This is a genomic window from Mediterraneibacter sp. 210702-DFI.5.30, assembly GCF_020560115.1.
Lineage (GTDB): Bacteria > Bacillota > Clostridia > Lachnospirales > Lachnospiraceae > Mediterraneibacter > Mediterraneibacter faecis.
In genome coordinates, this window is the sequence record NZ_JAJCME010000014.1 from 1 (window position 1) to 57,671 (window position 57,671).

General features: G+C 41.8%; 47 protein-coding genes (1 of these 47 running past the window's edge). 8 read left to right on the plus strand and 39 right to left on the minus strand.

Translation table 11 applies throughout. The features are described 5' to 3' along the window. Positions 1-226 precede the first annotated feature (226 nt). Positions 227-3,982, minus strand: a complete 3,756-nt coding sequence (locus LI126_RS12480) for a phosphoribosylformylglycinamidine synthase (RefSeq protein WP_117497519.1) — start codon at positions 3,980-3,982, stop codon at positions 227-229. A 280-nt stretch (positions 3,983-4,262) separates the two neighbouring features. Here LI126_RS12480 and LI126_RS12485 point away from each other — a divergent pair, with 280 nt between their 5' ends. Next, positions 4,263-5,147, plus strand: a complete 885-nt coding sequence (locus tag LI126_RS12485; RefSeq protein WP_015528954.1) for a LysR family transcriptional regulator — start codon at positions 4,263-4,265, stop codon at positions 5,145-5,147. Positions 5,148-5,304: 157 nt separating this feature from the next. Here the strand turns inward: LI126_RS12485 and LI126_RS12490 are convergent, their stop codons facing one another. From LI126_RS12490 to ptsP, 4 genes are all read right to left on the minus strand, one after another. After that, positions 5,305-7,659, minus strand: coding sequence for an ATP-dependent DNA helicase (locus tag LI126_RS12490; RefSeq protein WP_227165509.1), 2,355 nt, complete (start codon positions 7,657-7,659; stop codon positions 5,305-5,307). An 86-nt stretch (positions 7,660-7,745) separates the two neighbouring features. Further along, positions 7,746-8,705, minus strand: a complete 960-nt coding sequence (locus tag LI126_RS12495; RefSeq protein WP_015528952.1) for an SPFH domain-containing protein — start codon at positions 8,703-8,705, stop codon at positions 7,746-7,748. Further along, the gene (locus tag LI126_RS12500; RefSeq protein WP_227165510.1) at positions 8,702-9,151 is read right to left on the minus strand and encodes an NfeD family protein; all 450 of its coding nucleotides are present in this window, start codon (positions 9,149-9,151) and stop codon (positions 8,702-8,704) included. The genes LI126_RS12495 and LI126_RS12500 overlap by 4 nt, the downstream gene beginning before the upstream one ends. A 432-nt stretch (positions 9,152-9,583) precedes the next feature. Continuing rightward, positions 9,584-11,206: a phosphoenolpyruvate--protein phosphotransferase gene (gene ptsP / locus LI126_RS12505; protein ID WP_227165511.1), complete on the minus strand. Its 1,623-nt coding sequence runs from the start codon at positions 11,204-11,206 to the stop codon at positions 9,584-9,586. Between the two features lie 384 nt (positions 11,207-11,590). Between ptsP and LI126_RS12510 the strand changes: the two genes are divergently transcribed. Next, positions 11,591-11,788, plus strand: coding sequence for a cold-shock protein (locus LI126_RS12510; RefSeq protein WP_015528950.1), 198 nt, complete (start codon positions 11,591-11,593; stop codon positions 11,786-11,788). A gap of 174 nt (positions 11,789-11,962) precedes the next feature. Here LI126_RS12510 and glyA read toward each other — a convergent pair whose 3' ends face one another. The 13 genes from glyA to rho form a co-directional block, all read right to left on the minus strand. Then, entirely contained in the window at positions 11,963-13,198 is a 1,236-nt protein-coding gene (gene glyA, locus LI126_RS12515; protein WP_015528949.1) for a serine hydroxymethyltransferase, read from the minus strand. Positions 13,199-13,282: 84 nt separating this feature from the next. Beyond that, a complete protein-coding gene (locus LI126_RS12520) occupies positions 13,283-17,842 on the minus strand; it encodes a PolC-type DNA polymerase III (protein WP_055144430.1) in 4,560 nt (1,519 codons plus the stop codon). Further along, positions 17,830-18,885 carry a flavodoxin-dependent (E)-4-hydroxy-3-methylbut-2-enyl-diphosphate synthase gene (gene ispG, locus LI126_RS12525; RefSeq protein WP_055145277.1) on the minus strand — a complete coding sequence of 352 codons (1,056 nt, stop codon included), beginning with the start codon at positions 18,883-18,885 and terminating at the stop codon, positions 17,830-17,832. Before ispG ends, LI126_RS12520 begins: the two co-directional genes overlap by 13 nt. 69 nt (positions 18,886-18,954) lie before the next feature. Then, a complete protein-coding gene (locus LI126_RS12530; RefSeq protein ID WP_055144435.1) occupies positions 18,955-19,410 on the minus strand; it encodes a hypothetical protein in 456 nt (151 codons plus the stop codon). Between the two features lie 27 nt (positions 19,411-19,437). Further along, positions 19,438-19,947, minus strand: coding sequence for a COG2426 family protein (locus tag LI126_RS12535; protein WP_015528947.1), 510 nt, complete (start codon positions 19,945-19,947; stop codon positions 19,438-19,440). 4 nt (positions 19,948-19,951) lie between these two features. Continuing rightward, entirely contained in the window at positions 19,952-21,019 is a 1,068-nt protein-coding gene (gene hisC, locus LI126_RS12540; protein WP_227156677.1) for a histidinol-phosphate transaminase, read from the minus strand. Between the two features lie 10 nt (positions 21,020-21,029). Continuing rightward, positions 21,030-22,217 carry a pyridoxal phosphate-dependent aminotransferase gene (locus tag LI126_RS12545; RefSeq protein ID WP_020436733.1) on the minus strand — a complete coding sequence of 396 codons (1,188 nt, stop codon included), beginning with the start codon at positions 22,215-22,217 and terminating at the stop codon, positions 21,030-21,032. Then, complete coding sequence (locus tag LI126_RS12550; RefSeq protein WP_227165512.1) at positions 22,214-23,119, minus strand: DUF2156 domain-containing protein; 906 nt, start codon at positions 23,117-23,119, stop codon at positions 22,214-22,216. Before LI126_RS12550 ends, LI126_RS12545 begins: the two co-directional genes overlap by 4 nt. Before the next feature lie 7 nt (positions 23,120-23,126). Next, positions 23,127-24,197, minus strand: a complete 1,071-nt coding sequence (gene prfA / locus LI126_RS12555) for a peptide chain release factor 1 (protein ID WP_055156208.1) — start codon at positions 24,195-24,197, stop codon at positions 23,127-23,129. Between the two features lie 40 nt (positions 24,198-24,237). After that, positions 24,238-25,176, minus strand: coding sequence for a peptide chain release factor N(5)-glutamine methyltransferase (gene prmC / locus LI126_RS12560; protein ID WP_227165513.1), 939 nt, complete (start codon positions 25,174-25,176; stop codon positions 24,238-24,240). Beyond that, a complete protein-coding gene (locus LI126_RS12565; RefSeq protein WP_015528941.1) occupies positions 25,173-26,093 on the minus strand; it encodes a DUF1385 domain-containing protein in 921 nt (306 codons plus the stop codon). Before LI126_RS12565 ends, prmC begins: the two co-directional genes overlap by 4 nt. Before the next feature lie 63 nt (positions 26,094-26,156). Further along, on the minus strand, positions 26,157-26,357 hold the full coding sequence (gene rpmE, locus LI126_RS12570; RefSeq protein ID WP_005609529.1) for a 50S ribosomal protein L31: 201 nt from the start codon (positions 26,355-26,357) through the stop codon (positions 26,157-26,159). Between the two features lie 91 nt (positions 26,358-26,448). Beyond that, the gene (rho, locus tag LI126_RS12575; RefSeq protein ID WP_015528940.1) at positions 26,449-27,789 is read right to left on the minus strand and encodes a transcription termination factor Rho; all 1,341 of its coding nucleotides are present in this window, start codon (positions 27,787-27,789) and stop codon (positions 26,449-26,451) included. 264 nt (positions 27,790-28,053) lie between these two features. Here rho and LI126_RS12580 point away from each other — a divergent pair, with 264 nt between their 5' ends. The 3 genes from LI126_RS12580 to LI126_RS12590 are packed head-to-tail and all read left to right on the plus strand — an operon-like array spanning position 28,054 to position 30,656. Then, on the plus strand, positions 28,054-29,202 hold the full coding sequence (locus LI126_RS12580; RefSeq protein WP_015528939.1) for an NAD(P)-dependent malic enzyme: 1,149 nt from the start codon (positions 28,054-28,056) through the stop codon (positions 29,200-29,202). A gap of 1 nt (position 29,203) precedes the next feature. Further along, entirely contained in the window at positions 29,204-30,151 is a 948-nt protein-coding gene (locus LI126_RS12585; RefSeq protein ID WP_020436728.1) for a TIGR01212 family radical SAM protein, read from the plus strand. Beyond that, positions 30,144-30,656: a DUF4364 family protein gene (locus tag LI126_RS12590; protein WP_015528937.1), complete on the plus strand. Its 513-nt coding sequence runs from the start codon at positions 30,144-30,146 to the stop codon at positions 30,654-30,656. The genes LI126_RS12585 and LI126_RS12590 overlap by 8 nt, the downstream gene beginning before the upstream one ends. On the opposite strand, the gene LI126_RS12595 is transcribed toward LI126_RS12590, so the two are convergent. From LI126_RS12595 to LI126_RS12605, 3 genes are all read right to left on the minus strand, one after another. Beyond that, positions 30,633-31,949: a replication-associated recombination protein A gene (locus tag LI126_RS12595; RefSeq protein ID WP_118113627.1), complete on the minus strand. Its 1,317-nt coding sequence runs from the start codon at positions 31,947-31,949 to the stop codon at positions 30,633-30,635. The genes LI126_RS12590 and LI126_RS12595 overlap by 24 nt on opposite strands. A 35-nt stretch (positions 31,950-31,984) precedes the next feature. Next, a complete protein-coding gene (locus tag LI126_RS12600; RefSeq protein ID WP_226865754.1) occupies positions 31,985-32,596 on the minus strand; it encodes a polysaccharide deacetylase family protein in 612 nt (203 codons plus the stop codon). A gap of 157 nt (positions 32,597-32,753) precedes the next feature. Then, positions 32,754-33,599 (minus strand): AraC family transcriptional regulator, encoded by an 846-nt coding sequence (locus tag LI126_RS12605; RefSeq protein WP_227165514.1) that lies wholly within the window; start codon positions 33,597-33,599, stop codon positions 32,754-32,756. Positions 33,600-33,861: 262 nt separating this feature from the next. Between LI126_RS12605 and LI126_RS12610 the strand changes: the two genes are divergently transcribed. Continuing rightward, a complete protein-coding gene (locus LI126_RS12610; protein WP_020436725.1) occupies positions 33,862-35,031 on the plus strand; it encodes a galactokinase in 1,170 nt (389 codons plus the stop codon). A 92-nt stretch (positions 35,032-35,123) separates the two neighbouring features. After that, on the plus strand, positions 35,124-36,614 hold the full coding sequence (galT, locus tag LI126_RS12615; protein WP_020436724.1) for a UDP-glucose--hexose-1-phosphate uridylyltransferase: 1,491 nt from the start codon (positions 35,124-35,126) through the stop codon (positions 36,612-36,614). 689 nt (positions 36,615-37,303) lie between these two features. Here galT and ilvA read toward each other — a convergent pair. From ilvA to polA, 17 genes are all read right to left on the minus strand, one after another. After that, complete coding sequence (gene ilvA / locus LI126_RS12620; protein WP_227165515.1) at positions 37,304-38,518, minus strand: threonine ammonia-lyase; 1,215 nt, start codon at positions 38,516-38,518, stop codon at positions 37,304-37,306. Further along, the gene (gene ftsY, locus LI126_RS12625) at positions 38,515-39,456 is read right to left on the minus strand and encodes a signal recognition particle-docking protein FtsY (RefSeq protein WP_015528930.1); all 942 of its coding nucleotides are present in this window, start codon (positions 39,454-39,456) and stop codon (positions 38,515-38,517) included. The genes ilvA and ftsY overlap by 4 nt, the downstream gene beginning before the upstream one ends. Positions 39,457-39,503: 47 nt before the next feature. Next, positions 39,504-43,064: a chromosome segregation protein SMC gene (gene smc, locus LI126_RS12630; protein ID WP_227165516.1), complete on the minus strand. Its 3,561-nt coding sequence runs from the start codon at positions 43,062-43,064 to the stop codon at positions 39,504-39,506. 10 nt (positions 43,065-43,074) lie between these two features. Then, complete coding sequence (rnc, locus tag LI126_RS12635; protein WP_020436721.1) at positions 43,075-43,761, minus strand: ribonuclease III; 687 nt, start codon at positions 43,759-43,761, stop codon at positions 43,075-43,077. A gap of 66 nt (positions 43,762-43,827) precedes the next feature. Continuing rightward, positions 43,828-44,067 (minus strand): acyl carrier protein, encoded by a 240-nt coding sequence (acpP, locus tag LI126_RS12640; RefSeq protein ID WP_015528927.1) that lies wholly within the window; start codon positions 44,065-44,067, stop codon positions 43,828-43,830. 18 nt (positions 44,068-44,085) lie between these two features. Next, the gene (gene plsX / locus LI126_RS12645; protein ID WP_015528926.1) at positions 44,086-45,129 is read right to left on the minus strand and encodes a phosphate acyltransferase PlsX; all 1,044 of its coding nucleotides are present in this window, start codon (positions 45,127-45,129) and stop codon (positions 44,086-44,088) included. A 134-nt stretch (positions 45,130-45,263) separates the two neighbouring features. Further along, the gene (gene rpmF, locus LI126_RS12650; RefSeq protein ID WP_015528925.1) at positions 45,264-45,443 is read right to left on the minus strand and encodes a 50S ribosomal protein L32; all 180 of its coding nucleotides are present in this window, start codon (positions 45,441-45,443) and stop codon (positions 45,264-45,266) included. 3 nt (positions 45,444-45,446) lie between these two features. After that, positions 45,447-45,974 (minus strand): YceD family protein, encoded by a 528-nt coding sequence (locus LI126_RS12655; RefSeq protein WP_196019755.1) that lies wholly within the window; start codon positions 45,972-45,974, stop codon positions 45,447-45,449. Between the two features lie 242 nt (positions 45,975-46,216). After that, entirely contained in the window at positions 46,217-47,413 is a 1,197-nt protein-coding gene (locus LI126_RS12660) for an acetate kinase (protein WP_118084687.1), read from the minus strand. 116 nt (positions 47,414-47,529) lie between these two features. After that, the gene (gene pta, locus LI126_RS12665) at positions 47,530-48,525 is read right to left on the minus strand and encodes a phosphate acetyltransferase (protein ID WP_015528922.1); all 996 of its coding nucleotides are present in this window, start codon (positions 48,523-48,525) and stop codon (positions 47,530-47,532) included. 219 nt (positions 48,526-48,744) lie between these two features. Continuing rightward, positions 48,745-50,031 carry a nucleotidyltransferase gene (locus tag LI126_RS12670; RefSeq protein ID WP_055144484.1) on the minus strand — a complete coding sequence of 429 codons (1,287 nt, stop codon included), beginning with the start codon at positions 50,029-50,031 and terminating at the stop codon, positions 48,745-48,747. A gap of 129 nt (positions 50,032-50,160) precedes the next feature. Further along, positions 50,161-51,018 (minus strand): DegV family protein, encoded by an 858-nt coding sequence (locus tag LI126_RS12675; RefSeq protein WP_015528920.1) that lies wholly within the window; start codon positions 51,016-51,018, stop codon positions 50,161-50,163. A gap of 15 nt (positions 51,019-51,033) precedes the next feature. Further along, positions 51,034-52,398, minus strand: a complete 1,365-nt coding sequence (locus tag LI126_RS12680; protein ID WP_227165517.1) for a PFL family protein — start codon at positions 52,396-52,398, stop codon at positions 51,034-51,036. Between the two features lie 29 nt (positions 52,399-52,427). Next, a complete protein-coding gene (locus tag LI126_RS12685; protein WP_015528918.1) occupies positions 52,428-52,700 on the minus strand; it encodes an ACT domain-containing protein in 273 nt (90 codons plus the stop codon). A 33-nt stretch (positions 52,701-52,733) separates the two neighbouring features. Further along, on the minus strand, positions 52,734-53,531 hold the full coding sequence (locus LI126_RS12690; protein WP_020436717.1) for an MBL fold metallo-hydrolase: 798 nt from the start codon (positions 53,529-53,531) through the stop codon (positions 52,734-52,736). Beyond that, positions 53,528-54,112: a dephospho-CoA kinase gene (gene coaE, locus LI126_RS12695; protein ID WP_227165518.1), complete on the minus strand. Its 585-nt coding sequence runs from the start codon at positions 54,110-54,112 to the stop codon at positions 53,528-53,530. Before coaE ends, LI126_RS12690 begins: the two co-directional genes overlap by 4 nt. Position 54,113: 1 nt before the next feature. Then, complete coding sequence (polA, locus tag LI126_RS12700) at positions 54,114-56,729, minus strand: DNA polymerase I (RefSeq protein ID WP_117890456.1); 2,616 nt, start codon at positions 56,727-56,729, stop codon at positions 54,114-54,116. A gap of 173 nt (positions 56,730-56,902) precedes the next feature. On the opposite strand from polA, the gene LI126_RS12705 reads away from it, so the two are divergent. Then, positions 56,903-57,532: an HAD family hydrolase gene (locus LI126_RS12705; protein WP_227165519.1), complete on the plus strand. Its 630-nt coding sequence runs from the start codon at positions 56,903-56,905 to the stop codon at positions 57,530-57,532. A gap of 95 nt (positions 57,533-57,627) precedes the next feature. On the opposite strand, the gene LI126_RS12710 is transcribed toward LI126_RS12705, so the two are convergent. Further along, positions 57,628-57,671 carry the final stretch of a hypothetical protein gene (locus LI126_RS12710; RefSeq protein ID WP_055144506.1) on the minus strand. It continues 166 nt past the right edge of the window, so the window shows 44 of its 210 coding nt (coding positions 167-210); its start codon lies off the right edge, out of view — the gene reads right to left on this strand; the stop codon is at positions 57,628-57,630.

Below are 57,671 nucleotides of genomic sequence, written 5' to 3' on the forward strand. Positions count from 1 at the left end.
TGTGACCCTCTGCTTGTAAGGCAGATGCTCTCCCAGCTGAGCTAAGATCCCATATTCATATGTCGGCTGCGGCTTCCACTTACGCTTTGTCGCAACCGACTTGATTATTATATACTTAACACCTATCAGATGTCAACAACTTTTTTATTTTATTTTATATTTTATTGTAACTGTTCAGAGCCAACCTCCAAAATGCTACGCATTTCGTCGGTGTACAGTTACCATTTTATTTAAAGTATTTTACACCTGATTCAAAAATCTTCAGATCCTGCTCTCCATAAATGTTAATAGCAACATGATCTCCACGTCTCTCAGAGTGAGCCATCTTACCAAGGACACGTCCATCCGGGCTTGTGATACCTTCGATTGCACGGTAAGATCCGTTCACGTTCCACTCTTCGTTCATGCTGATATTTCCTTCCGGATCACAGTACTGTGTTGCCACCTGTCCGTTAGCGAACAGCTTATCAAGCCACTCTTCGCTTGCAACAAATCTTCCTTCACCATGAGATGCCGGGTTTGTATAAACTCCGCCAAGCTGTGCTCCCTGAAGCCATGGGGATTTGTTTGTAACAACCTTTGTATAAACCATCTTAGAGATATGACGTCCGATTGTATTGTATGTCAGTGTCGGAGCATCATCTGTCTGTCCAACGATTTTTCCGTATGGTACAAGTCCGAGCTTGATCAGAGCCTGGAATCCGTTACAGATACCAAGTGCAAGTCCGTCTCTCTCATTCAGAAGTTTTTCAACAGCTTCTTTGATCTTCGCATTCTGGAATGCAGTTGCAAAGAATTTAGCTGAACCATCCGGCTCATCACCGGCACTGAATCCACCTGGGAACATGATCATCTGAGCCTGTCCGATTGCTTTCTCAAACTCGTCTACTGATCCACGGATGTCTTCTGCATCAAGGTTACGGAATACTTTTGTAATAACCTTAGCACCTGCTCTCTCAAATGCACGGGCACTGTCATACTCACAGTTCGTTCCAGGGAATACCGGAATAAATACTGTTGGCTGTCCGATCTTATGGCTGCAAATATGAATATCGGATGTATTGAAGAGCTTCTCTTCAACCTTGGCATCAGAATCTGCTGCTGATTTTGTAGCAAATACTTTCTCAAGTGTTCCTGTCCATGCATCCTGTGCGTCTGCAAGTGCGATCTTCACATCACCGTAAGCAAGTACAGGCTCTTCTGTTACTTCACCGATTTCTGTATAAGTGATTGCGAGTTCTCCAACTTTTCCGTCTTCAACCTCTGCGATAATATCTCCAAATGCAGGAGCAAACAGATCTCTCTTATCTACATTGTGCTCGATTTTGGCACCCATACGGTTACCAAATGCCATCTTGCTGACTGCTGCTGCAACTCCATGACGATCCAGTGCATATGCAGATACAATTTTTCCGCTCTGGATATCTTCCATGAATTTACCGTACTGATCCATCACTGCATCGTAAACCGGAAGATCATTCTCATCTCTTTCGATCTTGAGCCATACAAGTTTATTTCCAGCTTTCTTAAGTTCAGGTGTAATAATATCCTGCTCAAGAGCCATATCAACAGCAAAGGATACAAGTGTCGGAGGTACGTCAATATCCTGGAATGTTCCTGACATACTGTCTTTTCCTCCGATAGATGGAAGTCCGAAACCAATCTGTGCTGCATAAGCACCAAGAAGTGCTGCAAATGGCTGGCTCCATCTCTTCGGATCCTCTGTCATTCTGCGGAAATACTCCTGGAATGTGAAGCGGATTTTTCTATAATCTCCACCTGCTGCCACGATCTTAGCAATTGACTCTGTCACTGCATAAACAGCTCCGTGGTATGGGCTCCAGCTTGACAGATATGGATCAAATCCGTAACTCATCATAGATACACTGTCTGTTGTTCCGTTCAAAACAGGTACTTTCGCTACCATTGCCTGTGTCTCTGTCATCTGGTATTTTCCACCATGTGGCATAAATACGGAACCTGCTCCGATAGAACCGTCGAACATCTCAACAAGTCCTTTCTGAGAGCATACATTGAGATCAGAGAGCATAGAAAGCCATGTCTCTTTTACATCTCCTACTTCTTTCTTTACAAAAAGGCTGTCCTTCTTAGAAGGAATCTCAACCTCAACATTTGTCTCCTGATGAGCACCGTTTGTATCAAGGAATGCACGGGAAAGGTTGACAATCTCTTTTCCTCTCCATACAAGAACGAGTCTTGGCTCCTCTGTTACTACTGCTGCAACTGTTGCCTCTAAGTTTTCTTCCTTCGCGTATCCCATGAATTCATCTACATCTTTCGGGTCTACAACAACTGCCATTCTTTCCTGAGACTCAGAGATTGCGATTTCTGTTCCGTCAAGTCCTGCATATTTCTTCGGTACTTTATCAAGTTCAACGCGAAGTCCGTCTGCAAGTTCTCCAATTGCTACAGATACACCGCCTGCACCAAAGTCATTACATTTCTTGATCAGATGGCTGACTTCTTCTCTACGGAATAATCTCTGGATCTTACGCTCTGTCGGTGCATTTCCTTTCTGAACTTCTGCTCCACAAGTCTCGATAGACTCTTCTGTATGAACCTTAGATGAACCTGTTGCTCCACCACAGCCGTCACGGCCTGTACGACCACCAAGAAGAATGATGATATCTCCCGGGTCGGAATTTTCACGGATAACCGCACGTCTTGGAGCAGCTCCAAGTACAGCACCGATCTCCATACGTTTTGCAACGTAATCCGGATGATAAATCTCTTTTACAAGTCCTGTGGCCAGACCGATCTGGTTACCATATGAGCTATATCCATGAGCCGCCTCACGAACAAGTTTCTTCTGAGGAAGTTTTCCTTTCAGAGTTGCATCTGCTGATACTGTCGGATCAGCGGCACCTGTCACACGCATTGCCTGGTATACATAAGTACGTCCTGACAGTGGGTCACGGATTGCTCCTCCAAGACATGTTGCAGCTCCACCAAATGGTTCGATCTCTGTCGGATGGTTATGTGTCTCATTCTTGAAGTTGATCAGCCACTCTTCTTCTACTCCGTCAACCTTGATCGGAACTACGATACTACATGCATTGATCTCATCAGACTCTTCCTGATCAGCAAGCTTTCCTTCCTTTTTCAGGCGGCGCATAGCCATCAGTGCAAGATCCATAAGGCAGACAAATTTATCTTCTCTTCCTTTGAAAATCTCGCTGTGATCTTTCAAATATTCTTTATATGTTGCTTCGATTGTCTCTTTGTAGTCACCTTCATCAAACTTCACATCTTTTAATTCTGTAGAGAATGTTGTATGACGGCAGTGATCTGACCAGTATGTATCAAGAACACGGATCTCTGTCATCGTCGGATCTCTGTGCTCTTCTCCTGCATAATAGTTCTGGATATGCAGGAAATCTTTAAATGTCATTGCCAATCCAAGAGAATCATATAACTCTTTCAATTCTGCTTCTGGCATATCTTTAAAACCGTCAAAAATCTTTACATCTGCCGGCTCATCAAATACTGTCACCAGTGTCTCCGGTTTCTCTGCTGCAGCTTCTCTGGAATCTACCGGGTTGATGCAGTGATTCTTAATTGCCTGCAGTTCTTCGTCTGAAACTCCGCCTTCAATTACATATGTAACTGCTGTACGGATTACAGGAGTCTCATCTTCTTTAATAAAACGGATACACTGCTCTGCGGAATCCGCTCTCTGATCGAACTGTCCCGGAAGGAACTCTACAGAAAAACATTTATCTGTTTCATTTTTCGGGAATTCTTCTTTATAAAGGAAATCTACCGGCGGCTCCGCGAACACACCATTGCATGCCTTTTCAAATGTTTCTTCTGAAATATTCTCTGCGTCGTAACGAATCAGAACTCGTACATTTGTCACATCCTGAAGTCCAAGATAATGACGGATCTCATGTCTGAGGCCCTTCGCCGCAACAGCAAACTCCGGTTTCTTTTCTACATATACGCGCTTTACATTACTCATATATAATCTCCTCTTTCTGTATTACGTGCTCAAAACACGATACTACCTTCATTACATTATCTGTTTTTATCCTACCATAGTTTTCTTCATTAGTATAATTAATAAAATTAAACAATCTGATAAGCACCGCTAATTGATTGTCGTTTTCTCGTATCTTTCTCGGAGTCAGCAATATTTACTCTGCTTTTTCATATTTTGTGCAACGGATTTTTTTATTCTGTTGTATTTTCCCTTTATTTATCTTATAATAAGATGAATATTTATTAGGAGGTCTAATAAAATGATGGATATAAACTACGAATTATACAAAGTATTTTATCACGTCGCCACCACATTGAATTTCTCAGAGGCATCCAAGCAGCTGTTTATTTCACAGTCTGCTGTCAGCCAGTCGATCAAAACACTCGAACGAAAACTGGATCAGACGCTTTTTATCCGAAGCACAAAGAAAGTCCAGCTCACACCGGAAGGAGAGATTCTCCTGCGCCACATTGAACCGGCCATGAATCTGATCCAGAAAGGTGAGGCTCAGCTTTTAGATGCCGCTTCTACCGGTGGGCAGATCCGCATCGGTGCAAGTGACACGATCTGCAGATATTTCCTTGTTCCATACCTTGAGAAATTCCATAAGACTTTCCCGAATGTACATATTAAAGTTATCAACCAGACTTCTTTAAGATGTACAGAGCTTTTAAAGAACGGACTGGTGGATTTGATTGTTGTCAATTATCCGAACGCAGCGCTCAACAATATTTCCGCCTCTATGAAGATCAAGAATTTCCATGATGTTTTCATTGCCGGAAACAATTATCCTGAATTAAGGGAAAAGAAACTTACACTTGCCGATCTGCTCCACTATCCGATCCTGATGCTGGATAAGAACAGTACGACAAACGAGTTTCTTCATCGCCTGTTCCAGCAGCATCAGCTTGATCTCGTTCCTGAGATCGAACTTACAAGTAATGATCTTCTGATCGATCTTGCAAGAATTGGGCTTGGAATCGCATTCATTCCGGATTATTGTCTTTCTGAGAACAATGATGGTATCTTCAAACTGGATATGGAAGAAGAGATGCCGGAGCGTTCTCTTGTGATTGCTTACAACGAGCAGCTTCCTCTGGCTAAGCCTGCACAGGAATTTTTGAACTATTTTAAAGAACAGTAAAATTTTGTACTGTTCGGAGCCAAGCAGAAGTTTAAAACCAGCCTTAAAATGCAAGCATTTTATACCTGTTTTATGAAATTTCATCTGGCTCTGAACAGTTGCAAATATTCTTGAACCACTTCTTCTTTATCCAATAACGATTCTCATTTTTCATTTATCATTTCTCCCAGAATTCTTCCATCTTTTCTTTTATCTCTTTCCGCCCACACACTTCGTATTCCTTCCACTCCCTCGGAAATAGCTGCTGATACTGCCGATTCTGAAAACGGTCATCAAGCAGAAGAATAATTCCTTTGTCATCTTCGGTGCGGATCACTCTTCCTGCGGACTGAAGTACTTTATTCATTCCGGGATAAAGGTACGCATAATCAAATCCTCGCATCCCTTTCTGGTCAAAATAATTTTTCACGATTTCTCTGTCATTGCACACCTGTGGAATTCCTGTTCCGACAACGATCACTCCGATCAATCTGTCATGTGTAAGATCGATTCCTTCTGAAAATACACCACCCATCACACAAAATCCAAGCATCGGATGATCTCTTTCTTCTTCAAACATTTCCAAGAATTCTTCTCTCTGATTTTCTGACATAAATTGCGATTGAATTACCAGTTCTACTCCGGATGCCAGTTTTTCAAACTCTTCCAAAACATCCTCCATAAACTGATAGGAAGGAAAAAATGCAATGTAGTTTCCATTCTTCCCATCCACTGTGCCTCTCAGATAATCGGCAATTTTGCGATACATTTCTGTGCCTCTTTGTGTATATTTTGTGCTTGCTTCACTTCCGATCAGAATTTTCCTGTTCTCCTGTGGGAACTTAGATTCAGCATAGACTGCATAATCATCCTTCTCAACAGATAGTAATTGTTTATAGTAATCGATAGGAAGCAATGTTGCCGAGAAAAAAATCGTAGAATTGCCCTGGCTCAAATAATGATTCAGGTTTTGTGCCGGATTCACACAGAACAACTTCACTTTAAACCTTCCGCTTCCTTCCAGTTCTGTATACTGTATATAATTTTCATCCAACAGTTCATGAATTTCCAAAAACTGCCTCACCTGGAAAAAGAGTTCCATAAATGCATCCGGCTGCTCTGCATTTCCTGCATTCCGCTCTTCTTCAAGATATCTTTCCATTTGAGTCAGAAGATTCATAAGTTTTACTGCAAATGGAGAAACACTTTCCACCAACCGATAATTCTCGCACTCGCGTTTCATCTCAAGCATCAGTTTATTGACAGATTCCAGACTCTTCACAAGTTTTTTATCTCGGTCCTTCATCAGTTTTTTCACCTCGAGAACGTCTTCTTTATAGATGGAAGCACTGTACATTTCCCGTCCACGTTCCACGAGGTTGTGTGCTTCATCGATCAGAAACAAATAATCTCCGCTGACATTGTCTGCAAAAAATCGTTTCAAATGTGCCGTCGGATCGAACACATAATTATAATCACAGATCACCCCATCCGCCCATTCTGACAGATCAAGAGATAGTTCAAACGGACATACATGAAAATCTTCTGCCTGTCTTTCAATTGATTCCCGTGTCAGCTTCTTTTGCTTTTCCAACATGTCATAAACTGCATCATTCACTCGGTCAAAATGACCTTTCGCATAAGGACAAGCATCCGGATTGCATTCTGTCTCCTCACAAAAACAGATCTTCTCTTTCGCAGTCAATGTAATTGAACGAAAGGCAAGACCCTTTTCTTCAAGAATAGAAAATGCCTGTTCTGCCACCGTTCTTGTGATCGTCTTTGCTGTCAGATAGAATATTTTATCTCCTAATCCTTCTCCGATCGCTTTCACCGCCGGATACAATACAGCCATCGTCTTTCCGGTTCCTGTTGAGGCTTGGATAAATAATTTCTTTTTGTGATAAATTGTACGATATACGGAAGCTGCCAGGTCAAACTGCCCTTCTCTATATGCGAATGGAAATTCTGTCTGATGAATCGAAGCGTCTCTTCTCTTTTCCCACTCAATCTGCAGTTTTGCCCAACGTTCATACTGATGAACCAGATCAAGAAACCATTTTTCTAATTCTTCAAATGTATACTCTTCCCGAAATCTTTTCACATCTTCAGTATCAAGATTACAATAGGTCATCTGAACACTGATCTGCTTTAACCCCTGCTGTCTGGCATAAATATATGCGTAACATTTTGCCTGAGCAAGATGAACCGACACAGGACGCTCCACTCGATCTAGGGAACGCACGACGCCTTTGATCTCATCTATTATTGTTTTTTCTGATTCAAGGAGAATTCCATCCGCACGTCCTTCCAGTTTTAATTGGAATCCGTCACACGGAAGCTGCAGTTTTAAGGAAACTTCTGCCTGATAGTTTGAGCCCATTATACGCTGGATCTTTCGGTGAAGGCGTCCTCCCATCAGCATCGCATCTTTATCCAGCGTACCTGAAATCCTGTTATCAATGTCACCTTCTTTTAATATGAATTCAACCAGATTCCGAACCGATAACCTGATGATTTTCTCTGTTTCCATTTCATTTGCACTCCAAAATATTATCGTTGTAAAACACATTGTGCCAATCTTTTAACAGATTGGCACGCTGAAATACATCTTTTATTTTACTTTACTTCTTTTTCTTTTGCAACGCTTGTTTCTGTACGGGCAACTTCTGCGATTGTTTTCGTAAGTCCTGCAATTCCCTGAATCTCTGAAGGAATGATGATCTTCGTCGCTTTTCCGTCTGCCGCCTTGGCAAATGCCTCCAGACTCTTTAATGTAAGAACAACATCATCTGCTCCGGCATTCTTAATATACTCGATACCTTCTGCTGTAGCCTTCTGTACAGAACGGATTGCTTCCGCCTGTCCTTCTGCTTCTTTGATTCGTTTCTGTTTCTCAGCTTCTGCTTTCAGGATTGCTGCCTGCTTAGATGCCTCTGCCTCCAGGATTACAGATTCTTTCTCACCTTCCGCAACAAGAATCGTGGACTTCTTCTCTCCTTCTGCACGCAGGATTGCTTCACGGCGTTCACGCTCTGCTTTCATCTGCTTCTCCATCGCATCCTGGATTGCCTTCGGTGGCATGATATTCTTCAGCTCAACACGGTTCACCTTGATTCCCCACTCATCTGTTGCAATATCAAGGATCGTACGCATCTTGGAGTTGATCGTCTCACGGGAAGTCAGTGTCTCATCTAATTCCAGATCTCCGATGATATTACGGAGTGTTGTTGCTGTCAGATTCTCGATTGCCGCAATCGGACTTTCTACTCCGTATGCATACTTCTTCGGGTCAGTGATCTGATAGAATACAACCGTATCGATCTGCATGGTAACATTATCCTTCGTGATCACTGCCTGTGGTTCAAAATCAACAACCTGTTCTTTCAAGGAAACTCTTTTTGCCACACGGTCAAGGATTGGCACCTTAAAATGTAATCCAACGCCCCATGTCTCCTTGTATCCGCCAAGTCGCTCTACAACATACGCATGCGCCTGCGGAACAATACGGATATTCGACACAAGAAGCCACACCACGATCATAATAATGATCATCCAAATAATAAGTCCAAATATCATAGCTCATCCTCCTTACATTTCTCTAAAATCAGTTTTACTCCGGAAATTGCTGTTACTTTAGCAAGCGAATCTTTCTCAATTCTGTCCTTGTCTGACTTGCACCTTGCAGTCCATTCCTTTCCCTGCGCAATTGCAGTACCGGTCTGTGCAAAATTATCAACCGTCTCTGTTACCTTAACAACACTTCCGATCAATTCATCACAATTTGTCTTCACATGATGCACATTAACATACTTCGCTGCAAAAGGCCTGGTAAAGATCACAAGCACTGCTGAAATAACTACGAATACAGCAATCTGTATCACCAATCCCGCTCCGGCAAGCGAAACTAATAACGCCGCAAGCGCACCGCCCGAAAACCAGATTGAAGTCAGACCAACCGTGGCAAGCTCAATAATCAAAAACACCACCATAAGCCCCAGCCACAAAAAAATCTCCCTCTCCAAAAAATCCGCCCCCTTTCTCATGCTTACAAGAGCAATTACGTTACCCTAATCATACTCATATTTCTATATAAATACAACATAATTTTTATATTAATTTCATCCAATAACCATCCGTCATCTCTCCGTTTTCAATTTTGTATTTTTGTTGGAATTCGTCCACTTGAAATGAATACTTCCACTTTGAATGTCTGAGTGAGACAGTCTCTTTATTGTTGAGGACACATATAAGGCAGGAGCGTTCCGAATACACTTCGTTCAGTATGTTAGAAAAAGCCGAAACAGAAACCACACACGGTGCCTGTTTCGGCTTTTTCGTTACATACTTTCGAAGGGATGAGGTAAAGCGAGCCGGTGTCCGATGCAATAAAGAGACTGCCTCACGCACCGTGATCAAAAGTACCATTTCCATATGAATCCCCTCAAAAACACAAATTACTCACACTCGCGAATCTTCTTTCTCAGCGGCAGTACCATCGCCGGAGATACAGACAGCTCGTCCAGTCCCATCTTCAGGAACTCTTCTGTCAGTTCAAGGTCCGCTCCAAGTTCTCCACAGATTCCGATCCATTTTCCTTCTGCGTGTGCATTATCTGCTGCCATCTTGATCATAGCAAGCACTGCCGGATGATGTGGATCATAGAACTCATCAAGCGCAAGGTTCTGACGGTCAATTGCCAGTGTATACTGTGTCAGGTCATTTGTTCCAACACTGAAGAAATCAACTTCTTTCGCAAGTTCGCGGCTCATCATAACTGATGCCGGTGTCTCGATCATAATACCAAGTTCTACGTCTTCCTTAAATGGAAGTCCTTCTTCTCTCAACTCTGCCTTCACTTCTTCGATGATCTCTTTGATCTTACGAACTTCTTTTACAGAAATGATCATTGGGAACATGATGGAAAGATTTCCATATACGGATGCACGGTAAAGTGCACGAAGCTGAGTCTTGAAGATTTCCGGTCTTGTCAGGCAGATACGGATTGCTCTGTATCCAAGTGCCGGGTTCTCTTCTTTTGCAAGATTGAAATAATCAACCTGCTTGTCTGCTCCGATATCAAGTGTACGAATGATGACTTTCTTTCCTGCCATGCTTTCTACAACCTGTTTGTAAGCTGCAAACTGCTGTTCTTCTGTCGGATAAGTACTGTTCTCAAGATAAAGGAACTCACTTCTGAACAGACCTACTCCGCCTGCATCATTCTTAAGTACTGCACCAAGATCAGATACGTTACCAATGTTCGCATAGACATTGATCTTCTGTCCGCTCTTTGTCACATTCTCTTTTCCTTTAAGCTGATTCAGAAGTTCTTTCTGCTCAAGGTCTTTCGCACGCTTCTCCTGCATCTTTGCAAGTGTCTCTTCATCCGGATCCACATAGAGTGTTCCTGTAAATCCATCAATGATAGCCATCTCTCCGTCATATTTCGTATTAAGAGCTTCTCCCATTCCGATTACAGCCGGAATATTCATTGTTCTTGCAAGGATCGCTGTATGAGAGTTAGAAGAACCATACATTGTAGCAAATCCAAGTACCTTCTCTTTGTCAAGCTGTACTGTCTCACTTGGTGCAAGATCATCCGCAGCAACAATACAAGGTTCTGTCATCTCACGTGTTCCGTTGCTCACTCCGCAGAGAATATCAAGTACGCGCTCGGAAACGTCCTTCACGTCTGCTGCACGTCCCTGCATATATGCATCATCCATAGATGCAAACATCTGTGCAAAGTTATCAGCTGTTGTTGAAACAGCATACTCTGCATTTACACTTTGTGTACGGATAATTCCTTCAATAGATTCCAGATAATCCAGATCATCAAGCATCATCTGGTGAATCTCAAAGATCATGGCGTTGGCCTCACCTACATCTTCAATGGCTTTGTCGTAGAGAACTTTCAGCTGGTCGATTGCTGTATTCTTAGCCTCTTCGAATCTCTTCCATTCTGCATCCACATCATCTACATGTGTTCTTCTGATCACCTTTTCGTTTCTCTTATAGAACATCAGCTTTCCAATGGATACTCCACCAAATACGCTTTTTCCTTCAATCGTTATCATATACACAAATCCTCCTTGAAATAAAATATTTCATAGACATTGGTTAAATTATATAATACTTCAATTCTTTTTTCAATCGACATCCTTTATTTTTCCAATCCATTCGTAAAATAATCTTTCCTCGCACTTCTATTTTTTACCAATCTTATAAATCCGATATGCTAAATGGTATTTACAAATTGTTGAAATCGATTTTACGTCACTTCACATGTTTTTGTCATTTTTCTACAAATCAAAAAAGATTACATTTGACTTTCTTTGTTAAACATGCTACAATAGACAAAGTGTCAATATGAATTTATACTGACACAATATTACAGTTTTCAGCGCATTGTAAACTGTGATGATTTAACAACTTATATTCTTTTAATGGAGGGCAACACAATGACAGGTACAGTAAAATGGTTTAATAACCAGAAGGGTTACGGATTTATCTCTGACGCTGAAGGCAATGACATTTTTGTTCATTATTCAGGACTTGTAATGGATGGATTCAAATCTCTCGAAGAGGGCCAGGCTGTTGAGTTCGAAGTAACAGAAGGCGCTAAAGGACCTCAGGCTGTTAACGTAGTGAAACTTTAATCAAGACTTTATGTACCTTTTAATTAATAAATAGACCGTATTTAATTTTTAAAAGTAATACAGAAATTCGATTAACAAAAAAGAGCTTTTTTAAGCTCTTTTTTTGTTGCACACCCCGGCAATCTACATTACGCTTACACGCGAAATGCAGTTTTGCCGGATATAATTATTTTATTAACAAAGTGGATATTTTGCAGTCAGCTCAGCAACCATTGCTTTTGCTTTCTCTACATTTTCTTCACTTTCGATTACCATTGCAATAATCTCTGCGATCTTATCCATATCATCTTCCTTCATTCCACGTGTTGTAACCGCTGGTGTTCCAAGTCTTACACCACTTGTTACAAACGGTGAACGAGGATCATTCGGAATTGTATTCTTGTTCGCTGTTACATGAGCATCATCAAGACGCTTCTCCAGCTCTTTTCCACTTGTCTCTGTTCCCGACAGGTCTACAAGCATCAGATGGTTATCTGTATCTCCCGAAACAATCTTCACTCCGCGTGCTTTCAAACCGTTACAGAGTGCTTTCGCATTTTTAACAACCTGCTCCATATATGTTTTATACTCAGGCTCAAGTGCTTCCTTGAAGCAAACTGCCTTACCGGCGATCACATGCATCAGCGGACCTCCCTGAATTCCCGGGAATACAGCTTTGTTGAAATTGAATTTTTTATTCATCTCTTCGCTGCACATGATCATTCCACCTCTTGGTCCACGGAGTGTCTTATGTGTTGTTGTTGTTGTCACATGCGCATACGGAATCGGACTTGGATGAAGTCCTGTAGCAACAAGTCCTGCGATGTGTGCGATATCTACCATCAGATATGCTCCCACCTCATCTGCGATCTCACGGAAACGCTTGAAATCAATCGTTCTTGCATAAGCACTTGCTCCTGCAACGATCAGTTTCGGTTTATGTTCCTTCGCAATACGAAGCACTTCATCATAATCGATCACGCCGTCTGCATTCACTCCGTAATGTGCTACATCAAAATATTTACCGGACATATTAACCGGTGAACCGTGTGTCAGATGTCCGCCATGATCAAGGTTCATCCCCATGATCTTATCTCCCGGCTCAAGCATGGCAAACATAACTGCCATGTTCGCCTGTGCTCCTGAATGTGGCTGCACATTAACATACTCACATCCAAACAGTTTCTTTGCTCTTTCTCTTGCAAGGTCTTCTACTACATCTACACATTGACATCCGCCATAATATCTCTTTCCCGGATATCCTTCTGCATACTTATTAGTCAGAGGGCTTCCCATAGCTGCCATGACTGCTTTGCTCACCCAGTTCTCAGAGGCGATCAGCTCGATATGGGAGTTCTGTCTCTCCATCTCTGCTTTTATTGCATCTGCTATCTCTGGGTCTGTGTTCATAATCTCATCGAAATCGTACATTATCTCTTCCTCCATTAAAGCTTTACCACGTCAAAGCGTTGTAGTCATTATAGCACAGCACTTTACATCCGTCTAGCGCATTTCCTACGAAAAATCAAACAAGGAAAGCTGATTACTCTGTGGAAGATTCCCAAATAATCCCAGTTCTGCCATCAGATCGATCACTGTCTTACTTACTTTTGTTCTCTGACGGAAATCATCCAGTGAGAGATATGGACCGTCTTTTGAAGCTTCTTCCACAGCTTCCGCCGCCTTATCTCCCATTCCTTCAATGCTGGCAAGAGACGGCATCAGTTTTCCGTCAATGATCTGAAACATCTTCGCCTTCGCCCGGTAAATATCAATCGGCATAAACTCCAGTCCTCGCGCGTACATTTCCTGGACAATCTTCATATCCTTCATGACATCCTGTTCTTTTTTCGTCAGGGTATCACTTCGTTTTTTATAATCTTTCATGTAATAATTCAGTTTATCCTTGCCCTGACACATGATTGCATAAGAAAATGCATCCGCACGGATTCCAAAATATGCACCATAATAAGCAAGCGGATAATTGATCTTACAGTAAGCGATACGATAAGCCATCATAACATAGGCTGCCGCATGAGCCTTTGGGAACATGTAGCTGATCTTCTTACAGGACCATATATACCAGTCCGGTACATCCTGGGCTTTCATCGCTTCTTCCCACTCCGGTTTTAATCCTTTTCCTTTACGCACACTCTCCATGATTGTAAAGGCCAGTGCACTTTCCACTCCTTTGTTGATCAGATAGATCATGATATCGTCACGGGTACAGATTGCCGTAGAAATGGTTGCTTTTCCGGATTTTACAAGTTCCTGTGCATTTCCGAGCCACACGTTCGTTCCATGTGACAGACCGGAAATTCGGATCAGATCTGATAACGTCTGAGGTTTTGTATCCTGCACCATCTGAATAACGAAATCCGTACCGAACTCCGGGATTCCAAGACATCCAAGCTTACAGCCGTCGATATCTTCCGGTTTGATTCCGAGAATTTCTGTACCATGGAATAGTTCGATTACTTTCTTGTCATCCAGCGGAATCTCCGTTGCAACGAAAGGATGCTCCTCATTATATTCATTTTCCATTGCATCGGAGGTAATATAGTCTTCCAATGTACGAATCATCGTAGGATCATCATGTCCGAGAATATCAAGTTTCAAAAGGTTATGGTCAATGGAATGGTAATCAAAATGTGTCGTTGTAATGCCACATTCCATATCGTTGGCCGGATGCTGCACCGGTGTAAACTCATTGATGCTGTGTCCGTGCGGAAGTACTACGATTCCTCCCGGATGCTGTCCGGTACTTCGCCGGATTCCGGTACATCCTTCTGTAATTCGTTCAATCTCACAACCACGCTTTCTCTGACCACGTTCTTCATAATAGTTTTTCACAAATCCATATGCTGTCTTATCTGCCAGCGTACCGATCGTTCCGGCTTTGAATGTATGACCCTCGCCAAAGAGAACCTCTGTATATTTATGAGCTTTCGCCTGGTAGTCTCCCGAGAAGTTCAGGTCAATATCCGGCTCTTTATCTCCCTTGAAACCAAGGAATGTTTCAAACGGAATATCAAACCCGGCCTTGACCAGTTTTTCTCCGCACACAGGACAATTTCTATCCGGCATGTCGTAACCACAGCCTCCGGCAAATGCCCGAACCTCTTCAGACTCAAAATCACTGTAATGACATTTTTCGCAGTAATAGTGAGGACTTAGTGGATTAACCTCTGTGATTCCGGACATTGTCGCAACAAAAGACGAACCTACTGATCCACGGGAACCAACAAGATACCCATCCGCATTGGACTTCCATACCAGTTTCTGCGCAATGATATACATAACGGCATAGCCGTTGGAAATAATAGAGTTCAGCTCTTTCTCAAGTCTGGAAGACACCTGTACCGGAAGATCTTCTCCATACATTTCATGTGCTTTACGATAACAGATATCTCGAAGCTCCTGATCAGAATCCGCGATTACCGGAGGACACTTATTTGGGTTTACCGGTGAGATTTTCTCTACCATACGTGCGATCTTCTGTGGATTTTCTATAACAACTTCTCTTGCCTTCGCAGAACCAAGATATGCGAACTCTTCCAACATTTCATCTGTTGTGCGAAGGAACAGCGGTGCCTGATTATCTGCGTCTTTGAATCCTTTTCCTGCCATGATGATCCGGCGATAAACTTCATCCTCCGGATCAAGGAAATGAACGTCACAGGTTGCTACAACCGGCTTACCGAATTTCTCTCCAAGTTCAACAATCTCCCGGTTTACGTTACGCAGATCTTCCTCTGTATTGATATTCGGCGTTTTCTCATCTTCGAGCATAAACATATCATTTCCAATTGGCTGGATTTCATAATAATCATAGAAATCTGCCAGTCTCGCAATCTGCTGTGCAGACTGTTTTTCAAGAACCGCACGGTATAATTCTCCTGCCTCACAGGCACTTCCGATGATGATTCCTTCTCTGTGTTCATTAATCAGACTTTTCGGAATTCTCGGTCTTCTTGCATAATATGTCATATGAGATGCCGTGATCAGCTGATACAGATTATATCTTCCAATATCATTCTGTGCGATCAAAATAATGTGATGTGTCGGCATCTTACGGATTGCATTAACATTACGATCCCCAAACTTGTTCATTTCTTTTAAGTTCATGATGTGCTGATCTTTGAGCATTTCAACAAATTTTACAAAAATTTCTGCTGTTGCCCCTGCATCATCAACCGCGCGATGATGATTTTCTAATGAAATTCCAAGTGCTTTTGCAACCAGATTCAATTTATATTTCGAAAGGGTCGGAAGCAGCACACGTGCAAGAGCCACTGTATCAACAGATGTGAACTCCCGTTCCAGACCAAGCACACGACAATTCTGTTCGATAAACCCAACATCAAATCCTGCATTATGCGCAACCAATGCGCCCTCACCAATAAATTCGAGAAACTGTGGCAGCACAACCTCGATTGTCGGAGCATCCAGCACCATCTCATCTGTAATACTTGTCAGGTTTGTGATTTCGAAAGGAATCGGGCGTTCCGGATTTACAAAGGTACTGAACTTGTCTACAATCTGCCCATTCTCAACCTTCACAGCTCCAATCTCAATAATTCTGTCACGGATAGAACTGAATCCTGTTGTCTCGATATCAAAAACAATATAGGTATCATCCAATGTCTGATCTTTTGCATTAACTGCAATCTCAGTTAAGTCATCGACCACATAGCCTTCCACACCATATAGAACTTTAAACGGATCATCTTTATCCAATGTCTCTATATAGTGATTTGCAACCGGAAACGCCTGGGCTACACCATGATCTGTAATTGCAATCGCCGGGTGTCCCCAGTCATGTGCTCTGCGGACGATATCTGTTACTTCAGAAACTCCATCCATATCGCTCATCTTTGTATGGCAATGAAGTTCTACACGTTTCGTTGGATTGAGATCTTGCCTTGAGACCGTAAAGTCTCCAATCTTCTTGATTCCGGTAATTGAACCAATTGTCAGCTCACCGTCGAATTTATCAATTGTCGTCACGCCTTTGATTTTAACGAAAGCACCTTTCTTCAAATCTCCGAGAATCTCCGGTAACTGATCATTTCTGGCAAACATCTTGATCGTGATTGTATCCGTAAAATCAGTCACAGCAAAGATAATGATCGTCTTCTCATTTCTGATCTCTCGTGTATCAAAATTGATAATCTTACCATGAATTGTGATCTCACCCATCTCAGAAACAACCTGTTCCAATTTGATTGGCTCATCTTCAAAATTCTTTCCGTAGATCAGGTTCGGATCGTCTCCGATCTTCACCGGACGCACATAATCCTTCTTGCGGAATTCCTTCTTTTTGAACTCTTTCTTTCCGCCCGAAACGGATGCATTTCCTGAAGAAGATTTCCCTGAAGTCTCTGCTTTCTTTTCTCCGGAAGACGAGCTTCCTGATTCGGATGACTTCTTCTTTGCCTCCACAGCAGACTTTCGCTCCTCATATTCGCCTCTCTGTTTCGCGCGCCGTTCAAAGATTGCATTAATTTCCTGCTGAATCCTCTGCTCGTCATATTCTCTGCTTCCCTGACCCTCGTTTTCTTTATATGTAACCCGGATATCAACATTCATATGAAAACGATTCCTGAATACATCGTCCAGCAGATTCATGATTTCTTCTTTTCTTCCTTCGGAAACAATCGTATCAAGAAGCTCCAGACGGACGACATTTCCCTCTTCATAGTTCACTTCTGCCTGTGAAAACATGTTTGCAGCAAGGACACTGATTTCTTTCAGTTCAAGAATCAAACTCTCCTTGTACTCTTCCATCACCGCTTCCGGTGTATAAAGCTCAGACAGCTCATACTCTTCAAGAATCTGAAGTTTTACAGAAGATGTTCCAAAGAGCTGCTCTTTGATCCGCTGCTCCATCTGCCATATTTTCTTCTTTGGGATCAGATGATGACTCTTTAAATGTACATGCAGAAAATCACGACCGGAATTAGTCGTGATTTTCTTAACTTCCACATCAGCAAAGAGGACTTTAAATTCCTCTTCTACTTTCAATGTGGGAAATACATGAAAAAATGTTTTTTCATTCTTTATTTGTTCCAATTCAATAACTCCTGTCTTAAAGTATCAAGAAGTTCTTCTTCCTTTACCTTCTTGATGATCTCACCCTTCTTGATCAAAAGTCCTTCCCCAATACCTCCTGCAATTCCGATATCGGCTTCTTTTGCCTCTCCAGGTCCGTTTACAACACATCCCATAACTGCAACTTTAATATCAAGCGGAATGTCTGCTACCATCTCTTCTACCTGGTTTGCAAGCTTGATCAGATCAATTCTTGTTCTTCCACAAGTCGGACAGGATACAACTTCAATACCTCCCTTGCGAAGTCCAAGTGTCTTAAGAATCAGTTTTGCTGTACGGATCTCTTCTACCGGATCTCCTGTCAGGGAAACACGGATTGTATTACCGATTCCCTCATGGAGAATGATTCCAAGTCCTACAGAAGATTTCACATTTCCTGAATATACAGTTCCAGACTCTGTAATTCCAACATGAAGCGGATATGGGCATTCCTTAGCGATCAGCTCATGCGCCTTCACACACATCAGAACATCAGAAGATTTAATGCTGACAACAAGGTTGTCATATCCCATAGACTCGATCAGATGAACTTTATCCAACGCACTCTCCACGATCCCTTCTGCAGTAACACCACCATATTTCTCAAGCAGATGTTTCTCAAGAGAACCACTGTTTACGCCGACACGGATTGGAACATTGTACTCTTTCGCTTTGTCTACTACTGCCTGTACCCGTTCTTTTGCACCGATATTCCCCGGATTGATACGAATCTTATCAGCTCCATTCTCAATTGCTGCGATTGCCATCTTATAATCAAAATGAATGTCTGCAACAAGCGGAATATGAATCTGTTTTTTAATCTCTTTGATTGCTTTTGCAGCCTCCATTGTCGGAACTGTACAGCGGATGATCTCACATCCTGCTTTTTCCAGACGCAGGATCTGCTCCACTGTGGCTTCTACATCTTCTGTCCTTGTATTTGTCATAGACTGGATTGCTATCGGATGGTCTCCCCCAATCACAACATCCCCAATTCTTACTTCTTTCGTCTGATTTCTGTACATGATCTGTACCCCCTGTTTCCACTGCTCTGCAAGTTCTTTCTGTGTCATCTGCTGAGGCAGAATCACCGTTTACTTTCCACTTTTTTCAAATGTCTTCTGACTTCCATATTCTGAATCAGTCAGTGTCAGTACGTTCTGTTCCACGCTGTATTCGTAAGCTCCTTCCATCACATCCGCAATATCCTGAAGCTCCTGTTTGGAACAGTCTTTTGTTTTTTCAGCCTGTTTTGCTATCTTTTCTTCGTTCACATGAATTGCAAAACGCTTATGTTCCATATCAATTGTATAATCAACAGGAACGCTGACTGTACTCTCGTCCAAAGTCTGCACAATATCCATTGTTCCGTTATTCTTGATCGTCAACTTCATTCCATCATCTGTGTTCTCCCAATTTCCTGTCAGAGGATTGGAAGTAAAAAGCTTCACAGCGAAAAAAACAACGATCAGAATAATCAGAACTGAAGTAACCGTCATAACTGTTCTCCAGGCTATATTTCTCTTTTCTTCATTATCTTTCAGTAACATAAGAATCACTTCCTTTGCATATTTATCTTATCCAAAAATACCGCCAATAATTCCATAAGAAATGACTGACATAATAAATGCTGCGAGGCAGACACCAACAACAACTGCCGGAAAAGCTTTTCTAAAGCGGATTCCAAGCAGAGCTGCGATCAGTGATCCTGTCCACGCTCCTGTTCCAGGAAGAGGAATTCCAACAAAAAGTACAAGACCCCAGAATTCATATTTCTCTATCTTGTCACTTTTACTCATTGCCTTCTTCTCCAGCTTCTCCACCATCGGCTTCAAACGCTTCGTTCCTTTCATCCAGTCAAAGATCTTTGTAATCAGTAAAAGGATGAATGGAATTGGAACAAGATTTCCAATCACACAGATAGGTACTGCTTTTGCAAGTTCCACATTCAAAAATGCCGGTCCTGCTGCAAGCAGTCCTCCACGCAATTCCAGAATCGGAACCATTGAGATCAGGAAGAGAATAAATTCCTTACCGACCTTTCCGCCCAGTGTCACCATAAACCAGTTGATCAAAGCTTCACTCATTCAGTTATTTCTCCTTTATATATGTTCTCAAAAAATCAAAAAGCCTCTCCATCTCTTCTCTTGTACCAATTGTAATTCTCAGATACTGATCGATTCGTGGTGCATTCCAATGTCTGACAAAGATATTATTCTCTTTCAAAGCCTGGAAAAGTTCATTCGCATCAACCTCTGGATGTCTTGCGAAAATAAAATTCGCCTTTGCATCCGGGAAAACAAAACCAAGTTTCCTGAGCTCTTCTTTTGCCCATTCTCTTGTTTCAACTATTTTACGAACTCCTTCTTCAAAATATGCCTTGTCTTCAACCGCTTCCACACCACAGGCAAGAGCTGTCTGATTCATCGTATAAGAGTTAAAAGAATATTTCACATCATTCAGGCAGCGGATCAGATCTGGATTCGAGATTGCATATCCGATTCGCATACCAGCCATACTTCTTGCCTTTGAGAAAGTCTGTGTCACAATAAGATTATCATATTTATCGATCAGTTCCATCGCAGATCTTCCCGCAAAATCAATATACGCCTCATCTACGATCACGATAGAATTCCTGTTCTGCTTTAAGATATCTTCTACAAATTCAAGATCTTCATAAATTGCTGTCGGCGCATTTGGATTCGGGAAAATAATTCCGCCGTTTTCAGCATAATAATCCTCTTTCACAATCTTAAAGTTTTCATCAAGTTCTGGACAGTGATAAGGAATCCGATATAATTCTGCCCAGACTTTATAAAACGAATATGTAATATCCGGGAAGAGAATTGGGAGATCTGAATTAAAAAATGTAAGGAAACACATCGAAATCACATCATCAGATCCAACTCCTACAAAGACCTGGTCTTTCCCTACACCATAATAATCTGCGAGACTTCCAACGAGTTCGTCCGCAGTTGGATCTGGATACAGGCGAAAACGGTCTGTGTCCATCTCTTTCAGAACACGTTCCACTCCCGGTGCCGGTGGATATGGATTCTCATTTGTATTCAGTTTCACAACCTTATGCTGTGGCTGCTCGCCCGGTACATATGGTTCTACGCTACGTATATTTCTCAAAAGTTCTTCTCTTACAGCCATGGTACTACCTCTATCTATACTCTCTCGCAAGCTCCGCAAATTTGGGAAGTGCATTTACAATTGTTTCATATGCTACACAATACGCCATTCTGACATATCCGGGACATCCAAAAGAGCTTCCCGGAACGATCAGAATATTGTATTTCTTCGCGGTATTACAAAATTCTTTTTCATCTGCAACCGGTGATTTTACAAAGAGATAAAATGCTCCTTCCGGTTTGATGCACTCAAATCCAAGTTCTTTCAATCCATTATAAAGAGTCTCTCTGTTTCTGTCATAATATGAAATATCTGTCTTCTCATTCAGACATGCCTTCACCACTTTCTGCTGCAGTGTCGGTGCATTGACAAATCCAAGAATTCTCGTTGCAACGTTAGCTGCGGCGTTCAGTTTCTCACTGTCTGCCACTTCATCCGGAATTACAAGATAACCGATACGTTCTCCCGGAAGAGAAAGTGATTTACTGAAAGAATATCCTACAACTGTATTTGCATAATACTTTGTGAGATATGGAACTTCCACTCCGTCATAAGCAAGTTCTCTGTATGGTTCATCTGAAATCAGATAAATCTCTGTTCCAAATTCTTTCTGTTTCTTCTCAAGAATCGCTGCCAGCTTCTGGATCGTCTCTTCGGAATAAACAACACCTGTCGGATTATTCGGCGTATTAACGATGACTGCTTTTGTCTTTGGCGACAGCTTTTTCTCAAACTCATCAAGCTTTGGCTGGAATGTCTCTGTATCCGGAGATATCTCAACGATCACACCGTCATAATTATCCGTATAGCTTCTGTATTCTCCAAAATAAGGAGCAAACACAACAACTTCATCACCTGGATTCAGCAGTGATTTCAAAATCACATTAAGACCTCCTGCTGCTCCGACTGTCATCGTAATATTGCGGGAAGCAAAGTTTGTTCCAAAGCGTTCATTTAAGGAATCAGCAACTGCCTGTCTCACATCCTCATAACCTGCATTGCTGTTCGTATAACCGTGAAGCACGATTGGATCCTCTTCGGAAAGGATCTCGATCATTGCTTTCTTTACCGCTTCCGGTGCCGGAACATTCGGATTTCCCAAACTGAAGTCAAATACATTCTCTGCTCCGTATTTTGCTGCAAGACGGTTGCCCTCTTCAAACATCGCACGGATTGCAGAACTGTTCGCTACCATGTTTTCCATTTTTTTTGAAATCATTGCTGTCCTCCTATTCTTGTCACAAACCCTTTCTCTTCCAAAAAAGCCGGACGATAAGATAATTTTGCCTTACGGAGTCCTTCTTCCCCGGCATCATCTTCTCTGTTCACATAAGTGTAATCCATACATTCATGTTCAACAAACTGCTGATTAATCATAGGGTATGCTCCCTGTACATCTGCAAATGCTTTCTCAATATGAACAACAAATGTATCCTTGCACAGTTCTTCCCCTACTGTAAAAGCAACAATTTTTTCGCCATTTCTCAACACTCCGCCTTTAAAGCCGAGTTCTTTGTATAAACGGAGGGAATTCAACGAAACGCACATCTCTGCGTTCTTCTCAGGATCATCATTGCATCCATTCGAATTTCTCCACTTCAGAGCCATCTGAAAGCACGCTTCTACATTCTCATCACTGAGTGATTCGTAAGACCAGTCCGGATAAAGCTGCTTAAACTTATTAATATGGTTTCGCTTTCCGTGAAGCTTCTTTCCTGCAAGTGTTGCAAGCTTCTCCGTCTCATAGATGTAATCTGCCTGATCTCTGTCATATTCAATCCGGAATTGTCCCGGATACCACTCTTCCATCTGTGAAAAATTCTCCGGTGTCACACAGTAAAGACCGAATTCACAGTCTTCATCCTCGCAGATCTTCATCAATTCTTCCAATGCAGCTTTGACTGCTTCCGGCTTTCCTACAGGATAAGCATAAGTATGTCCGTCTCCTTCATCACGAAATACAAGTGCATCATGAAGGATTGCATATTTCACTTTATACTGTCTGGACCAGAGATATACATTCGCAAATGTTCTCTCACAGCTTCTGCTTGGAGCCTGTGCAAAATAATAGTCAATCAGTTCTTTGTCTTCCAGTTCCGGTCGTTTGAATTCCGGTATCATTCTTGTACTACTCCTCCATCTTTGCAAGCTTCGCTGTCTGATCCGCTGCAATCAGGCTGTCGATCACTTCATCCAGATCACCATTCAGAATGCTATCCAGTTTATGAAGTGTCAGCTTGATTCTGTGATCTGTTACTCTTCCCTGTGGGAAGTTATATGTTCTGATCTTTTCAGAACGGTCTCCTGTACCGATCTGGCTTCTTCTCTCTGCTGCCTCAGAAGCCTGTTTCTTCTCAAGCTCCAGGTCATACAGTTTGGAACGAAGCAGTCGAAATGCCTTCTCTTTATTCTGCAGCTGTGATTTCTCTGTCTGGCTGTAGATCACGATTCCGGTCGGGTAATGAGTCAGTCGTACAGCAGAGTCCGTTGTATTGACACACTGTCCACCGTTTCCTGATGCACGCATTACATCGATACGGATATCCTTCTCATCGATTACAACATCAACTTCTTCTGCCTCAGGCATTACGGCTACAGTAATTGTTGAAGTATGAATTCTTCCGCCACTTTCTGTCTCCGGCACACGCTGTACACGATGTACTCCACTTTCGTACTTCATACGGGAATATGCTCCCTGTCCTGTGATCATGAATACACACTCTTTAAATCCGCCGATTCCATTCTCATTCAGAGAGATCATCTCTGTCTTCCATCTGCGGCTGTCTGCATAATGCACATACATACGATAAACTTCTGCCGCAAAAAGTGCAGCCTCATCTCCACCTGCACCGGCACGGATCTCAACGATAACGTTCTTATCATCATTCGGATCCTTCGGAAGAAGAAGAATCTTAAGTTCCTGCTCCAATTCTTCAATTCTGGCTTTAGATTCATTCAACTCTTCTTTTGCAAGCTCACGCATCTCTTCATCTGATTCTTCTTCCAGGATCATCAGACTCTCTTCTACATTCTGCTTACAGTTCTTATATTCCTGATAAGCTTCAACGATTGGTGCAAGATCACTCTGCTCTTTCATCAGCTTACGGAAACGTTCCGGATCATTCGCCACATCCGGCTCCTGAAGTTCACCCATTACTTCCTGGTAACGAATTACCAAATCCTCTAATCTGTCAAACATAGTTCTATATCCTCTTCTATTTTTTATCTTCTTTATCTTTTTAATAGTACACGCCACAGACGATGCGGTCAAGTCCTGCCAGGTCCTTTTTTACGAACACCTTGTCATATCCTGCTTTTTTCATAAGATCAGAAACTTCTTTGCCCTGGTCATATCCAATCTCGAAAGCAAGTATTCCTCCTGTTTTCAGGAATTGTTTTGCATCAGTAACAATCTTCCGGTAGAAATACAATCCGTCTTCTTTCCCATCCAATGCACTGAATGGATCGTGAAGTTTCACTTCGTCTTGAAGCTTCTCAATTTCTGCTGTTCTGATATAAGGTGGGTTTGATAAGATCATATCATAGGTTTCACTGACATTTTCAAAAAGATCACTCAAAATCCAGTTCACTTTTCCATTCTCATCCTTTTTCGTGCTTCTCAAATGTTTTTCATTTTTCTGTGCTACCATAAGAGCCTGCTCCGAAAAGTCAACACCTGTTCCTTCTATAACTATACCCTTTTGTTCTGCATAATGCATTACGCTCAGAAGAATACATCCTGACCCGGTACACATATCCAACAGTTGCAAACAACCTTTTGATCTGAATATCTCTTGTTTCATCATCTCCAGTGCCTCTTCCACAAGCACCTCTGTATCTTGTCTTGGAATCAGCACATGTTCATTCACCAGAAATTCAAGCCCCATAAATTCCTGACTTCCTGTAATATGCTGCAATGGAATATGGTTTCTTCTTTTTTCAAGATATTCTTTATACTTTTTCCATGGATCCGGATCCATGCTCTGATCCGGATCCATATAATAGCGAGCTTTCGTAATCCCTGTCACAAATTCCAACAGATACCACGCATCCAGATCTGCCTCTGTAATTCCTGCTTTCGCAAGAATTTCTTTTCCTTCTTTATATGCATTTTTCAAACTTATTGAATCGCTGCAATCTGTTTTATACACTGTCCTCTTGTCTGATTCTGTTCTCATTGCTTCAGGTTCTCCTCCTGCCATGTCTTCCAGTCAAACACTGCTTCCACTGCTTTGATCCCAACCTCGATCATACTGTCATCCGGTTCCTTTGTTGTCAGATTCTGAACCCAGAGTCCCGGTTTACTAAGTACATTGATTACCGGATGATCGCTGTTTCCTGCCAGACGGATCAATTCATAAGAGATTCCTGCAATCAACGGAAGCAGGGCGATCCGAAGAAGTACTCTCACAATCTGGGACTTTGCCGTAATAAAAAAGCAGACAATAATGCTTACGATCATGACAAAGAAAAGAAAGCTCGTTCCACATCTCTTATGTTGTTTGGAACTCTTCCGTACATTTTCTACATTTAATTCCAATCCATGTTCGATGCAATTAATACATTTATGCTCTGCCCCGTGATACATAAATGTTCTCTTAATATCCTTTGTTCTGGAAATCAGAACAATATAGATCAGGAAAATAGCAACGCGGATCACACCTTCTAAAACAGTCATCACAAGATGTGAAGAGGTATGCTTTTCTATAATACTACTCAGATAATACGGAAGAACCATAAAAATACCAACCGCAATTAAGACAGAAACCACAACTGTCAGATTCATGATCAGTTTTTCCTTCTTCTCCTGCTTTCTTGCCTCATCTTCTGTAAGAATTTCTTCTTCCTCGTCTTCAAAAAAACTTGCAGAATAAGTCAATGTCTTCATTCCCAGCACAAGAGAATCCACAAAATTAAAAATCCCCCGAATGAAAGGAATCTTTTGCGGTGCCTTCCATGGGAGAACTCCTTTGTATTCCTGAATATCAACTTCAATCTCTCCATCTGGTTTCCGGACGGCAACGGAATATGTTTCCCGATTCTTCATCATAATGCCTTCCAGCACTGCCTGGCCGCCTATATTCGATGATTTCATATATTTCTCCTAAACACAAAGAGGACTGAGATTTCCACCTCAGCCCTCATCACTTCGTATTTCTTATTTAATACCGTATTTCTTATTGAACTTATCAACACGGCCACGAGCCTGTGTTGCTTTCTGCTGACCTGTGTAGAATGGATGACACTTGGAGCAGATTTCTACGTGGATGTTCTCCTTTGTAGATCCTGTAACAAATGTGTTTCCACAGTTGCATGTTACAGTTGCCTGATAATAATTAGGATGGATACCTTCGCGCATGATTTTCACCTCTCTATTTTTAAATTACTTATTATTTTCTCTAAACAGCTTTCTAATTGTATCACACATTTTTTAATAATGCAACACCTTTTTAGATAAATTTCTGACGGATGATCTGCTGAACAAGCTCTTCGTTTGTTTTTGTACGGGAAAACATATTCAAAAGATTGTCCACTGCCTCTTCTGATTTCATGCCGTTCATTGCTTTTCTCATAATATAAACTGCATCCTGTTCTTCCTTTGTAAGAAGAAGATCTTCTCTTCTTGTTCCTGATTTTGGAATATCAATTGCCGGGAACACTCTTTTCTCCTGAAGCTTTCTGTCAAGCATCAGTTCCATGTTACCTGTCCCCTTAAATTCTTCATAAACAACATCATCCATCTTGCTTCCTGTATCAACCAGTGCTGTTGCAAGAATCGTAAGGCTTCCACCTTCTCTCATATTTCTTGCTGCTCCGAAGAAACGCTTTGGACTGTAAAGTGCTGCCGGATCAAGGCCGCCGGAAAGTGTTCTTCCTGATGGTGGAACGATCAGGTTATATGCTCTTGAAAGTCTTGTGATGCTGTCAAGAAGAATCATAACGTCTTTTCCATGCTCTACCAGACGTTTTGCTCTTGAGATAACCATTTCTGATACTCGTTTGTGATGCTCTGGAAGTTCATCAAATGTAGAATGAATCACCTCTACATTCGGACCTTCAATTGCCTCACGAATATCAGTTACCTCTTCCGGACGTTCATCGATCAACAGAATCAGAAGATGCATATTCGGTTCTGTCTTCTGTACAGATAATGCAACTTCTTTTAATAATGTAGTTTTTCCTGCTTTCGGTGGAGATACGATCATACCTCTCTGTCCCTTTCCAATAGGGGAAACAAGATCAACAATACGCATTGCTGTTGTACAGCCCGGATTCTCCAGACGGATTCTCTGATTCGGGAAAATCGGAGTCAGGTCTTCAAAGTTCTTTCTCTTCATTGCCTCTGCCGGGCGCAGTCCATTGATCGTAGACACATAAAGAAGTGCACTGAACTTTTCTCCCTGCGTCTTAACTCTTGTATTTCCTGTCAGGATATCGCCTGTTTTAAGTCCGAATCTGCGAATCTGGGAAGGAGCAACATAGACATCTCCATCTCCCGGAAGATAATTGTCAGAACGAATGAATCCATATCCATCCTGAAGCACCTCAAGAATTCCGTTTGCTGTAAAACCACTGTCCAGCTGTTCAATATCTGTCTCTTCTTTTTTCTCTTCTTTTACTTCTTCTCTCGCTTCTTCTGCTGCCTCTTTCTGCTCTTCCTGCTCATCCAGCTCAAGCATTGCATCGATCAGATCGCCTTTCTTTAATGTAGAAACACCTCTCATCTTTCTTGCTTTTGCAAGTTCTTTCAATGTTGCCAGCGGCAATGATTCATATTTTTCTCGTGTCATATTCTTTTCCTTTCTTTTCAGGTAAATTTGTTCTGTCAATCCACTTCACATGTGCCCTTTTCACATACTGGATTATTCATTCATACTTCGGGAATACAAGTCTGATTCGACTTTAATGGAAATTTGCTTTAAATATGGTGTTATTATACAGTATATTTTTCTAAAAAGAAAGAACTTTTTGAACTTTTCTCTGTTTTCCTGTACTTGCGTGTTTCCTTTTTCAGTGGTATCATTAATTCAATCAAATCAGAGAGGTATAAAATCATGACAAACAATGAAAAAGCTTTAAAAATGCATGAAGAATGGAATGGTAAGATAGAGACAACTGCAAAGGCGCATGTCAACTCAAGAGAAGATCTTGCCATCGCTTATACTCCGGGTGTTGCTGAACCTTGTAAGGTGATTGCACAGGATCCTGAAGCCGCATATAAATACACTATGAAAGCCAATACAGTTGCTGTTGTATCTGACGGAAGCGCTGTTCTTGGTCTTGGAAACATCGGTGCACTTGCTGCTATGCCGGTTATGGAGGGAAAAGCGGTCCTGTTCAAGGAATTCGGTGGTGTCAATGCAGTTCCGATCTGTCTGGATACACAGGACACAGAAGAGATCATTAAATCTGTAGTCAACATCGCACCGGCTTTCGGCGGAATCAACCTGGAAGATATTTCAGCTCCACGCTGTTTTGAAATCGAAACACGCCTGAAAGAACTTCTGAACATTCCGGTTTTCCATGATGACCAGCACGGAACAGCTATCGTTGTCCTCGCCGGAATCATCAATGCCCTGAAAGTAACTGGAAAGAAAAAGGAAGATTGCCGTGTTGTAGTGAATGGAGCCGGATCTGCCGGAGTTGCTATCACAAAGCTGCTTCTCACTTATGGTTTCCCTCATATTACAATGTGTGACATCAACGGAATCATTTCCAAGAACTCACCGAACCTGAACTGGATGCAGCAGCAGATGACTGAAGTTACAAATCTGGAAGAACGCACAGGAACACTTGCCGATGCATTAAAAGGTGCTGACATTTTCGTTGGTGTTTCTGCTCCGAATATTGTTTCTAAAGAGATGGTTGCTTCCATGAATAAGGATGCGATTCTGTTCGCCATGGCAAACCCTGTACCGGAGATCATGCCTGACCTTGCAAAAGAAGCAGGTGCCAAAGTTGTCGGAACAGGACGTTCTGACTTCCCGAACCAGGTAAACAATGTTGTTGCATTCCCTGGTATTTTCAAAGGTGCATTAGAAGGACGTGCCACACAGATTACAGAAGAAATGAAACTTGCCGCTGCCAATGCAATCGCAGGTCTTGTTCCGGAAGAAGAATTGAATGAAAACAACATTCTTCCGGAAGCCTTTGATCCTCGTGTAGCAGACACAGTAAGCAAAGCAATTAAGGATTTAATCTAATATGTGGGGAGAGAAGCGCTACCACTCTCTTGACTATGCACTGAAATCCCAGTTTGGAGAGAAAGTATATCGCATTGCATTGAACGGCGGTATGACTTGTCCGAACCGTGATGGTAAGATCGGATATGGCGGCTGTATTTTCTGCAGTGGTATGGGTTCTGGAGATTTTGCCGGTTCTGCCTGCAAAACGATTACAGAACAGCTTGCAGAAGGGAAAGCCATTCTTGCCAGAAAGCGTCCGGTGCATGCTTATATCGCATATTTCCAGGCCTTTACGAGTACCTATGCCCCCATAGAATATTTGCGGAAAGTTTTTACAGAAGCAATTGAGGACCCCGATGTGAAAGTACTTGCAATCGCAACCCGCCCTGACTGTTTAGATTCTGATGTTCTGGAACTTTTAGATGAATTGAATCAGATCAAGCCCGTCTGGGTTGAACTTGGTCTTCAAACCATTCACCCAGAATCCGCCAGATACATTCGCAGAGGCTATCCTTTAGAGGTATTTGATACTGCTGTGCATGAACTGAAACGCCGGAATCTGACTGTTATCGTACATGTCATTTTATTTCTGCCCGGAGAGACTCACGAAATGATGCTTGAGACAATCGAATATTTGAATCATTCAAATATTGACGGAATCAAGTTGCAGCTTCTCCACATTTTGAAAGGAACTGATCTTGCAGTTGAATATCAGAAATGTCTTTCAGATCCTGCTTATACCGGTCCTGCTTTCCATATCCCGGATGCGGACGAATACATCCGTCTGCTCACTGAATGTATCCAGCATTTGCGTCCGGAAATCGTCATTCACCGACTGACCGGTGACGGACCGAAGGATCTCTTGATCGCACCTCTGTGGACAGGCGCAAAACGAACTGTTTTAAATCAGATTCACAAATATATGAAAGATCATGACTTGTACCAGGGAAAGGAGTATTATGGCTGAAACATTTACATTATATAAACTGATCGTGTTGTACATGTTGGATAGAGTCGATTTTCCGCTTACAACTTCCCAGATATCAGAATTCATTCTGGATAAAGGGTATACAACTTATTTTCGTCTTCAGTCTGCACTTGCAGAATTAACGGATTCCGGGCTTCTGAAAATTGAGCTGACACATAATCGTACGCTTTATAATCTCACAGAAGAAGGAGCTGCTACGATCAACTATTTCAGAAATAAAATTTCTCCTGAGATTCGTCAGGAAATTGATAATTTTATCAATGAGAAAAAATATGATCTGAAAGAAGAGGTTTCTGTTAAATCAGATTACTATCTGAATACAAACCATGAATATGAAGTAAAATGCCAGATTTTAGAAAATGGCTCCCACCTCATTGATATGACACTCACTGTGCCAACTCAGACTGAGGCAGAAGCCATTGTAAATAACTGGAATCGAAAGAATCAGGAGATTTACGCTTTACTGCTCTCGCAGCTTCTGTAAACGCTCCTTGATCTGTTTCTCATAACCAAGGTCGCCGGGTTCATAGAACCTGGCGTCTTTTATTTCATCCGGAAGATACTGCTGATCCACATAATGATCTGGATAATCATGTGCGTACTTATATCCTATTCCGTGTCCTAATTTCTGTGCACCTTTATAATGTGCATCCTGAAGGTGTGTCGGAACCGTTGTTTTATTGTTCCGTACTGCATCATTCGCTGCAAATATTGCATTAACGGCAGAATTACTCTTTGGCGCAGATGCCACATAAGTCACCGCCTGCGAAAGAATGATCTGAGATTCCGGCATTCCGATCCGCTCAACTGCCTGTGCAGCCGCAACCGCAACAGTAAGTGCCATCGGATCCGCATTTCCAACATCTTCCGATGCACAGATCATAATTCTTCTCGCTATAAACTTTACATCTTCTCCTGCATACAACATCTTTGCAAGATAAAAGACCGCTGCATCCGGATCTGAGCCGCGCATGCTCTTAATAAATGCAGAGATAATATCGTAATGGTTATCTCCTTTTTTGTCATAATTCACCACTCGTTTCTGGATGCATTCTGACGCAACATCCAGAGTAATATGAATTTGTCCATCTTCGCTTCTGTCCGTTGTCAGTACACCCAGTTCAATCGCATTCAGTGCGTTTCTTGCATCTCCACCTGACACATCTGCCAAAAATTCAAGTGCATCATCTTCTATCACTGCATGAAAGCTTCCAAGACCTTTCTCAGTATCATTCACTGCACGGAGAAGCAGTTCCTTAATATCTGTCTTCTCCAATGGACGCAATTCAAAAATACTTGATCTCGAAATCAAAGCTCCATTTACCTCAAAATAAGGATTCTCCGTTGTTGCGCCAATCAGGATCAACGTTCCATCTTCCACAAATGGAAGCAGATAATCCTGCTGCCCTTTATTAAAGCGATGAATCTCATCAATAAAAAGAATCGTCTTTTTTCCATACATTCCCTGCAGATCTTTTGCTTCTTTCACTACTTCTTCCATATCTTTCTTTCCGGCAACTGTCGCATTGATCTGTTTGAACTCTGCGCTGGTTGTATGTGCGATCACCTTTGCCAGTGTTGTCTTTCCTGTTCCCGGAGGTCCGTAAAAAATCAAAGAACTCAGCTTATCTGCCTTAATTGCCCTGTAAAGCAATTTATCTTTTCCTATAATATGCTTCTGTCCCACTACTTCATCCAGTGTCACCGGACGCATCCTGGATGCAAGCGGAGATTCCTTCTCTTTATTTGTCTCTCTCATATAATCAAATAAATCCATCTTTCTCTCCTGTTTTCAATCTTATATTCACATCTTCAATCCATAATCAGATGATCCACTGTCACAAACTCATAGCCTTTTCCCTGCAGCAGATCTACAATCCGTATAGCTGCCTGCACAGAAGAAGGATAACAATCATGTAATAAAATAACATCTCCCGGATTTATCTCTTCCACAACTGTTTTTACAACCGCCCCTGTATCTTCGGTCATCCAGTCCAGCGGATCCACCGTCCATCCGATATATATTCTGTTCAGATCTTGTTCGCTGTCCACCGGGAGTTCCCCGTAAGGCGCTCTTACGAACACCGGTTGTTTTCCCGTTATCTTTTCAATCACTGTATCTGTCTGTTCTAGTTCTTTCTTTGCTTCTCCCGTTTCCAGCTTTGACAGATTGCAATGCGTATAAGTATGATTTCCGATCAAATGACCTTCCTCATACATTCTTTTCACAATTTTTTCATTCTCGTCTTTTTCTACATTTTCGCCGATCAGGAAAAAGGTTGCCCGCACTTTACGTTCCTTCAATCCATCCAGTAGAATCGGGGTCGAGGATGCATTTGGCCCGTCATCAAATGTAAGCGCAACAACTGGTTTTACCTCATCTGATACATTCTGACTTCGCACTGAATCAGATGAAACGCTCATTGTTTTTCTCCCATCCATCTTTATCAGAAATGGGGACATACCCAAAAACACCAGAAGACAGAAAAACTGTACTACATAACCCCATCTTTTTCCAGACATCATGACAGCTTCCCGCCTTTGACATTCTTACTCTATTCTTATGTCCTGCACCTCGGCATCATTCCTTCTTTTTTCTATGCTTTTCTCTGTATTCCGTCGGACTTGTCTTCTTCACTTTCCGGAATGCCTTCGAAAAATAAAGATTATTCTCAAAACCAACAGAATATGCAATCGCCGAAACCGACAGCCCCGTCTCTTTCAACAGACGGCAAGCCTGCTGGATTCTGTATTCTGTCAGATATTCTTTTGGCGAACAATTCATATAGGTCTGAAAAGAGCGGAACAGATGACTTCTGCTGATTCCCACATAGTCTGCAATATCTTCCACCGTCACGGGATAAGAATAATTGGTTTCTATATAGTTTTCTGCCTTTTCTACATATAAAAGCTTTGCATCTCTTTCCTGATCTTCCCCTTCATGATAGTGCATAAAGACTGACAGAAGACTGTAAAGTGCTCCTGTCATAGCAACCGCTTCTTCATACCCATTGCCCTTTGCATTATAAATCTGTTCCAATCCATTCCGAATCTGGTCATCCGGCACATTTCCTCTTTTTAAAAAAGGACGTTCTTTCAAAAAACCTGTATTTCGAATGATCGATGCCGCATCCGTCCCCATGAATCCTGCCCAGGCATATTCCCATGGCTCCTGCTGATCGGCATAATACTTTACTTCCACGCCCGGATATAAGATAAAAGTATCTCCGGCTTCTAATTTCCATGTCTTTTCTCCAACTGTATAGTATCCTGCTCCTGACAAAATATGATGGATACAATAATGATCCCTGACTCCGGGTCCCCACTGATATCCTGCTTCACACATTTGATATCCCGTGTTATATACAGACAGCGAAGTCATCAGAATTTCTCCTGACTTATACGAATGTTTGTAAGTCTCTGCCATCTTCCGGCTCCTTTCCCGTATCCTGTGATCTATGATGTGAGTGCCAAAAGAAAATTTTGCCACTCACTGCTGTAACCGGATTGCTCCATTGCTATGCAATTCCCGCAATCCTCATCATCATTATTATAACACCTCGTCTTTTTAATGCAACATTATTACATACCACAGCACGTATTTTTTATAGACGTTTCCACTCGTTAACGCTATAATAAATATAAATAAATCAGATCGATACGATTACTTTAAATGGAGGTAAATAATGATGAAGAAAAAATTGTTTGATATGTTTGCAGAACTTTTTGGTGATTCCGAAGGAGCTCGTTTTTACTTTTCTCCTGGACGCGTGAATCTGATTGGTGAACACACAGATTATAACGGTGGACATGTATTTCCATGTGCACTGACACTTGGTACTTACGGTGCCGCACGCAAAAGAGAGGATAACAAGATCCATCTTTATTCCATGAATCTGGACTCCTTTGGTGTTGTAGAAGCATCTCTTGATGATCTGACAAATAAAAAAGAATACAACTGGGCAAACTATCCGCTTGGTATAGTCTGGGCATTCAAAGAAAAAGGACATACAATCACAAGTGGTTTTGATATGGTAATCTGGGGAAATATCCCGAACGGTTCCGGACTTTCCTCTTCTGCTTCCCTTGAAGTTCTCACTGGTGTGATCCTGACAGACCTGTTCGAGATCAAAGATCTTTCCATGACAGATCTTGCACTGATCGGCCAGTATTCTGAGAATAACTTCAATGGATGCAACTGTGGTATCATGGATCAGTTTGCTGTTGCCATGGGTAAAAAAGACCACGCAATTTTCCTTGACACAAGTGATTTAAGCTACGAATATGCACCTTGCGTTCTTGATGGTGCCAAGATTGTAATCACAAACAGTAAAGTAAAGCATAGTCTTGTTGATTCTGCTTATAACGACAGAAGAAACGAATGTGCTGCTGCACTGAAAGCACTTCAGAGCGAACTTGACATTCAGGCACTTGGCGATCTTACTCCTGAAGAATTCGAAGCACACAAATCCTTGATCAAAGATGAGATCCAGTTACAGCGTGCAAAACATGCTGTATACGAAAACCAGCGTACAATCGATGCTGTTACAGCACTGAAAGCCGGAGACATTGAAAGCTTCGGAAAATTAATGAATCAGTCTCACATTTCACTGCGTGATGATTATGATGTATCCTGTGAAGAGATTGATATCCTTGTAGACCTTGCATGGAAGATTCCTGGTGTTCTTGGTTCCCGTATCACAGGCGGCGGATTTGGCGGTTGCACAGTCAGCATCGTAAAAGATGAATCCATAGATACATTTATCGAAACCATCGGAAAAACATATCTTGAAAAGGTAGGACATGAAGCTGAGTTCTACACAGTAGATATCGGAGACGGTGCTTCTCGTCTCGACTAATACTCGTCTCTACTGAGATCAGATATGAAGTAACGTATATTTTGTTATAGGAATGCCATTGGCATTCCTTAATTTAAGGAGGTCCTTGACATATGCTTTATGATGCGATCAAAAAATTAGTACAGTACGGAATCAATACCGGAATCACTCCGGAATCCGAAAGAATTTATACAACGAATCTTCTTCTGGATCTGTTCCACGAAGATAACTATGAAGATGTTGACTGTGATCTGAACAATCTTGTTCTGGAAGACATTCTTGCAGAACTTTTAGATATCGCCGCAGAACGCGGAATCATTGAAAACAGCATCGGCTACCGTGATTTATTTGACACAAAACTGATGAATACCCTGATGCCACGCCCATCACAGATCCAGCAGACTTTCTGGGAAAAATATAAAGTTTCTCCGGAGACAGCTACTGATTATTATTACAAATTAAGCCAGGACAGTGATTATATCCGCAGATACCGTATTGCTAAGGACCGCAAATGGACGGTTGACACAAAATACGGCACTCTTGACATTACAATCAATCTTTCCAAACCAGAGAAAGATCCTAAAGCGATTGCAGCAGCAGGAAAAGCAAAATCCTCTTCCTATCCAAAATGTCAGCTCTGTATGGAAAACGAAGGATATGCAGGACGCCTTGATCATCCGGCTCGTGAGAACCACAGAATCATCCCGATCACAATTCAGGATAACCCTTGGGGATTCCAGTACTCCCCTTATGTATACTATAACGAGCACTGCATCGTATTCAACGGACAGCATGTTCCAATGAAGATCGACCGCAACGCTTTCGAAAAGCTTTTTGATTTCATCAAACTTTTCCCACACTACTTCCTGGGATCCAATGCAGACCTTCCGATCGTTGGCGGTTCTATCTTAAGCCACGATCATTTCCAGGGTGGAAATTATACTTTCGCAATGGCTAAAGCTCCGATCATTGAACACTTCACTGTGAAAGGTTACGAAGATGTAACTGCCGGTATCGTAAAATGGCCTCTGTCTGTTATCCGTCTTCAGAGCAAAGAAGTAAAACCTCTGATTGATCTGGCTGAACACATTTTAAATGCATGGAGATCTTATACAGATGAAGATGCTTTCATCTTCGCTGAGACAGACGGTACACCGCACAACACGATCACACCGATTGCAAGAAAGCGTGGAGATCTCTACGAACTCGACCTGACATTGAGAAATAATATCACCACAGAAGAACATCCGCTTGGTGTCTACCATCCACATGCTAAACTGCACCATATTAAGAAAGAAAACATCGGTCTTATCGAAGTAATGGGACTTGCTGTTCTCCCTGCAAGATTAAAAGGAGAGATGGAACTTCTGAAAGATTACATCTTAACAGGAAAAGATATCCGCAGCAATGAACAGATTGCAAAACACGCTGACTGGGTAGATGAATTCCTTCCGAATTACACATCCATCACAGAGGAGAATGTTGAAGAGATCCTTCAGCAGGAAGTCGGAAAAGTATTCTGCGAAGTACTCGAAGATGCCGGAGTTTATAAGTGTGATGAAAAAGGACTGGAGGCATTCCATCGTTTTATAGGGGTGTTGTAATTTGTTGAACTTGGATTCGAATAAATCAGCATAAAATGTTTTCGAATGGGTCGCAAGGCCAGCCCTGCTATTACCACGAGCACCGGCCCGCTTTACCTCATCCCTTTGAAAGTATGTAACATAAGAGCCAGAACAGTTACCGTGTATGGTGCCTGTTCTGGCTCTTATTAACATACTGAACAAAGTGTATTCGGAACGCTCCTGCCTTACATGTACTCATGGCAACAGCAGGACTGTCCTTGCATACGTATTCCAAATAGATCTTTCATTCCCATCAAACGAATCCAGAAAACAAATCACAGAATCTATAGATAAACGTAAACGGATGTTTTATCGACTAAGATAATCTTCCCTTTTTACACACATACTAAATTTGTATTTTGTTTTCTGGATTCATTTCATTTGTAATGAGCACTTACTCTTTTGAAAAGCCAAGTGAGGAAGTTACTGTGTTGTTGAGGACACATTTAAGGCAGGAGCGTTCCGAATACACTTTGCAGAATCTGTTAGAAAAAGCCAGACACGAATCACACACGGTGAGCGTTCTGGCTTTTTCGTTACAGATTGTCAAAGGGATGAGGTAAAGCGGGCCGGTGTCCGATGCAATACAGTAACTCCCTCACGTCTGTTTTTATTAAAAAGTACTTGTTTAAATAGTTGTGAATCCAAGTTCAACAAACACACACCCATTAGTACAGCTTCGCACTGATCAGTTTTGGTCTGAATCCTGCTTTATCGAGTGTATCGAGAATCTTCTTCTTATGATCTGTTCCGAATGCTTCCATTGTGATACGAAGCTCTACTGCTGCGTTTCTGTTTGTGCTTACAAACTGGTTATGCTCCAGCTTAATGATGTTACCCTGTACGTCTGCGACTGTCTGCGCCACACGTGCGAGTTCACCCGGCTTATCCGGAAGGAGTACGGATACGGAGAAGATACGGTCTCTCTGGATCAATCCGTGCTGGACGATCGAGGACATTGTGATAACATCCATATTTCCACCACTTAATACACAGACTACTTTCTTTCCTTTGATGTCCATCTGCTTTAATGCAGCTACGGAAAGAAGTCCTGAATTTTCTACGATCATCTTATGGTTTTCTACCATGTCAAGGAATGCACCGATCAGCTCATCATCATCTACGAGAAGAATATCATCTACATTCTCTTTCACATAAGGAACAACTTTATCTCCAACTTCTTTTACAGCTGTTCCGTCTGCGATTGTATTTGCAGATGGAAGTTCTACAGGCTCTCCTGCTTTCAGGGCTGCTGTCATACTGGCCGCTTCTGACGGCTCTACACCGATTACTTTGATCTTTGGATTCAGCATCTTGGCAAGTGTGGAAATACCTGTGATCAGTCCGCCTCCACCGATTGGTGCAAGGATATAATCTACAGTTGGGAGTTCCTGAACGATCTCCATTGCGATTGTTCCCTGACCTGTAGCAACATCAAGGTCATTAAACGGATGAACGAATGTATATCCGTTCTCTTCTGCAAGTTTACATGCATATGCGTAAGCATCATCATAAACATCACCATGAAGTACTACATCTGCTCCAAAGCTTTTTGTACGGTTTACTTTGATCAACGGTGTAACTGTAGGCATAACGATCGTAGCTTTGCATCCAAACTGTTTTGCTGCAAATGCAACGCCCTGTGCATGATTTCCTGCTGATGCTGTGATCAGTCCACGGCTTCTTTCTTCGTCTGTCAGTGTGCTGATCTTGTAATATGCACCACGGATCTTATAAGCTCCTGTGTGCTGCATATTTTCCGGTTTTAAATAAACCTTTGCTCCTGTCTGTGCACTTAAGTATTCACTGTAAATGAGTTTTGTAGGATTTGTTACCTTTTTTACCAGTTCGCTAGCTTCTTCAAATTTCTCTAATGTCATCATGGTCTTTCTTCCTCTCTGTAAAACAACGCGTTTACGAACTCCTCTGAGTCAAATTTCTGCAAGTCATCAATTGTTTCTCCTACACCGATATATTTTACCGGGATACCAAGTTCAGACTGGATTGCTACTGCAATTCCTCCTTTGGCTGTTCCATCCATCTTTGTCAGAACAATTCCTGTTATATCCGTTACTTCATTGAATTCCTTTGCCTGGGCAAGTGCATTCTGTCCTGTCGTTGCATCCAGCACAACCAGCGTCTCACGGAACGCATCCGGATACTCTCTGTCAATCACACGATTGATCTTCTTAAGCTCTTCCATCAGGTTCTTCTTATTGTGAAGTCTTCCGGCTGTATCGCACAGAAGTACATCTGCCCTTCTCGCTTTCGCAGCAGCAACCGCATCATATACAACTGATGCCGGATCTGCACCTTCCTGACCGCCGATCATCTCAACACCGGCACGGTTGGACCATTCTTTTAACTGCTCTCCTGCTGCCGCACGGAATGTATCTGCCGCCGCAAGGATCACTTTCTTATTCTGTGCTTTCAGCTTTCCTGCAAGTTTACCGATCGTTGTTGTTTTACCAACACCATTTACTCCGATCACGAAAACCACACTCTGACGATTCTCAAACTCATATGCTGTCTCTCCGACATCCATCTGTTCACGAATACTGTCGATCACAAGCTGTCTACATTCAATCGGTTCCTTGATATGTTGCTCTTTTACTTTAACCTTTAAATCTTCAATAATGTCCATTGTTGCTCTGACACCAAGATCTCCCATGATCAGAGTTTCTTCCAGTTCTTCATAAAAGTCATCATCAATCTTTGAAAATCCATGGAAAATACTGTCCATGCCGGACACAATATTATCTCTTGTCTTTGTCAGACCGGATACAAGTCGTTTAAAAAATCCCTTTTTTTCTTCTCCCATTTTCAGCCTCCTGTTCTCTTAATACCCTGTTTACAATAAAAACAGGTTTATTTTTCCAGATCATCTTCCAACAGATCCACTGAAACAAGTGTGGATACCCCTTTTTCCTGCATGGTAATTCCATACAACCGGTCTGCTGCTGCCATTGTACCACGTCTATGGGTAATGACAATGAACTGTGTATATTTTGTCAGCTTATGTAAATATTTCGCATAACGATCTACATTGTTGTCATCCAGTGCCGCTTCAATCTCATCAAGGAGACAGAACGGAGATGGCTTCAGATTCTGGATTGCAAATAGTAATGCAATTGCAGTCAGCGCCTTCTCTCCACCTGAAAGCTGCATCATATTCTGCAGTTTCTTTCCTGGTGGCTGTGCGATGATGCGTATTCCTGCCTCAAGAATATCCACATCCTCCTGTAATTCCAATGATCCCTTTCCGCCTCCGAAAAGCTGACGGAATACATCATTGAACTCTGTCGCAATTCTTGAGAACTGTTCTGTGAACTGCTTACGCATCGCCACATCCAATTCTTCGATAATCTGTTCAAGAGATGCTTCTGCCTCTACAAGATCATCATGCTGACCTTTTAAGAATGTATAACGCTCAGATACATTTTTGTAATCCTCAATTGCATTGACATTGACCGAACCAAGCTTTCGGATCTCATTCTTAAGCTCCTGGATCTTTTTCTTCATCAATGCCAGATCTGTCAGTGTCTCATTACGAAGTTCTTTCGCGTGATTGTAAGTGAGTTCATACTCTTCCCACATATAATTCATCTGCTTCTCTGACGCTTCCTCATAGCCTTCTTTCTGGCTGTTCAGACGGAAACATTCTTTATCAAGATCTGACACATGCTTTGCAAGTTCTTCTCTCTGTCGTAAGAAATCTCTGTGCTTCTGATTCAGTTCTTCGCGTTTTTTACTCTGTACTTTAATCTCTTCACCAATCTCTGTAAACAGTTCTTTTGAATCTTCAATCGTTTTCCTGAGTCCTTCGATTTCATTTTCTTTTTGCAGAATTTCCTCAGATACATCTCCTCGATTTTCGGCAAGTTCTTCCTGCTCTTTTTCATATCTGGTGATTTCCTCATCTATACGGGAAATATTTTCTACAATAAAGGTTTTCTGCTGATCCAGGCCTGCCAGTGAAAGATGGACTTCCTCAGACTGTTTCATCTGGACAGCCTCATCCTCTCTTTCTTTCTCCAACTGCATCTGCAAAGCTTCAATCTGTTCATCCAGTTCTTTTTCCAACTTCTCTGATGTCTCAAGTTCCATTTGGATGGAATCTTCATTCTCATTGATTTCATCCAGCTCCTGAAGCAATGCTTTCTGTTCTTTCAGAAATCCTTCGTAACGCTGTTTCGATTCTAACTGTTCTCTCTGTACCTGTGCAACATTCATTCGCGCAGTATTCTCCAGCACTGATTCTTCTCTTAAATGTTCCTGTACTTCATCAATCACATTGTAGCATGCTGCACGACGGTTCTTCGCCTCTGTAACTTCTTTTTCCAGCACATCCATGTCAGACTTGAGCATATCAACCGTCTTTTCGAATTCTTCGATTTCGCGGCGTCTGCTCAGCAGATTACTTGAATTCTTAAATGCACCACCTGTCATGGATCCGCCCGGATTGATCAGGTCACCTTCCAATGTGACCAGACGCAGAGACTGACGGTATTTTCTCGCAATTGCGATTCCGTGATCGATGTGGTCTACTACGATCGTACGCCCAAGCAGCTGATCTGCCAGTCCATCAAATCTTGATTCCACATGGATCAATGTATTCGCAAGTCCGATCACTCCCGGCTCTTTAAGTGCTTCCGGATTCCTGATTCCTCCGCCGCCATGCATACTTGTCAGCGGAAGAAATGTTGCCCTTCCGAATTTATTACGCTTAAGGAAATCAATCATACGCTTGGCTGTATCTTCATTATCTGTAACAATATTCTGAATACTTCCTCCAAGTGCTGTCTCAATAGCGATCTCATATTCCTTATCGACCTTAATGATATCCGCTACAACACCGATCAGACCTTTCTCACGTTCTTTATTCGACATTACCTTTCGGATACTGTTACCATATCCGTCATAGCGCTCTGTAATATTCTTTAATGACTCCAGACGGGAAGACTCTCTGTGATAAGCGGTCTGTCCGATCCGTAACTTTTCCTGCTTCTCTTTCAGCTCATTCTGAAGCTTGCCAAGTTCCTGTTCGTTCAGGGAAATCTTATCCTTATAGGTTTGAATGCGCTCACGGATCTGGCCAAGTTCTTCTTCATACTTCTTAAGTCTGTTGTTCTGTCCTTCTGCTACCGTCGAAATCTCAAGAATATTTCTGGCAACGACAGCCTTCCGTGTCTGGATCTGTTCTTTCGTCGTATCAAAATGCTGAATCTTAGCTTTTGTTGAAGCACGATTTCCAAGCAGATCCATGATCTCCCGCTTCTTCTGCTCAATTTCAGTACTGTGTTCTGCAATCTTTGACTGAATCTCAATTAAACTCTTCTGTGCTTCCGTATCCTGTCCACTGGCTGATTCTAACTGTTCTGAAATTCTTTTCTTCTCTTCTTCAAGCTCTCTTTTCTGCTGCTGCCTTGTATCTATCTCACTGACGATCGTACTCAGGCGATGATCATAATGCTCATCATTCATACGGGCTGTATTAATCTGCTCTTTCAGGACATTGATCTGGCCTTCCAGCTGTTGCTTTAAAAGATTCGTCTCATTCATCTGGTTCTTCGCAGTTTCAATTGCAAGATCAATATGATCTACTTCTTCCTCGATTGCCTCGTATTCTGCTTTCATCTTCTCATAACGGGCATTTGATTCCCGCATCTCCTGAGAAGCAATCTCATATTTCCCACCGACTTCACGAATACGCTCCTGCAGCCGCTCTTCCTCCAGCAAAAACATATTAATGTCATATGTTTTTAATTCTTCTTTCATCTTCAGATAGATTCTGGCTGTCTCTGACTGTCTTTCCAAAGGACCGATCTGTTTCTCAAGCTCTGCAAGAATATCATTCACACGGGTAAGATTCTGCCGTTCATCCTCCAGCTTTTTCAAAGAAAGGGACTTTCTTCTCTTATATTTTACAATTCCGGCGGCCTCATCAAAAAGTTCTCTTCTCTCTTCCGGCTTACCGCTTAAGATCTTATCAATCTGTCCCTGGCCGATAATCGAATAGCCTTCTTTACCGATACCTGTATCATAGAACATCTCATTGATATCTTTCAATCTGCAGGCTGAACCATTGATCAGATACTCACTCTCTCCGGATCTGTACAATTTACGTGTAACAGTGACTTCTTCGTACTCTACCGGAAGTTTATGATCTGAATTATCCAATGTGATTGCAACCGAAGCATAACTAAGCGGCTTCCGGTTCTCGGTTCCCGAGAAAATCACATCCTGCATGGTGCCTCCACGCAGCTGCTTCACTCTCTGCTCTCCAAGAACCCAGCGGACGGCGTCAGCGACATTACTCTTACCACTTCCATTCGGTCCTACAATACCTGTAATTCCGTTATGAAATTCAAATTTAATCTTATTGGCAAAAGATTTGAATCCCTGCACTTCTATACTCTTTAAATACATAAAGTCCTCTTTACTTTTTCTTTCTGAGATTCAGGATTGCCTCATAAGCTGCCTGCTGTTCTGCTGACTTCTTCGAGCTTCCTTTTCCACGTCCCCAGGCTTTTCCCCCGATTCTTGCTTCCACTTCGAAAATCTTATTATGATCCGGTCCCTGTTCATCAATCAGTTCATAACTTACATTCCCCGTCATATTCGCCTGCACGATCTCCTGTAAGATCGTTTTACTATCATAAAAGAGTTTTTTATCCTCTAAATCTGTCAAAATAAAATGATGGATAAACTCTTTTGCATTAGTAAAACCACCGTCGAGATAGATAGCACCGATCAATGCTTCCATCGCATCAGATGTGATAGAATCTCTTTTTCTTCCACCGGTCGCCTCTTCTCCTTTTCCAAGAAGCAAGTAATCTCCAAGTCCGATATCTCTTGCACACATTGCCAGAGACGGTTCACATACCATACTTGCACGTGTCTTTGTCAGTTCTCCCTCAGATACCTTTGGAAATTCATTAAATAAATAAGCACTTGATACCAATTCCAATACTGCATCTCCAAGAAACTCCAGGCGTTCATTACACTCATATTTCTTCAAATGTTTCTCATTTGTATAAGAACTATGCATCAATGCACGTTCGATCAGGCTTTTGTCTTTAAACACATATCCGATCTTTTGTTCCAGTTCTTTTACTCTGTCCATTTAAATGGCCTCCTTCGTGTTAATAAACGAAAAAGCCCAAACGGGCTTTTTCATCTCACTATCTGATTATTCATTAGCCTTCTTTTTCTGGATCTGATCAACAGCATCCTGCACTGTTGTGATCTTCTCTGCCTCTTCGTTATCGATCTCGATGTCAAAATCTTCTTCAATTCCCATAATGATCTGGAAAATATCCAGAGAGTCAGCTCCAAGATCATCTACGAATGTAGTATCCGGTGTGATTGTCTCCGGTGAAACATTAAGTACGTCCGCAATAATTGCCTGCAGTTTTTCAAATTCTGTCATTGTAAAACTCCTCCTGTCTTATTCGACTTCTTTCTCTTCTTTCTTTTCTTCCAGGGTCTCCTGTTGAATTGCCTCTTTTATCTTCTCATTGATCTTCTGCTCCTTAAATGCAACACACTGAATGATTGAGTTGCATACCTCCTTTGACTTTGAACTTCCATGTGTCTTTACTACAAGTCCGTTCAGGCCAAGAAGCGGTGCGCCGCCATACTCACTTGTATCAAAATCTTTCAGTACGCCCTTTAAAGCAGGTTTCACAAGCAGTGCCCCTATCTTACTACGCAAAGAAGAAAGCATTCCTTTCTTCACTTTCTTAAGCAGTGCTCCTGCAACACCCTCATAAAGCTTCAGAATAATATTACCTGCAAATGCTTCACAGACAATGACATCTGCTGCTCCGTAAGGAATATCTCGTGCCTCAACACTTCCAATGAAATTAATGTCAGGACATTCTTTTAACAGTGGGAATGTCTCTTTCACCAGCGCATTTCCCTTCTCTTCTTCAGCACCGATATTCACGATACCAACTGTCGGATTCTTCTTTCCCATAACGCTTTCCATATAAATGGATCCCATCTTTGCAAACTGTACCAGGTGAGATGGGCGCGCATCTACATTAGCTCCACAATCGATCAAAAGTGAAACACCTTTTAATGTAGGAATCAGTGGTGCAAGCGGTGGTCTTTCAACACCTTTGATCCTGCCTACAAGAACCTGTCCTCCAACAAGAACAGCTCCTGAACTTCCTGCAGATACAAAAGCATCTGCTTCCCCTTTCTTCACCATCTTCATCGCAACAACAATGGATGAATCTTTCTTACCACGGATTGCTTTCACCGGAGGTTCTGCCGTCTCAATAACCTCTGTAGCATTCACAATCTCAATCTGCTCCTCAGGATACGTATAAGCGGAGAGTTCCTTGCGAATCACATCTTCCTTACCTGTCAGCAGTACCTTGATATCTTTTCTCTTCCGCACTGCCTCTACGGCACCTTTTACCATCTCTCTTGGTGCATTGTCTCCACCCATGGCATCAAGAGCAACCCTTGTAATCTCTGACATATCATTTCCTCCTTGCGCTACTGAAATTATTCTACTGGATATCAGTATAAAAATCAATAAAAAAAGGCGTAAAACACAAAGTTTTTACGCCCTCAAGTGTTCTGTTCACAGTACACTCAATATCTTATTGATCATTAGTCAACTGAAACGATCTCGCGCTTGTTGTAAGATCCACACGCCTTACATACACGGTGTGGCATCATAAGCTCGCCGCACTTGCTGCATTTCACCAGATTCGGTGCGCTCATCTTCCAGTTAGCTCTTCTTTTATCTCTTCTTGCTTTTGAAGATTTATTCTTTGGACAGATTGACATAGGTTACACCTCCTTAAAATTCTTAAATAAGTCACGGACAACTGACATTCTCGGATCAAGCCCTGTATCTTCACAGTTACAAGACCCCGTATTTAAATTCTGACCGCATACATTGCATAATCCCTTGCAGTCTTCCCTGCAAAGTACTTTCGTCGGCCAGCTCGACAAAATCTCATGAAAGAGCAGTTTGTCCACGTCAAGATGATATCCGTCAATAAAGTTTGATTCATCCAGCTCCTCTGTCAGTTCTGCGTCGGAGAGGCCTACGTCCACATGCTTCACACAATTCAGTTCAAACTCCCGTTTCACATCCTCCAGACAACGGTCACATGGAATCATGACACTCAATCTGGTCTCAGCTGTGATGAGCAGTTCTTTTCCCCTTATATGCTCTACTTTAACATGAACCGGCTCCTTGCTGATAATGGGGTAGGCTCCGGATTGTAACCGGATCTCTTCCATCTCCAGCCGCACAGTTTCTTCAACCGTCTTATGCTGGTCTGACAAAACGTCTGATAGGTTAATCAACATAATGTATTTCTCCTATTCATACCTAAATTATTATATCATGGAAAAAATGTTTGTCAACAGATATTTATAATTTCTATCAAAAAATATTATGAAGAGCAAAATGTATTGGATACATTTTTGTTTCTTCTATGCGCAAAAGCAGGACTGAACTGCTCTCTTGGCACCTCAGTCCTGCGCTCATATACGATATAATCTTTACAGATCACTATCGTATACACTTTCTCAAATTAAGATTTCTTCAATTATTTTACAAGCGCTAATGTCTCACGGGCGATTGCAAGCTCTTCGTTTGTAGGAATAACGAATACTTTAACCTTTGATCCTTCTTTTGTAAGCTCAGCTTCTTTTCCTCTGAGTCCTGCATTCACTTCTGAATCGAAGTCTACTCCAAGGTATCCAAGGTATTTACATACTTCTTCCCTTACATAATCATCGTTCTCACCGATACCAGCTGTAAATACGATGTCATCTACACCATTCATAGCTGCAGCGTAAGATCCGATGTATTTTGCTACTCTGTATGAGAATACATCCATAGCGATCTTAGCTTTCTTATCTCCGGCATTCATAGCGTCTGTCAGGTCACGGAAGTCACTTGAAAGTCCGCCTGAAATTCCAAATACACCAGACTTTTTGTTCAGTACTTCCATAACACCTTCAATGTCAAGGTTCTCTTTCTTAGCAATGAACTCCATGATTGCAGGATCGATATCGCCTGAACGTGTTCCCATTACAAGTCCTTCAAGTGGAGTAAGTCCCATAGAAGTATCTACACATTTTCCGTTAAGAACAGCACTTACACTGGATCCATTTCCGAGGTGGCATACAATTGTCTTTACTTCATCGTAAGATTTTCCCATTACTTCTGCTGCTCTCTTAGATACGAAGCTGTGGCTTGTTCCGTGGAAACCGTAACGTCTTACTTTGTATTTCTCATAGTACTCATATGGAAGTCCATACATATAAGCCTTCTCCGGCATTGTCTGATGGAAAGCTGTATCAAATACTGCAACCATAGGTGTTCCTGGCATCAGTTTCTCACATGCTGCAACACCGATCAAGTTTGCCGGGTTATGAAGCGGTGCAAGATCATTACACTCTTCTACTGCTTTCTTTACTTCGTCTGTGATTACTACAGATGAAGCAAACTTCTCTCCACCATGTACGAGACGGTGTCCAACTGCTCCGATCTCATCAAGGCTCTTAACAACTCCTGTCTTCTCATTTGTCAAAGCATCAATTACAAACTGAATTGCTTCTGTATGAGTTGGCATAGCCAGATCAGATTTCTCTTTTTCTCCGCCAGCCGGCTGATATGTCAGACGTCCGTCGATTCCAATTCTCTCACAAAGTCCTTTTGCAAGTACCTTCTCTGTCTCAGCGTTGATCAGCTGGAATTTCAGAGATGAGCTTCCGCAGTTGATTACTAATACGTTCATTTTCTTTTTTCCTCCTGAAAAAACCTTATTATTATTATCCGAGGGCAGCTCACACTACCCTCTTTGTTTCTTTTGATTACCCGTAACTATTTTAAAAAATCTGTAAACAATTACAATTATTCAGCCTGTGCCTGTACAGCTGTGATAGCTACAACACCTACGATATCTTCAGCGCTGCATCCACGGGAAAGGTCGTTAACCGGAGCGGCGATTCCCTGTGTCAGAGGACCGTAAGCTTCTGCTTTAGCAAGTCTCTGAACAAGTTTGTATCCAATATTACCAGCATCAAGGTCTGGGAATACAAGTACGTTAGCATGTCCTGCAACCTTGCTTCCCGGTGCTTTAGATTCTCCGACGGATGGAACGATAGCTGCATCAAGCTGAAGTTCTCCGTCAAGAGCAAGCTCTGGTGCGAGTTCCTGAGCGATCTTTGTTGCCTCAACAACTTTATCTACATCTGCATGCTTAGCACTTCCCTTTGTTGAGTGAGAAAGCATAGCAACAACTGGCTCTTTCTCAACAAGCAGTTTGAAAGAATCTGCGGATGAAATAGCGATGTTCGCAAGTTTCTCCGGATCTGGATTCTGCTCAAGTCCTGCATCAGCAAAGATAAATGTTCCGTTTGCTCCCATGTCGCAGTTTGGTACTACCATAAGGAAGAATGCGGATACGAGCTTTGTTCCCGGTTTTGTCTTCAGGATCTGAAGGCATGGACGAAGTGTATCTGCTGTAGAGTGGCATGCTCCGGATACCATTCCGTCTGCATCACCCATCTTAACCATCATTACACCATAGTATAAATAATTGCTAAGAAGCAGTTCTTTTGCCTGTTCAGGAGTCATTCCCTTTTTCTGTCTTAACTCAACAAGTTTTGCAATATATCCTTCTGTTCTTGCATCTGTTGCAGGATCTACGATTGTTGCACCGGAGATGTCGTATGTACCTTTGTTCTTCTCAATCTCCTCTTTGCTTCCTACAAGCACCAGATCAGCGAGTCCTTCTTTCAGTACTGTCTCTGCTGCTTTGTAAGTTCTTTCGTCCTCTGTCTCCGGAAGAACGATTGTCTTTTTGCAAGCTTTCGCTCTTGCTTTGATTTCATCAATAAATCCCATGATTTAATGCCACCTTTCTTTTTATCTCACTTAGTCCTATTATAACTCAATCGTTTTTTGTATACAAGTCATTTTATGTGCATTTTCAAATACAATCCGAACTTTGTAATAGGATATTTGTGAGATTGTTACAATTTTATCAAACATTGTTTTTTTCCAAGAACATTACGAGCCAGAACAGTCACCTCTCACGACAACTGTTCTGGCTCTTATTAAAATTTACACCTTCAAAACCCCTTGCTTATATTCATTCTGAAACGCCGTCTTAAACTTATCCGTCACCACTGAGGTATACAGATTTGAAGCAAGCATATCATGTCTGAGCATTTTCTGACCAAGTTCCGGAAGATCGTCAATTTCAGACATTTTCGTCAAAACCGGAAGACTGCTTTCCTTTGACATAGCTGTCAAAAGCTTTGCATTGTCTTTTCGAAAACCAAGCAGACGTGCATACATATGATAGCCATTGTCAATATATTCTTCCACATTTGCCTTTTTCGTTCCAAGCATAATATGAAGCAATGCCCGGTTAACTCGGGTCTGCGTAAGTTCTCGTGTTTTTAACAAATCACAGAACTGTTTATAATTAAAAAAGTTGTTTAACTGATTCGCAATTCTGGATGCAATCTCCGGAGAGACATCCACATATCGAACCAGACTTTCTGGCTGTTTATTTAATAGTTTATATTTCAAAATCAGAGAAAAATCATTCTGTGAAATCGGATACTGTACTTTATGATAATCTTTCAAAAGTTCCAGACAACATTTTGGAACCTGGTTTTCCAACTCTGACAGTATTCCCGAAAACGAAAGCTCATCGTAATTTCCTTCTACTGGTTCTGTATTGAAAGATGAACTTGAATAAGCAAGCAGTGAACGAATTGCCGTAGCGGAACTGTAATCACTGTCCAGTTCTTCATCATGATACTGTGCACCACGCCTTGCAATCGTATAAGGTTCCATCCTGCTTCCAAGTTTTTTGATTGCTTTCAAATATTCAATCCCCAAAATATTGTTCGGATTTCTTAAAATCTCTGCAAACCGAGGATCTTCTGTATAAGAAAGAATTGCTTCCTGTCTGGCGCGTGGAAAAGACATCCCTTGTTTCAGATAATCTTTCAACAGAATCTGGTAGGCTTCAGGTTCTTCAAGAAGTAGTTCTGCAAGCTGTTCCAAGATTGGGAGATCATTACATTCACTGCCAAAACAGATAGAATCAACAATTCCAAGAGACTCTAAAAGAGATACGGATCCAAGTGCAAAAAGCTCCGCAGATCCCGTCGCATAACAGACCGGAAGTTCAAAGACAGCTCCAGCACCACACATCAGTGCCATCTCTGCACGTATCCTTTTAGGCATGATTGCAGGTGTTCCCCGCTGCACATAGTCACCACTCATAACAACAACGGCTGCATCTGCACCGGTTACACGCAAAGATTCTTTAATATGATAAAGATGTCCATTGTGAAATGGATTATATTCTGTAATAAGACCAACTATTTTCATAATATTCTCCTAAAAAAGCAGAGTACTGCTCACACCACGTGTGAACAGTACCACCTCTCACCAATACAGATTATGTAACTGTTCAGAGCCAACTTCCAAAATGCTACGCATTTCGTCACAGTTACCAGTTTACAATCTCTTCATGCAAGTAATCGCCAGTGCCCCCGGACCAATATGGCAGGCCACACTCAATGACAATGGTCCTTCCATAATCTCATATCCCGGAAATCTTTCTTCGATCTCTGCTTTCCACTCCTGTGCTTCTTCTTTACTGCATGTGTAAGCCATACCAAGAGCCATCTGATCCTTAACATCGGCAAAGCGTCCATTCAGATCTTTCTCGATTGCATTGAGCATTGTCTTCTTCGCCGTTTTCCAGCCTCTTGCTTTCGAAAATGCATCCAGCTTTTCTCCCTGGATCTGAAGAACAGGCTTTAAGTTCAGCACAGTTCCGATTGCCGCTGCTGCCGGTGTGATTCTTCCACCTTTTTTCAGGTATTTTAAAGTATCCACCGTAATATAAATGCTTGCCTGAAGTTTTTCTTTCTCCAGTATTTCTTTGATCTCTGCTGCACTCTTTCCTTCTTCACGCAGATTCATTGCATCCAGAACAGACTGCTCCTGTGTAACTGAAATTCTCTGATTATCAACCACCTGAACGCGTCCGTCATATTCAGCTGCAAGAGTAATTGCTGTTGCACATGTGCTGCTCAAGCTACTGGACATCGGAATACATACAAGCTCATCATATTCTTCCAGAACTTTATCCCAGAGATCCATGACCTCTCCCGGGGATGGCTGTGATGTTGAGATATCGGAATCTGCTCCGAGCTTTTCATAAAATTCACTCTGGGAAAGTGTGATATCCTCCAGATAAAGCTCTCCATCAATAAAGAATGGCATCGGAAGAACAAAAATCCCAAGTTCTTTTCCCTGTTCCTGTGTTATACCGCTATTACTATCCGTTACAATTGCAACTTTACTCATCAAATTTCTCCCTCGTTAATTCTTAAAACTATGAATCGGCGCCGGAATACGTCCCTGTCTGTTGATAAACGCATCACATCCAAATTCATTCACCGGCATAATCGGTGCATAACCTAACAGTCCACCAAATTCTGCCACGTCTCCAACGTCTTTACCGATGACTGGAATCAAACGCACTGCTGTCGTCTTCTGGTTGACCATACCAATTGCCATCTCATCTGCAATAATTCCAGAGATTGTCGCTTCTGATGTCTTTCCAGGGATTGCGATCATGTCAAGTCCTACAGAGCATACGCATGTCATTGCCTCTAACTTCTCAAGTGTAAGAGATCCTGCATTTACTGCATCAATCATTCCCTGATCTTCACTGACCGGAATAAATGCACCGCTGAGTCCACCTACATAAGAAGATGCCATAACGCCGCCCTTCTTCACCTGGTCATTGAGCATTGCAAGTGCTGCTGTTGTTCCAGGTGCACCAACGCGCTCCAGTCCGATTTCCTCCAGGATCTCTGCAATACTATCTCCAACTGCCGGAGTCGGAGCAAGAGAAAGATCAATGATTCCAAATGGAATTCCAAGACGTGCAGAAGCCTCTCCTGCAACAAGCTGTCCTACTCGTGTAATCTTAAACGCTGTTTTCTTAATTGTTTCACAGAGTTCTTCAAAACCTTTTCCACGTGCTTTTTCAATCGCTTTCTTTACAACTCCCGGTCCGCTGACACCTACATTAATAATCGTATCTGCCTCAGTCACACCGAGGAATGCACCTGCCATAAACGGATTATCATCCGGTGCATTGCAAAGAATAACAAGCTTTGCACAACCAAGAGAATCTCTGTCTTTCGTTGCCTCTGCCGCTTCTTTCACAATCTGTCCACACAGACGGACTGCATCCATATTGATACCTGTCTTTGTTGATCCCACATTGACGGAACTACAGATTCTCTCTGTCTCGGCCAGTGCCTGCGGGATTGAACGGATCAGATTCTCTTCACTTGGTGTCATTCCTTTCGACACAAGCGCGGAGTATCCGCCAATGAAGTTTACACCTACTTTTTCCGCTGCGCGGTCAAGTGTACGTGCGATTGTCACATAATCTTCCGGAGTCTTACACGCTGCTGCTCCAACAAGCGATACAGGTGTAATTGAAATTCTCTTATTTACGATCGGAATTCCGAATTCTTTCTCAATGTCTTTTCCTGTAGATACAAGATCTTTTGCAACTGTTGTAATCTTCTCATAAATCTTACGGTTCAGTTCATCCAGATCAGAATCCACACAGTCCAACAGACTGATTCCAAGAGTGATCGTGCGGACATCAAGGTTCTCGCTTTCGATCATCTTATTGGTTTCTGATACTTCATACATATTAATCATAGTCTTATCCTCACCTTATCTCCGACTTCTTACAGACGGTGCATTTTCTCAAAAATCTCTTCTCTCTGACAATGAATTGTTACACCGATCTCTTTGCCAAGTACATCCATCTCATCACAAACTTCTTTGAAATCTTTCTTCAGATTCGCAACATCTACGATCATCATCATGTTGAAATATCCCTGAACAATTGTCTGTGAAATATCAAGAATATTGATTTCATTTTCTGCAAGATATGTACATACTTTTGCAATAATTCCTACTGTGTCTTTTCCAAGTACTGTGACAATACATTTCTTCATTCTTTCTGTACCTCCGCTTTGATTCACTCAATTTTATACATTAATAATATCCGAAACCGATTCCCGGCTTGCAACGAACATATTCAGGTCTTCCCCTTTATATTCATTATCTGCAAGCGTAACTTCCAACTTCACTGTCTCATAGGCAAGTCTTGCGTAATTGTTCTCCTTGCTCAGATGACCAAGCATGATGTGTTTCAGATTATCATGTAGTATATCACAAAGAAGCTGTCCTGACAATTCATTTGATAAATGACCGCGATCGCCAAGAATTCTCTGCTTCAAATAATATGGATATCCTCCGACTTCCAGCATATGGATATCATGGTTTGCTTCCAGAAGGATCGCATCCAGATTTTTCAGATTCTTCACTGTATAATCATCATATTTTCCAAGATCTGTTGCAACTGCTACGGACTTCCCACCTTGTTCAATACGATATCCGGACGGTTCATTTGCATCATGGGAAATAGCAAATGGGTGTACGTCCAGTTCACCAAGCTGAAATGGGTGATCTGCCTTAATCGGATGTAAAAGTCCTTCCGGCATCTTTCCAAGACTGGAAGACTCTTTGATTCCTGCAATCGTTCCCGGAGTCGCATAAATTGGTATCTCGTACTTTCTGCTGAACACACCAAGTCCCTTAATATGATCCGAATGTTCATGTGTGATCAGAATTCCATCGAGTTCATCCCCTTTAATCTCCAACTTATTCAGACCTTCTTCAATTCGTTTCTTACTAATCCCCGTATCAATCAGAAGATGGGAATTATCACTTCCTACATAGATACAGTTTCCACTGCTGCCGCTTGCAATACTGCACATTCTCATTTGTTCAATCTATCTCCTATTTGTCTCTTTGTTGCTTCAAAGTCTCCACTATTATCAATTACAACTGTGCATGCCTTTCGAAATACTTCTTCTACCGGTTGTGAAGCAATCATTCTGGTGATCTTTTCATCCGTATAATGTCTGGAACTTTTCAGTCGTTCTCTCCGAACCGCTTCATCTGTGTAAATATACCACAGCTCATCACACAGTTCCTTTCCTACTTCCGGAAGAAGTGCTGCTTCTACTATATAATAAGAGCAGCACTCTTCTTTTTTCTTCAAGATATCTTTCCGAACCCATTCCAGCACTTCCGGATGTACAATCTCATTCAATCTTTGTAATTTCTTCTCATCTGCAAATACGCAGCTTCCAAGTTTCATGCGATCCAGTTCACCATTGTTTCCGACAATCTGTTCACCAAATTCTTGTACAATTCTCGAAAATGCCTGTGTCCCTTTCTTCTGGATCTGCTTTGCAACTTCATCCATCTGGCAGACTACCGCACCGTATTCCTGTTCAAGAAATTTTAAAACTTCACTTTTTCCGGAGCCAACTCCACCCGTGATTCCAATTACTTTCATCTTATTTTGCCTCATACCAGTTCTTCCCTGTATGCATATCTACGCTAAGCGGAACTAACAATTCTGCTGCGTGTTCCATCTTATCCTGAAGGATCTGCTGCACTTCTTCTAATTCTGTTTCATCTGCTTCGATCAAAAGTTCATCATGCACCTGAAGGATCATCCGTGATTTCAGATTTCTCTTCTTCAATTCTTCATTTACATGAATCATTGCTATTTTAATAATATCTGCAGCAGTTCCCTGGATCGGTGCATTCATTGCCACACGCTCTCCAAAACTTCTCTGCATAAAATTGCTGGATTTTAATTCCGGCATCGGTCTTCTTCTTCCATATAAAGTCTCTGCATATCCTTTTTCTTTCGCATCGCTCACACATTTATCAAGAAATGTCTTAATTCCCGGGTAGGATTCAAAATAATGCTCAATATACTGTGCCGCCTCTTTTCTCGAAATACTCAGATCCTGACTCAGTCCAAAAGAACTGATTCCATACACAATGCCGAAATTAACTGCTTTTGCATTTCTTCTCTGCAGATCTGTCACTTCATCAAATGGTACATGGAATACCTGGGAAGCTGTCATTCGGTGAATATCTCTCGCTTCACGATATGCCTGGATCAGCTGTTCATCACCGGAACAATGCGCCAGAATACGAAGCTCGATCTGAGAATAATCCGCATCCACAAAGACACAGCCTTCTTTTGGTACAAATACTTTACGGATCAGACGTCCAAGCTCCATACGAACCGGTATATTCTGCAGATTCGGTTCTGTACTGCTGATACGTCCGGTTGCTGTGATCGTCTGATTGAATTTACTGTGGATTCTTCCATCCATTCCTATATAATTCGCAAGTCCATCTGCATATGTTGACTTCAGTTTTGCAAGCTGACGATACTCCAGAATCTTTGCTACGATAGGATATTCCGGTGCAAGTTTATCTAACACATCCGCTGCTGTAGAATACCCGGTCTTTGTCTTCTTTGCATGAGGCATTTCCAGTTTTTCAAAAAGAATCACACCAAGCTGTTTTGGAGAATTGATATTAAACTCTTCCCCTGCCATTTCATAAATCTCTTTTTCCAGCTCAACGATTCTCGCTCCAAGCTCTTCTCCGTAACGCTTCAGCTCTTCACCTTCAACCTTAACACCGGCCTGTTCCATATCATACAATGTAAATACTAACGGCATTTCAATTTCATTAAACAAACGGAACATTCCATTCTCTTCCAGTTTCTTCTCAAGAACCGGGACACAGGCATAAGCTGTATATGCCTCATAACATGATTTTGTACCCTCATCAAGTTTTTCATCAATTAAAAGATTCAAATGTTCTCTTGCCACATCTTCTGCATTGTAATCATTTTTCAGAGGATTCAGAAGATATGCTGCTACGATTGCATCAAACCCGTTCTCACTTGTAAGTTCCGGCAGCCATTCCAGATATTCTTTCAATCCACACATTGAAAAACGTTTCACACTTTTTGCAAGATGAGACAACTTTCCTGTCAGATATTCAAAATCAGCATCCATATCACAAGGAATCGTAACAATCTTCTCTGCTTCATAGCAAAGAGAAACCCTTCCGTATCCTGAAGCATGTGCAAACAATGGGAGAACATTTCCAGCATCTTTGGAAAATGCCACACCAACGGTCTCTGCTTTCTCCGCCTCTTTAAAGACTTTCTCAATTTCTTCTTTTCCTGTTACCTCACGAAAATATTTTTCCACATCATTCACTGACGCTTCTACATCAAATCTTCCAAGCAGATTTTTAAACTCCAGTCTTTGGAATAATTCATGAGCTTCTTTTGTATAAGGATTCTCATGTCTGGCATTTTCAAGTTCAAAGGTAATATCTGCATCCAGTTTAATCGTCGCAAGTGTCTTACTAAGCTGTGCCTGCTCCCAGAATTCTTTCAGATTCTTGCTTGCTCTTGGCGGTTTCAGCTCATCAACATGCTCGTATGCATTTTCAATCGTCTGGTACTGCTGAATGATCTTTGTCGCTGTCTTTTCGCCAACTCCCGGAACACCAGGAATATTATCAGCAGTATCACCCATCAAAGCCTTTACATCAATAAATTCCTTCGGTGTTACTCCATAGCGTTCCTGCACATCTGCCGCATAATAATCTTCTACTTCCGTCTTCCCCTGCTTCGTCTTTGGAATGCGGATCTTAATATGCTCTGTCGCAAGCTGAAGCGTATCACGGTCTCCGGAAATGATGGAAACATCCATTCCTTTCTCCTCACAACGATGAGACAAGGTTCCCAAAAGATCATCCGCCTCAAGTCCGGCCTTTTCAATCACTTCTATATGCATCGCACGCAGAACGTCCTTGATCACAGGCACCTGCTGACGCAGTTCCTCTGCCATCGGCTTTCTCGTGCCCTTATAATCTGCAAACATCTCATGGCGAAATGTCGGCGCATGCACATCAAATGTAACCGTCAGATATTCCGGCTTCTCTTCATCTAATATCTTAAACATAATATTCAGGAATCCATAAACTGCGTTTGTATGCAGTCCTTCCGAATTCGTCAGATCCGGAACTCCATAAAACGCCCGGTTCAATATACTGTGTCCATCGATCAGTACAATTTTATCTCTCATCAGATTCTCTCCTATTATCTCTTGCTTTTTGTTGCATTTAATTTTAACCATTATTAAAGTATACACTAATTAACTTCTTTTTTAAAGGTTCATTTTATGGTATCATTATTTAGGGCTTTTGACTCCAATATCTTGTAAACAATATTTTCAAAAATACTATCAGGAGAATTATTATGGATGGAATTATATTTGATGTAGATGGAACACTTTGGGATTCTGTTGAAGTTGTAGCCGAATCCTGGAATCTTGCAATAAAAGAGAACTCTGATCTTGAGCCAAACTTAAACCGTGAAATTCTTCAGGGACTGTTTGGAAAGACAATGGACGAAATTGCTGCCGGAGTTTTTCCCGATCTCGACCCGAACTCTCGAAGAAAACTGATGGATATCTGTTTTGATTATGAAAACCGCTATCTTGAAACACATCCCGGTGTTTACTACGAAGGCGTTATGGACACACTCAAGGAGCTGGCTCTAGAATATCCTCTTTTTATTGTAAGCAATTGCCAGTGCGGATATATTGAAGTTATGATGAAAGGCGCAGGCATGAAACCATATATCAAAGATTTCCTTTGTTTTGGCCAGACGCAGACTTCCAAAGACCAGACGATTCTGAAATTAATGGAGAAAAATAACCTGACATCCCCTGTCTATGTCGGAGATACCCAGGGCGATGCTGATTCCTGCAAAAAAGCCGGTATTCCTTTTATCTTTGCTGAATATGGACTTGGAGATGTTAAGGAAGATTATCCGACGATACATTCTTTTTCAGAATTAAAAAACATTTTAAGAAAGCTTGATTAACATCTCTGTTTATTTAAAACAAACTGACAAACCACACGAAACATTTTCTGTCCATTAAGAATTTCATTCTGTTTCTGTTGTGATCTGTCAGTTTTTTATTGCTCACGACTTTTTTCATAATCCCGGATCTTACGCATCA

Bases quoted from the DNA above. Each gene is read 5' to 3' on its own strand.
- hisC (WP_227156677.1), bottom strand. From the start codon at position 21,019: ATGGCTGTAAGAGAAGAACTTTTGAGAAATATACGTAGCGTAGAACCA.
- plsX (WP_015528926.1), bottom strand. From the start codon at position 45,129: ATGTCAGAGATTACAAGGGTTGCTCTTGATGCCATGGGTGGAGACAAT.
- smc (WP_227165516.1), bottom strand. From the start codon at position 43,064: ATGTATTTAAAGAGTATAGAAGTGCAGGGATTCAAATCTTTTGCCAAT.
- LI126_RS12680 (WP_227165517.1), bottom strand. From the start codon at position 52,398: ATGATTAATATGTATGAAGTATCAGAAACCAATAAGATGATCGAAAGC.
- LI126_RS12610 (WP_020436725.1), top strand. From the start codon at position 33,862: ATGAAGAAAAAATTGTTTGATATGTTTGCAGAACTTTTTGGTGATTCC.
- LI126_RS12595 (WP_118113627.1), bottom strand. From the start codon at position 31,949: ATGGATTTATTTGATTATATGAGAGAGACAAATAAAGAGAAGGAATCT.
- glyA (WP_015528949.1), bottom strand. From the start codon at position 13,198: ATGTACGATTTCGATGAGATTATGAACACAGACCCAGAGATAGCAGAT.
- LI126_RS12685 (WP_015528918.1), bottom strand. From the start codon at position 52,700: ATGAAGAAATGTATTGTCACAGTACTTGGAAAAGACACAGTAGGAATT.
- pta (WP_015528922.1), bottom strand. From the start codon at position 48,525: ATGGGATTTATTGATGAAATCAAAGCAAGAGCGAAAGCTTGCAAAAAG.
- rpmF (WP_015528925.1), bottom strand. From the start codon at position 45,443: ATGTCAATCTGTCCAAAGAATAAATCTTCAAAAGCAAGAAGAGATAAA.
- LI126_RS12580 (WP_015528939.1), top strand. From the start codon at position 28,054: ATGACAAACAATGAAAAAGCTTTAAAAATGCATGAAGAATGGAATGGT.
- ilvA (WP_227165515.1), bottom strand. From the start codon at position 38,518: ATGATGACATTAGAGAAATTTGAAGAAGCTAGCGAACTGGTAAAAAAG.
- rpmE (WP_005609529.1), bottom strand. From the start codon at position 26,357: ATGCGCGAAGGTATCCATCCTAATTATTATCAGGCAACTGTAACATGC.
- LI126_RS12495 (WP_015528952.1), bottom strand. From the start codon at position 8,705: ATGATATTTGGACTTATTATTTGGATGATCATTATTATGATCGTGGTG.
- LI126_RS12565 (WP_015528941.1), bottom strand. From the start codon at position 26,093: ATGAAATCATCGAATATAGGCGGCCAGGCAGTGCTGGAAGGCATTATG.
- LI126_RS12545 (WP_020436733.1), bottom strand. From the start codon at position 22,217: ATGATTTCAAAAAAAATGGAAAACATGGTAGCGAACAGTTCTGCAATC.
- ispG (WP_055145277.1), bottom strand. From the start codon at position 18,885: ATGTACAGAAATCAGACGAAAGAAGTAAGAATTGGGGATGTTGTGATT.
- polA (WP_117890456.1), bottom strand. From the start codon at position 56,729: ATGAGAGATAAAATTGTACTGATCGATGGACACAGTATATTGAACCGG.
- LI126_RS12670 (WP_055144484.1), bottom strand. From the start codon at position 50,031: ATGAAAATAGTTGGTCTTATTACAGAATATAATCCATTTCACAATGGA.
- galT (WP_020436724.1), top strand. From the start codon at position 35,124: ATGCTTTATGATGCGATCAAAAAATTAGTACAGTACGGAATCAATACC.
- LI126_RS12490 (WP_227165509.1), bottom strand. From the start codon at position 7,659: ATGGAAACAGAGAAAATCATCAGGTTATCGGTTCGGAATCTGGTTGAA.
- LI126_RS12660 (WP_118084687.1), bottom strand. From the start codon at position 47,413: ATGAACGTATTAGTAATCAACTGCGGAAGCTCATCTCTGAAATTCCAG.
- LI126_RS12590 (WP_015528937.1), top strand. From the start codon at position 30,144: ATGGCTGAAACATTTACATTATATAAACTGATCGTGTTGTACATGTTG.
- ptsP (WP_227165511.1), bottom strand. From the start codon at position 11,206: ATGATAACGATTGAAGGAAAAAGCGTATTTGGTGGAGTATCCATTGGA.
- rnc (WP_020436721.1), bottom strand. From the start codon at position 43,761: ATGGACAGAGTAAAAGAACTGGAACAAAAGATCGGATATGTGTTTAAA.
- LI126_RS12655 (WP_196019755.1), bottom strand. From the start codon at position 45,974: ATGTTGATTAACCTATCAGACGTTTTGTCAGACCAGCATAAGACGGTT.
- acpP (WP_015528927.1), bottom strand. From the start codon at position 44,067: ATGACAGAATTTGAAAAACTGCAGGCAATTATTGCGGACGTACTTAAT.
- LI126_RS12510 (WP_015528950.1), top strand. From the start codon at position 11,591: ATGACAGGTACAGTAAAATGGTTTAATAACCAGAAGGGTTACGGATTT.
- LI126_RS12705 (WP_227165519.1), top strand. From the start codon at position 56,903: ATGGATGGAATTATATTTGATGTAGATGGAACACTTTGGGATTCTGTT.
- LI126_RS12605 (WP_227165514.1), bottom strand. From the start codon at position 33,599: ATGGCAGAGACTTACAAACATTCGTATAAGTCAGGAGAAATTCTGATG.
- LI126_RS12530 (WP_055144435.1), bottom strand. From the start codon at position 19,410: ATGTTACTGAAAGATAATGAAGAAAAGAGAAATATAGCCTGGAGAACA.
- LI126_RS12485 (WP_015528954.1), top strand. From the start codon at position 4,263: ATGATGGATATAAACTACGAATTATACAAAGTATTTTATCACGTCGCC.
- prmC (WP_227165513.1), bottom strand. From the start codon at position 25,176: ATGAGAACAGAATCAGACAAGAGGACAGTGTATAAAACAGATTGCAGC.
- LI126_RS12585 (WP_020436728.1), top strand. From the start codon at position 29,204: ATGTGGGGAGAGAAGCGCTACCACTCTCTTGACTATGCACTGAAATCC.
- rho (WP_015528940.1), bottom strand. From the start codon at position 27,789: ATGACACGAGAAAAATATGAATCATTGCCGCTGGCAACATTGAAAGAA.
- LI126_RS12675 (WP_015528920.1), bottom strand. From the start codon at position 51,018: ATGAGTAAAGTTGCAATTGTAACGGATAGTAATAGCGGTATAACACAG.
- LI126_RS12690 (WP_020436717.1), bottom strand. From the start codon at position 53,531: ATGAGAATGTGCAGTATTGCAAGCGGCAGCAGTGGAAACTGTATCTAT.
- LI126_RS12600 (WP_226865754.1), bottom strand. From the start codon at position 32,596: ATGAGCGTTTCATCTGATTCAGTGCGAAGTCAGAATGTATCAGATGAG.
- LI126_RS12480 (WP_117497519.1), bottom strand. From the start codon at position 3,982: ATGAGTAATGTAAAGCGCGTATATGTAGAAAAGAAACCGGAGTTTGCT.
- ftsY (WP_015528930.1), bottom strand. From the start codon at position 39,456: ATGGGAGAAGAAAAAAAGGGATTTTTTAAACGACTTGTATCCGGTCTG.
- coaE (WP_227165518.1), bottom strand. From the start codon at position 54,112: ATGAAAGTAATTGGAATCACGGGTGGAGTTGGCTCCGGAAAAAGTGAA.
- LI126_RS12535 (WP_015528947.1), bottom strand. From the start codon at position 19,947: ATGAGTGAAGCTTTGATCAACTGGTTTATGGTGACACTGGGCGGAAAG.
- prfA (WP_055156208.1), bottom strand. From the start codon at position 24,197: ATGTTTGACAGATTAGAGGATTTGGTAATTCGTTACCAGGAAGTAATG.
- LI126_RS12550 (WP_227165512.1), bottom strand. From the start codon at position 23,119: ATGATACCGGAATTCAAACGACCGGAACTGGAAGACAAAGAACTGATT.